Here is a 56,985-nt window from a genome sequence, read left to right on the forward strand (position 1 = left end):
GGGCCGGGGCCGGGCGCGGGGCCGGGCGCAGGGGCTGGGCGCGGGGCCGGCCGCCGGGCGCGGGGCCGGGCGCAGCACCGACCCGCGGGCGCCTCAAACAGGCTCGCTTTTCGACTTGTGCATGAAATCGATTTCTGTAACGATAGTGCCGTAATCAAGGAGGATTTGGTGATCGGTGGTGCGACCCCGTGGCTGGGCGCGGGAGCGAGCGCAGCGGCCTTCCCGCTGGGCGGCATCGGCACGGGCAACGTCTCGATCGGCGCTCGTGGCGAGCTGCGCGACTGGGAGCTCGACAACGGGCCGGCCAAGGGCCGCCGACTCCCGTTCAGCCTGTTCGCGATCGACGTGCGCGGCGGTTCCGCCGAGCCGGTGACGCGGGTGCTGCAGTCCCGGTTCCGCGAGCCGCACGAGGCCGACCAGGGCTACTACGCCGGCGACCTCGGCGGCCTCCCGCGGCTGCGCGACTCCCGCCTGCGCGGCGAGTACCCCTTCGTGGAGGTCGAGTTCGAGGATGACGACCTCCCGGTGGCCGTGGCGCTCGAGGCGTTCACCCCCTTCGTCCCCCTCGATGCGGATGCGTCGGGCATCCCGGCGGCCGTGCTGCGGTACCGGGTCACCAACCCCACGGCGGAACCGCTGCAGGTCTCCGTCGTCGGCTCCCTCGCGAACCCGGTCGGCGCGAGCCGCAAGGGGGACGTGTTCCACTTCCCGACGTTCGAGGGCCACCCGGTCAACACGTACCTGGAGGGCGACGGCATCCGGGGCGTCTACTTCGCCAGCGACCTCCCGGCGACCTCGCTCGCCTTCGGCAGCGCGAGCCTCACGACGGCCGACGAGAGCGTCACGAGCAAGCCGCAGTGGCTGTGGGGCTTCTGGCAGGACGGCGCGCAGGTGTTCTGGGACGACCTGCGCGACGACGGCCGCCTCACCCCGGAGACCGTCGAGACGCTCGAGACCGGCGAGCTGCCCGAGTGGATCACACGGCTGCGCGTCGGCTCCCTCGGCATCCACCACGAGCTCGCGCCGGGCGAGACGCGCGACTTCGAGTTCCGCCTGGCGTGGTACTTCCCCAACCGCCCGAAGGCGTGGCTCGGCAACATCAACCTGCCGAGCCCGCACAAGGACGAGATCGTGCGCAACCACTACGCGACGCGCTTCACCGATGCGTGGGATGTCGCGGGCCAGCTCGATCGCGCGCTGCCGGGGCTCGAGGCCTCGACGCGCGCCTTCCATGCCGCGCTCTACGGCAGCAGCCTCCCGCCCGAGGTCATCGACGCCGCCGGATCCAATCTCGCGGTGATCCGCAGCACCACGTGCTTCCGGCTCGAGGACGGCACGTTCGCCGCCTGGGAGGGCACCTTCGACCAGCACGGCAGCTGCGAGGGCACCTGCACCCACGTGTGGAACTACGCGCAGGGGCTGGCTTACCTCTTCCCCGAGCTCGAGCGCAGCGCCCGCCGGACGGAGTTCCTGCACGAGACGCGCGAGGACGGCCGGATGAACTTCCGCGCAAACAGTGTCTTCGACTCGCCGCCGTGGGAGTTCCACCCCGCGGTGGACGGGCAGCTCGGCGCCGTCGTGAGGCTGTACCGCGAGTGGCGCTTCAGCGGGGACGACGAGTTCCTCCGCGAGGTGTGGCCCGGGGCATCCCGCGCCCTCGACTTCGCGTTCACCGAGTGGGACAGCAACGGCGACGACGTGCTCGACAGCAAGCAGCACAACACCTACGACATCGAGTTCTACGGTGAGAACTCGCTCAGCAACTCGGTGTTCTTCGCCGCGCTGCACGCCGGGGCGAAGCTCGCCGAGCACCTGGGCGAGCACGAGACCGCCGCGCGCTGGCTGGCCGCCGCCGAGCGCGGGTCGGCCCGCATGGACGAGCTGCTGTTCAACGGCGAGTACTACGAGCAGAAGATCGAGGATGTCGACGCGGTGCGGTACCAGTACGGCACCGGGGTCCTGAGCGACCAGCTGTTCGGGCAGTACCTCGCCCACCTCACCGGCCTCGGGCACGTGCTGCCGGAGGCGCACGTGAAGTCCGCGATCCACGCGGTCTACCGGCACAACTTCCGCGAGGACCTCAGCCGCCACCACAGCGTGCAGCGCACCTACGCCCTCGGCCAAGAGGCCGGGCTGGTGTTGTGCTCGTGGCCGCGCGGGGGCCGGCCGCGCATCCCGTTCGTGTACTCCGACGAGGTGTGGACCGGCATCGAGTACCAGGTCGCCGCGCACCTCGTGTTCGAGGGCCTCGTCGAGGAGGGGCTGACGATCGTCCGCGCCGTCCGCGCGCGCCACAACGGCCGCAACCGCAGCCCGTGGAACGAGGTGGAGTGCGGCAACCACTACGCCCGCTCCCTCGCGAGCTGGGCCGTGCTCGTCGCCCTGACTGGCGCGCAGTACGACGCCGCGCAGCGCAGCCTCGAGTTCGCGGCGGGGCCGCTCGACTCGTTCTTCAGCACCGGCACGGGATGGGGCCGGGTGTCGATCGACGGCACCGGCGTCACCCTCGCCCTCGACTACGGCACTCTCGCGCTCGACCGCCTGACGGTCGGCGGGCGCCCCCTGAACCCGACGCCCGGCATCCTCACGGCCGGCGACAGCACGCGATTCACCTACGAAGGAGCACCACAATGACGTACACCCTCCCGGCAGAGCGCACGGCGGCGGCAGTCCGGCCGAAGACCGCCTGGCTCATCTCGAGCGGCGACCTCCGCCCCTCGGCGAACACCGCCGGCTGGCCCACGCAGCAGCAGCTCGAGAGCGATATCGCCGCCGCGCTCGGGACGCTGGGGTGGTCCGTCGAGCGCGCCAACCCCGTCGACCCGGCCACCGGGCACGGGTTCATCAGCAGCCAGCGCATGGGCCTCGAGGTGTTCAAGAACATTCCGGCGGATGCCCCGCTCATCGTCGCGGAGGCGGTCTGGCAGTACAGCCACCACGTGCTCGCCGGCCTCCGCACCCACCGCGGGCCGATCCTCACGATCGCCAACTTCGCCCCGGACTGGCCCGGCCTCGTGGGCCTCCTCGGCCTCAACGCCGGCCTCACGAAGATGGGCAAGGAGTACTCCACGATCTGGAGCGTGGACTTCACCGACGAGTGGTTCCTCAGCGGCCTGCGCGAGTGGGTGGAGACCCGGCACATCACGCACGACGCCTCGCACGTGCATCCCCTCCCCGCACTGGGCGACAGCCCGGAGAAGCAGCTGGGCGAGGCGCTCGCCCGGCAGCTGCTCGAGGAGAAGGCCATCATCGGCGTTTTCGACGAGGGCTGCATGGGCATGTACAACGCGATCTTCGACGACGAGCTGCTCAACCCGATCGGCATCTACAAGGAGCGCCTCTCGCAGAGCGCGCTGTACGCCGAGATGCTGACGGTGAGCGACGAGGATGCCGCGGCGGTGGGCACCTGGCTGAAGAACGCCGGCATGACGTTCCTGACCGGCACCGACGACGAGACCGAGCTCACCGAGGCGCAGCTGACCTGGCAGTACAAGATGTACATCGCCGCGCTGCGCATCGCCGACGACTTCGGGCTGGACGCCATCGGCATCCAGTACCAGCAGGGCCTCAAGGACCTCGTGCCCGCGAGCGACCTCGCCGAGGGCATCCTGAACACCACCGACCGGCCGCCGGTGTTCAGCCGCGACGGCAAGCGCGAGCTGCACGCCGGCCTCGCCATGCCGCACTTCAACGAAGCTGACGAGGGGGTTGCCGTGGACTCCCTCGTCACCGACCGCGTCTGGCGCGCGATGGGCCTCGTGCCCGACAACACGCTCCACGACGTGCGGTGGGGCGAGCAGGTCGGCGACGACTTCGTGTGGGTCTACGAGATCTCCGGCTCCGTGCCGGCGTCGCACCTCGGCGGCTGGCAGAACGCGGAGGGCTGGCGCCAGGGGCCGGTGTTCTTCCCGGCCGGCGGCAGCACGATCAACGGGGTCTCCAAGCCCGGTGAGATCGTGTGGTCGCGCGTGTACATCGCGGAGGGCGCCCTCAACATCGACATCGGCCGCGCGAGCGTCGTCGAGCTGCCCGCGGAGGAGACGAAGCGGCGCAAGGATGCCACGAACCCCGAGTGGCCGATCGCCCACGTCGTGCTGCACGGCGTGACCCGCGACCAGTTCATGGCCCGCCACAAGGCGAACCACGCGCAGGTCGTCTACGCACCGGACGCGGCCACGGCCGACAGCGCCCTCACCGCCAAGGCGGCCATGTTCGCCGCCCTCGGCGTGAAGGTGCACCTCATCGGCGACGTCGCGCTCGCGTAGTGGGAGTAGTCCTCGGTGTCGACATCGGCACCTCGAGCAGCAAGGGCGTGCTCGTCGCGCTCGACGGCACCGTCGTCGCCACGGCGGTTCGGTCGCACTCAGTGGACCGCCCGCGGCCCGGGTGGGTCGAGATGGGCGCGGAGGTGTGGTGGGACGAGTTCGCGTCGATCGCGCGCGAGCTGGCCGCCTCCGCCGCCGAGCCCGTCGTCGCGGTCGGGGTGAGCGGCATGGGTCCGTGCGTCGCGCTCGCCGATGAGTCGGGCGCGCCGCTGCGGCCGGCGATCCTCTACGGCGTCGACACCCGCGCGACGGCGCAGATCGAGCGGCTCACGGCCTCGCTGGGCGCCGACGAGATCCTCTCCCGCGGGGGCTCCGCACTCTCGACCCAGGCGGCGGGGCCGAAGATCGCGTGGGTCGCCGAGAACGAGCCCGACGTGTTCGCGGCCGCGCGCAAGCTGTTCATGCCGGCGTCGTGGCTCGCGTTCAAGCTCACCGGTGAGTACGTGCTCGACCACCAGTCGGCGAGCCAGTGCTCCCCGCTCTACGACTCTGTCGCGCAGCAGTGGTACGAGCCGTGGGCCGCGCCCATCGTCGGGCAGATCGAGCTGCCGCGGCTGGTGTGGGCCGACACCGTGGTGGGGTCGGTCAGCGCGGCTGCTGCTGACGAGACCGGGCTCCCGGCGGGCATCCCGGTCGTCTCCGGCACCATCGACGCCTGGACGGAGGCGGTCAGCGTCGGGGCCCAGACGCCCGGCGACCTCATGCTGATGTACGGCACGACCATGTTCCTCGTGAACACCATCGCCGACCGCATCACGATCCCCGAGCTGTGGGGCACCGTCGGCGCGTTCGAGGGCACGCGAAACCTGGCGGGCGGGATGGCGACGTCCGGAGCGATCACGGGCTGGCTGCGCGAGCTGTTCGGCTCGCCCGACTTCCCGACCCTGCTCGCCGAGGCAGCGGACAGCGCGCCCGGTGCCCACGGGCTGCTCATGATCCCGTACCTCGCGGGCGAGCGCACCCCGATCGCCGACCCGGACGCCCGCGGCATCATCGCCGGCCTCACGATCGAGCACACCCGCGGCGACCTGTACCGCGCGGCGCTCGAGGCCACGGCGATGGGCGTGCGGCACAACGTCGAGGCGATCCGCGCGGCGGGCGGCACGATCGAGCGCGTGGTCGCGGTCGGCGGGGGCACCCAGGGCGACCTGTGGCTGCAGATCGTGTCGGATGTCACGGGCCTCACCCAGATCGTGCCCTCCGTCACCATCGGCGCGAGCTACGGGGCGGCGTTCCTCGCGGCGGGGGCTGTGGCATCCGTCGATATCGGCGTGTGGAATGCCGTGGAGCGCACGGTCTCGCCGCGCCGCGAGCTCGCCGCGAACTACCACGAGCTCTACTCCCTCTACCGGGAGCTGTACCCGGCCACCGCGTCGATAGTGCACGTGCTGGCCGCCCGCCAGAAGGACAGCTGGTGAAGATCCTCGTCACGGGCGCCCGGGGCAACATCGGCCGAGGGCATCGGCGAGAAGCTGCTCGAGTACCACTGCCAGGAGCACGGGCTCTCCTCCGTCGCGGTGCGCCCCGGGAACCTCACCCCGTGGGGTGACGACTGGCCGCGGGGCCCCGCGGCTGAATCGGCGAAGATTGAGTCACCGGTTGTCCATGCACTGCCGCGGACTCCCCGGCAGCCAGGGCGTCCTCGCCCTCTCACGTCATCGGATTGTCCATGCACCTTCGCAATACGGTCATGTCGCGCCCCTTGCGGTCGCGGGTAGCGTCGCTGGAGACGAGAGGGTGCTGCCCTTTCCGATACCCGATATGGCCGATGGAGTTCCCCCGTGATCGATGAGGATGACGCAACAATCGCGAGCGCCGAGCGCCGCGGCCGCGTTGCTGCATTCGTCCATGTAGCGGGCGGCGGCGTCACTCTGACGATCACCACCGAGGGCCGCACAGTCCTGGCAGCGATCCCGGTCGGCCCCGTCGTGAACGGCTCCGCGTACGGCGAGTCCGCCGTGCTCGTCGGCGTCACGCGGCGCACCCTCGTCGAGAGCTTCTCCGCGGCATCCGGCAAGAAGCGCGGTCTGCACTCCGCGGAGCACAGCGAGTCCGTCGTGACCCTGCGCGAGCCCGACGGCACACCCTGGGAGCTGGTCCTCCGCGTCGCCGCCGACGGCGTCGCCGTGCGGTACCGCCTCCCGCTGCTCGACGGCGTCGCGAGCGTCGAGGGCGACCGCCTCGAACTGCCCCTCGACGGCACCGAGCGGCTCTGGATGCTCGACTACCAGACCTGGTACGAGACGACACGATTCGGCACGGATGCCCCGGCGCTGGCCGAGGGCTCCTACGGCCTCCCCGCACTCATCCGCTCCGCCGCCGGCGACCACGTGCTCGTCACGGAGTCCGGCATCGACGGCCGTTTCAGCGGCTCGCACCTCGACCGCACCCCCGCGGGCCTGCGGCTGGTGCCCGCCGACGCCGCCATCGAGGTCACCCGCGGCGAGGTCAGCCCGTGGCGCGTCTTCATCGTCGGCAGCCTTGCCGCCATCGTCGAGTCGCAGCTCGTGGACGAGCTCGCGCCGCCCGTGGTGCCGGAGCTGGCGGACGTAGCCTGGGTCCGGCCGGGCCGGGCGGCATGGTCGTGGTGGAGCGACTTCTACTCCGGCGCGCAGCTCGATCACCAGAGGCGCTTCGTCGACGAGGCCGCCGAGCTGGGCTGGGAGCACCTGCTCATCGACTGCGGCTGGGACGACAGCTGGGTGCCGGAGATCGTCGCGTATGCGAGCGCCCGCGGCATCCAGGTGCACATCTGGACGGTCTGGCGCGACCTGAACGGCCCCGAGAACCTGCGCCGGCTCGGCCTGTGGCGCTCGTGGGGAGTCGCCGGTATCAAGGTCGACTTCATGGAGTCCGAGTCGAAGGACCGCTACCGCTGGTACGACGCGCTCCTCGCCGAGGCCGCCCGCGTGGGACTCATGGTCAACGTCCACGGCTCCGTGATCCCACGCGGGTGGGCGCGCACCTGGCCGAACCTCATCGGCTACGAGGCCGCGCGCGGCGCCGAGTACTACGTCTTCTACGACGAGCCGCTCGAGCCCGCCCACAACGTGATCCTCCCGTTCACCCGCAACGTGCTGGGCGCCATGGACTACACCCCGGTCGCGCTCTCCGCCCCCGGCCGCCGCACGAGCGACGCGCACGAGCTCGCTCTCTCGGTGGCGTTCGAGTGCGGCATCACCCACTTCGCCGACGACACTTCCGTCTACCTGGCCCGGCCGCTCGTTGCGCGGTTCCTCGCCGAGCTCGCGCCGTGGTGGGACGAGACGCTCCTGCTCGCGGGCGATCCCGACACCGAGGCCGTGCTCGCGCGCCGCCACGGAGACCGCTGGTTCGTCGGCGGCATCGCGACGGGCGCCGCCCGCACCATCACTGTTCCGCTCGACCGGCTCGGTCTGGGCGCGGCCGACGCGTGGGTCGTCACGGATGCCGCGGCCGACCTCGCCGAGGCCGAGCTCTCCGGCGTGACCGAGCTCACCGTGCAGCTCGCGGCCGACGGCGGGTTCGCCGCCATCGTCGCCGCCGCGGGAGCGCCGCTGCACCGCGCTGCACCGCGCGCAGCCGTCGCGCCGCCGACCGTGACCCCCGCCGTCGCCGAGCTCGTGGGAGACGTGGCGACCCTGACGGTGAGCGCCGGGGCGACCCTGCGCCTGCCGCCCGGCTGGACGAGCACCGCCGACGGCGACACCCGCACGGTCCGCGCCCTCGCGGGGGCCGACTTCGGCGTCGTCACGGTCGAGGGCCCCGGGGATGACGGCGTGCCGGCGGTTGCGCACGCGCGAGTCTTCCGGCCGCTCCCCGCGGGCGAGCACCGCCTCTCCGCGCTCCCGTTCCTCGCGTTCCGCAACGCGAGCGGGCCGGTCGAGCGCGACCAGTCGAACGGCGGCGGCAACCCCCGGGACGGTCAGCAGCAGTCCATCGGCGGGCGGGCGTTCGACAGCGGGATCGGGATGGCCGCGCCCGGGTGGGTGCAGTTCCACCTCGGCGGCCGGGCCAGCAGCTTCTCGGCCCTCGTCGGGATCGACGACGAGCCCCCCTTCGTCGGGATGGGTCAGCAGCCGCATCCCGTGCCCGACCACCCGCTCACCGCCCGCGCGACGGTGCTCGTCGACGGGGTGGAGCGCGCGTCGTTCGACCTCGTGCAGGGCGGCGCCGCCACGGCGGTGTCCGTGGACGTCTCGGGCGGCCGGATGCTCGAACTCCGTGCGACCTCCGCCGACCGGGAGCCGCACATCGACTGGGCTGACGCCCTCCTCACCGTGACTGCCGTCGACGACGGCCAGCACCCTACTGCCGGTCACCGTTGACCGGCGCGATGAAAGGAAACCCAATGCACAAGAAATGGCTAGCCGCAGCAGCAGCCGTGGCGACCGTGGGCATGCTCGCAGCGTGCTCGACGCCCGCCGCGGAGACCGGGTCCGACGAGCCCGTCACCATCACGTACGGCATCTGGGCCGGAACCCAGACTCCGGCGATGCAGGCCATCGCCGACGCCTTCGAGAAGGAGAACCCGAACGTCACGGTCGAGGTGCAGGAACTGCCCTGGCCGCAGTACTGGTCGACCCTGCAGACCGGCGCCGCCGGCGGCACCGCGCCCGACGCGTTCTGGATGCTCGCCCAGCAGATCCAGCCCTACGCGGCCGGCAACCAGCTGCTCGACATCACCGACGCCGTGAAGAGCGCGGGCGTGGACCTCGCCGACTACCCGCAGGCCGTCCTCGACCTGTACGACCAGGGCGACGGCAAGCTCTACGGCCTGCCGAAGGACTTCGACACCAACGCGGTCTGGTACAACAAGGCCCTGTTCGACGCCGCGGGCGTGGACTACCCGGCCGCCGACTGGACCTGGGCGGACTTCCGCGAGACGGCCAAGAAGCTCACGAACCCCGCGGCCGGCGTGTGGGGCGTCGCCGCTCCGATCGACTACCAGGGCGGCTACTACAACACGATCTTCCAGGCGGGCGGCCAGGTCATCTCCGATGACGGCAAGACCGCCGCGATCGACAGCCCCGAGGCCATCGAGGGCATCAAGTTCTGGACCGACCTGCAGGCCGACGGCTCCTCGCCGACGCTCCAGCAGCTCTCCGACACCGAGGCCGAGACCCAGTTCGAGCAGGGCAAGGTCGCGATGTACATGTCTGGTGCATACTGGGCGCTCCAGCTCTACAACAACACGGAGCTCCGCCCCAACGTGGACGTCGCTCCCCTCCCCACCGGGAAGGTGCAGGCCACGGTGAGCAGCGGTATCGAGAACGTCGGCTACGTCGGGACCAAGCACCCCGAGGAGACCGCCAAGTTCCTGATGTTCGCGAGCGGCCCCGAGGCCGCCAAGATCCAGGCCGAGTCCGGTGCCGTGCTGCCCGCCTACAAGGGGACCGCGCAGACCTGGATGGACGCGATGCCCGAGTTCAAGAACCTGCAGGTCTTCATCGACGCGCAGGCCTACTCGGTGCCGCTGCCCGTGAACGGCAACGCTGCCGCGTGGCAGGGAATCCAGGGCGACTACCTGACGGACGCGTGGAACGGCAAGGTCTCCGCCGCGGACGCCGCCAAGGCCTACGCCGAAGCGATCAATAAGGTCCTGGCCGAGGGCTGATGACAAGCAACGTTTCGAGCCCGGTGGGGCGGCAGCGCCGCCGCACCGGGCTCGGGGCGCGCACCGACTGGTGGGCGCTGGCGATGATCGCGCCGGCGCTCATCGGCCTTGCCGCCCTCTACCTCTGGCCGTTCGTCTCCACCTTCATCAAGAGTTTCATGAACGTCCCGGTCTTCGGGCCCGGCAGGTTCAACGGCGTCGACAACTACGCGAGGCTGCTGGGCGACCCCGGCTTCTGGCAGGCGCTCGGCAACACGGCCCTGTACACCGCGCTGGTGCTGCTGGGCATCCCGATCGCCATCGTCTTCGCGGCCCTCATCCAGCAGGTCTCGCGCGGGCGCGCGATCTACCGGGTGCTGTTCTTCCTCCCGGTCGTCACGCTCCCGGTCGCGGTCGGCATGGTGTGGCGCTTCATCCTCAACGGCGACTTCGGCCTGCTCAACTACGTGCTGTCGCTTGTCGGCATCCCCGGCGAGTACTGGGTGGCGGATGCGCGATTCACGATCTACGCCTTCGCGGTCGTCGGCATCTGGATGGGGCTCGGCGTGAACCTGATCATCCTCGGGGCCGGGCTGCAGTCGATCCCGACCGAGCTCTACGAGGCGTCGTCGCTCGACGGCGCGAACCGCGTGCAGCAGTTCTTCTCGATCACCCTGCCGCTGCTGAGCCCGAGCATCTTCTTCGTGACCATCCTCACGACGATCTCGGCGTTCCAGATGTTCGACCTCGTCTTCGTCATGCTCGGCAGCGTCAACAACACGGCGCTCGGCGACTCCAAGACGATCGTGTACCTCTTCTACGACGCCGCCTTCGTCCAGTTCAAGCAGGGCTTCGCGGCCACCATCGCGATCGTGCTGCTCATCATCATCATGGCCGTGACCGCCCTGCAGTTCCGGCTCCAGAAGAAGTGGGTTGTCTATGACTAGCCGTCGCTCGGCGGCGAGCCGGGGGGAGTGGCGCATCCACGTCATCCTCATCATCGCCGTCGCCCTCATGGTCGTGCCGTTCGTGTGGGAGATCCTCACGGCGTTCAAGACCACGAACGAGGTGTCGACGCTCCCGCCGACGATCATCCCCGCGCACCCCACGACCCTCGCGTTCGAGACGTTCTTCGCCTCGGTGCCGTTCTGGGCGCAGTTCGGGGTGTCGGCGATCTCGCTCGTGATGCGCGTCGTCGGCCAGGTGCTCGTCGCGGCCCTCGCGGGCTACGCGTTCGCGCGGCTGCGGTTCCCGGGCCGCAACGTGCTCTTCGTGCTGTTCCTGCTCATGCTCATGGTGCCGAGCCAGCTGTTCCTGCTCGGGCAGTTCGACCTCATGAAGGGGCTCGGGCTGCTCAACACCCTCCCGGCGCTCGCGATACCCGGCATCTTCTCGGCCTTCGGCACCTTCCTCATGCGCCAGGCGTTCATGACGATGCCGAAGGAGTACGAGGAGGCCGCCCGGCTCGACGGCGCGGGCACCCTGCGCACGTTCTGGTCCGTGATGCTCCCGATGGCGCGCTCGATGATCGCGGCGCTCGCCGTGCTCACCTCCCTCTACTCGTGGAACGACCTGCTCTGGCCGCTCATCGTCAACCCGGCCGGCGCGAACCGGCCGCTCACGGTGGGACTCGCGAGCATGCAGGGGCAGTTCGGTACCAACTACCCCACCCTCATGGCAGGCGCCCTCGTGTGCACCATCCCGCTCGTGGTCGTCTTCATCGCCCTGCAGCGGCAGTTCTTCGCCGGCATCGCCTCGAGCGGGCTCAAGGGATGAGCGCCGTGGTCCACCTGCGCGCCGGCGGCACGAGCGTCGTCGTCGCGACCGACGGCGGGCGGCTGCCCCGAATCCTGCACTGGGGCCCCGACCTGGGCGAGCTGCCGGATGCCGCACTCGACGATCTCGCCCGTGCAGCACTCCCCGCCATCGGGGACTCCGCCGTCACCTATCCGCAGCCCGTGCCGGTCGTCGCCCAGCTGCCGGACGGCTGGCTCGGCCGCCCGGGCGTGGCCGGGTCGAGCGGCGGCACCCGGTGGGCGCCGCGGTTCCGCGACGCCAGCTACGTGCTCGACGGCACGCTGCTCACCTGCGAGGCCTCCGACCGGGAGTACTCCCTCGCGCTGCGCGTCGAGCTCGAGCTGCTGCCGAGCGGGCTGCTCCGGCAGCGCGCCGCGATCACGAACGAGGGCGAGCCCTGGCGCGTCGAGACCCTCGAGCTCGCAGTGCCCGTGCCCCCGGAGGCGACGGAGCTGCTCGACTTCACCGGCCGCTGGGCGCTCGAGCGGGTGCCGCAGCGGCATCCCTTCGCCGTGGGCGCGTGGGTGCGCGAGTCGCGCGGCGGCAAGCCCGGGCTCGAGAACACCATGCTCCTGCTGGCGGGCGAGGAGGGCTTCGGCTTCCGGCGCGGCCGGGTCTGGGGCATCCACGTCGCCTGGAGCGGCAACCAGGTCGCGGCGGCCGAGCGCGTGCCGGCCGGGACGCAGCGCCTCTCCGGTGCCGAGCTCCTGCTGCCCGACGAGGTGGTGCTCGACACCGGCGGCACCTACGAGACGCCGTGGCTCTACGCGTCCTGGGGCGAGGGCCTCGACGAGCTCGCCGGGCGCTTCCACCGCCACCTGCGATCGCGGCCGTCGCACCCCTCGACGGCACGGCCGGTCATCGTCAACACGTGGGAGGCCGTCTACTTCCAGCACGACCCCGAGACGCTCCTGCGGCTCGCCGAGCGCAGCGCGGAGCTGGGCGCTGAGCGCTTCGTCGTCGACGACGGCTGGTTCCTCGGGCGCCGGGACGACACCACCTCCCTCGGCGACTGGGTGGTCGACCGGGGCGTGTGGCCGTCCGGGCTCGAGCCGCTCGCCCGGCGGGTGCGCGAGCTCGGGATGGACTTCGGCCTGTGGTTCGAGCCCGAGATGGTCAATCTCGACTCTGAGCTGGCGCGCGAGCATCCCGAGTGGGTCTTCGACGCCGGCCACGGCACCGGCCTGCCGAGCCGGCACCAGCACGTGCTCGACCTCGGCCACGAGGAGGCGTACGACCGCGTCTTCGGGCAGGTCTCGGCCCTCGTCGAGTCGCTCGGCATCGCCTACATCAAGTGGGACCACAACCGGTACCTGCTCGACGCCGGCCACACTCCCACCGGCCGCGCGGGCGTGCGACGGCAGGTCGAGCAGGTCTACCGGATGATGCGGGAGCTGAAGGCCGCGCATCCGGGGCTCGAGATCGAGTCGTGCGCGAGCGGCGGCGGGCGCATCGACCTCGGCATCATGCAGTTCGCCGACCGCGTCTGGCCGAGTGACTGCAACGACCCGCACGAGCGGCTCGAGATCCAGCGGTGGACGGGCCTGCTCCTGCCGCCGGAGCTGCAGGGCACCCACATCGGCGCCGAGGAGTCGCACACCACGCACCGCGTGCACCCGCTCGACTACCGCGCCGAGAAGGCGCTCTGGGGGCACCTCGGGGTCGAGATCAACCTGCTCGAGGCGTCGGACGAGGAGTTCGCCGCGGTGAGGGGCTGGGTCGGCTTCCACAAGGAGAGCCGCGGGCTGCTGCACACCGGCTCCGTCGTGCACGGCGACCTCTCGCACGGCCTGCGCCTCGAGGGCGTTGTCGCTCGGGATGCCTCGGCGGCCCTGTACGCGTTCTCCGTCGTGGAGCGGCCCGCGACCTGGCCGCCCGGACGGATCCGCCTGCCCGGACTCGACCCCGCCACCGCCTACCGCGTCGAGCCTGTCTTCCCGGGCACCGTGCCGGGCGGCGTGCTGCCCCCGTGGTTCGCGGAGGGCGTCGTCCTGAGCGGCGCTGTGCTCGGCACCGTCGGCGTCGAGGCGCCCTCGCTCGACCCGGACCGCTCCGTGCTCCTGCGCGCGGTTGCCGTTCCGGGCGCGTGACCGGCACCGAGGTCGCGGCGCTCCACGAGCTCCGCGGCGCCACGGGCGCGACCGCGGTCGTCTCGGAGCACGCCGCGAGCCTGCGCCGCCTCACCGTCGAGGGGGTCGAGCTCGTGCGCGGAACCCTTGACGAGCACCCGCCGCTCGGCGCCGGCATGGTGCTCGTGCCGTGGCCCAACCGCGTGGAGGAGGGCCGCTGGCCCCTCGACGGCCGGATGCAGCAGCTCGAGCTCACGGAGCCGGAACTGGGCAACGCCAACCACGGGCTGCTGACCGGCACCCGGTACGTCCCGGTCGTCGCCGCAGCCTCGGGCGTCACGCTCGCCGCCGCCGTCGACGGCGGTGACGGCTACCCGTTCGAGCTCGACACGAGCGTGGAGTACCGGCTGGAGGACCGCGGGATCCGGGTGACCCACCGCATCACGAACCTCAGCGCACGTCCGGCGCCGGTCGCGATCGGCGCGCACCCGTACCTGCGCGTCGGCGATGCCGCCGCCGGGGATCTCGTGCTCGCCATCGAGGCCGACCGCGCCCTCGACTTGGACGAGCGGCACATCCCGCGCGGCTCGTTCGATGTCGCGGGCACCGCCTTCGACCTCCGGAGCGGGCGGGCGGTGAGGGACGCCGTTCCGCACGCGTGCTACACCGCGCTGCGCGCGCAGGACGGGACCGTGGTCCACCGCCTGCGCGCGCCGGACTCCCGAGAGGTGCAGCTCTGGGCCGACGAGGTGTTCGCGTACGTGCAGGTGTACGTGACGGACGAGTTCCCCGGTGCCGAGGGCGGCGCGATCGCCGTCGAGCCGATGACCGCTCCGCCCAATGCGCTGCGCACCGGGGAGGGGCTGCGGTGGCTCGAGCCGGGCGAGACGTGGACGGCGGCGTGGGGCATCCGGCTGGCCTGACGCCGTGGCGGCGTGCCCGACCTCCGCGCCCATGCGGACCTTTCGACACCGTGCGGCCTCCGGAGCCTCCGCACGGTGCCGAAAGCTCCGCATAGCCTTCGCGGGGGCCGGGGGCCGGGGGCCGGGGGCCGGGGGCCGGGGGCCGGGGGGCGGGGGCGGGGTGCGCCGGGGCGGGCTAGCCCTTGTCGCGCTCGCGGTACTCCGTCGGGCTCGCCTCGTGGAGCCGGCGGAAGTGGCGGGAGAAGTAGAACGGGTCGTCGTAGCCGACCTCGCGGGCGATCTCGTTGATGGGCACGCTCGTGGTGTCGAGGAGCTGCCGGGCCCGGGCCATGCGCAGCGCCGTCTGGTGTGCGAGCACGCCGCCTCCGGTCGCGCGGCGGAACTGCGCGCTCAGGTGGGAGGGGGAGACGCCGACGAGCGCCGCGAGGTCGGAGACGCGCACCGTGCTGTCGTAGCGCTCCGAGAGGTACGCCATCGCGCGCTGCAGGGGATCGCCGGGCGAGGGCAGCGACCGGTCGATGACGATCTGGGTGAGGAGCTTCCAGGCCGTGCCCGAGGCGCCGATCAGGCTGGCGGGGGCGTGGTTGCGCTCGAGGGTGGAGACGATCTCGTCCAGGAGGGCCACCGCGCGCTCGATATGGCGGATCGGCACGACCGGCCGGGTGCCGGAAACACCCATCTCGGCGATGAGCTCCGGCAAGTCGCTGCCGCGCAGATGGCACCACCAGATCGTCCATGGTGAGCCCTCTGAGCTGCCGTAGGCGTGGGGCGTGCCACCGGGGATGACGAGCGCGGTGTTCGAGCCGATGCGGTGCTGCGCGCCGGCGACGTTCGCCCAGCCGGTGCCGCTCACGCACACGATCACGATGGTCTCGTCGATGCCGGCGGGCCGCTGCATCAGGTGATCAACCGCGTGCGGGTAGTGGCCGCCGTCAGTGACGACGAGCCGGCGCGTGACGGGGCGCGCGAGCGCCTCGACGACGGTGCGCCGCGGAACGACGCTCAGCCGCTGGTCTCGGAAGCCTTCCTGGATGGGCACGCGCCCAGTATGCCATTGTCAGCGGATTGTCCATGGGTGCGGATCTTTCCCTCATTCACGGGGACCGGGGCCGCCGCTTGACTAGGGGGACCATGAACGCTGTTTTCGCCCTCCCCGCCGTCCCTGAGCGCCTCGCGGCCCGCCTCGCCGACGGAGGCGCGGTCGCGTGGAGCGAGCCGGTCACAATCCCGACGTACGAGCCGCACGAGTCCGACCGGTACCCGATGTTCCTCGATCGACGGGTGTACCAGGGCTCGAGCGGGCGGGTGTACCCGATCCCGTTCACGGACCGCATTGCCACGGAGCCGGCCCCCCGCGAGTGGCAGGCCGTGCACCTTGAGAACCGCTGGATCCGCCTGATGGTGATGCCGGAGCTCGGCGGCCGCATCCATGTGGGCTTCGACAAGGTGGCCGGGTACGACTTCTTCTACCGCAACAACGTGATCAAGCCCGCGCTCGTGGGCCTCGCCGGCCCGTGGATCTCGGGGGGCGTGGAGTTCAACTGGCCGCAGCACCACCGGCCCGGCACGTTCCTCCCCGTCGACGTCAGCATCGAGGAGGGGGAGGACGGCTCGGTGACGGTATGGAACTCCGACCACGACCCCTTCGACCGTATGAAGGGGATGCACGGGGTGCGCCTGCACCCCGACCGCGCGGCGGTCGAGCTCGTGGTGAGGCTGCACAACCGCACGAGCGAGGTGCACACCTTCCTCTGGTGGGCCAACGTGGCGGCGCGCGTGCACGAGGACTACCAGTCGTTCTTCCCGACCGACGTGCGGTTCGTCGCAGACCACGCGCGCCGTGCGATCACCGCGTTCCCCGCGGCCGACCGCCCGTACTACGGCGTCGACTACCCGGCCCGGGCGGCGGGCGGCGGCGACCGGCTCGACTTCTACCGGAACATCCCGGTGCCCACCTCGTACATGATCGTCGACACGGCGGACGACTTCTTCGGCGGCTACGACCACGCCGCGCGGGCGGGCTTCGTGCACGTCGCGGACCGGCACGTCGCCCCCGGCAAGAAGCAGTGGACGTGGGGCGACGCGCCCTTCGGCCACGCGTGGGACGCCCTGCTCACCGACGGCGACGGCCCCTACGTGGAGCTCATGGCCGGCGTGTACACCGACAACCAGCCCGACTTCGCATGGCTCATGCCGGGCGAGACGAAGACGTTCACCCAGGCCTGGTACCCGATCCAGAACATCGGCGTCGTGCATCAGGCCAACCTCGACGCCGCCGTGCACCTCGAGGTAGCCGACGGCGTCGCGGCTCTCGGGGCGACCGCCACCTCGGTGCGCCGCAACGCGACAGTCACCCTGAGGGACGCCGCGACCGGCGAGGTGCTCTCCCTGTGGCAGGGGGAGCTCGGGCCCGGGTCCACGTACGAGGAGCGCGTGGAGGTGGACGGCCGCGCCCCGAGCGAGGTCGTGCTGGTCGTCGCGCAGGGCGGCGTGGAACTTCTGCGCTGGCAGCCCCGGCCCGAGGCATCCGGCCAGCCCGAGCCGGCGACCGCAACCGAGCCGCCGCTGCCCGCGGCGATCACCTCCACCGACGAGCTCTACTTCACGGGCATCCACCTCGCCCAGTACCGGCACCCCACACGCTCGCCGCTGCCCTACTGGCGAGAGGCGATAGCGCGCGACCCGCACGACGTGCGCTGCAACGTCGCGCTCGCCGACCACCACTACCGCGCGGGGGAGTACGCCCGCGCGCTCGAGCACCTCGAGAGCGCCTTCGTGCGCCTTACGGCCCGCAACCTCAACCCGGCCGACGGCGAGGCCTCCTACCTGCGCGGCCTCGTCCTCGCCCGGCTCGGCCGCGCGGGGGAGGCCTACGACTCCTTCGCGAAGGCCGCGTGGGACGGCAAGTGGGAGCACGCCGCGCTGGTGGAGCTGGCCCGCATGGATGCCGCGGCGGGGCGCTCGGCGCAGGCCCTCGACCGCGTGCGCAGGGCCCACTCCGTGGGCGCCGAGGACTCCCGTGCGCTCGGGATCGAGGCGGTCATGCTCGAGCGGCTCGGCCGCAGTGTCGAGGCCCAAGGGGTCCTCGACGCCACCCTCGCCCGCGACCCACTCGACCAGCTCGCCCTGCACCTGAGCGGCCAGCCCACCACCGAGGACCCGCAGACCCTCGTCGACATCGCGCTCGAGCTCGTCGCCATGGGCGAGCGCGACCGCGCGGCCGAGCTCCTCGAGCGCGCCGCCGTCGGTGCGGCGCGGCCGATCGCCCTGTACCACCTGGCCCGCCTGCTCGACGGGGCCGCCGCCGCAGCGGTGCGCGCGATGGCCGCGGCCGCTCCGGCCGACCGGGCGTTCCCGCACGGGCTCGACGACCACGACGCGCTCGTCGCCGCGGTGGCCGCTGACCCGCTCGACGGCCGCGCGCGGGCGATGCTCGCGATGCTCCTCTACGACCGAGGCCGCACCGGGGAGGCCCTGGAGCTGTGGCGCTCGGCGATCGCCGGCGGGCTGGCCGACCCGGTTGCGCTGCGCAACGCGGCGATCGCGACCTACAACACCACCGGCGACGGCGCGGAGGCGGCGGCGCTGTACGAGCGGGCCATCGCCCTCGCGCCCCGCGACGCACGGCTCTGGTACGAGTCCGACCAGCTGCTGGCGCGGGCCGGCTCCAGCGCGGAGGAGCGGCTGCAGCGCCTCGACACCGCGATCGTGCTCGACCGCGACGACCTCGCCGTGGAGTACTGCGAGCTGCTCGTCACCGCCGGCCGAGCCGACGAGGCGGCGGCGATCCTCGAGTCGCGCCCGTTCGCGCCCTGGGAGGGCGGCGAGGGCCGAGCGCTCGCGGCGTGGGAGAACGCCTGGCTCGCGCTGGCCCGCGCGGCCGCGGACCCGGCGGATGCCCTGGCCCTCGCCGACCGCGCCCTGCTGCCGCCGGCGACCCTGGGCGAGGCGAGGCACCTGCTCGCGCCCACGGGGCACATCGAGGACGTGCGGGCGGTGGCCCTGCGCGCGCTCGGCCGCGGTGACGAGGCCGTTGCGGCCGGGCATCCCGTAGCCCCTGTGCCGGGAGCGGCGCCCGACTACTTCGCGACGTCGCTACCCGAGCTGCTCCTCTTCGACCCGCCCCGCGAGTGACCGCCTGACCCGGCTGCGCCGGGCCGAGCTCGACGCGAAGTTCCCCGGGCTCAACGACGCCCGGGCGGGTCACACCACGGCGTAGAGGCCTTCCAGGGCGCTCTCGATCGAGTCGAAGTTGCCCACCGTGCGGGAGTTCTCGTTCTTGAGCCGGAAGCCTCCGGCGGTGCGCAGGATGGTGCCCGCGACGATGTCCGTGATCTGGTGGCGAATGGTCCAGCGACCGTGCCCGTCCTCGATCAGATAGAAGTGCTCCGTGTAGGTCACGAGGGGTAATCGTGCACCATGCCGGTGACATCCGTGTGAACACTCGCGGTGGAGTGCGCACGCGCTATCAATCGTTATCCCCGCACTCCGCCCGCCCTAGGCTGAAGCATGGCCAACGACGTCACCCTCTCCTCCGGATCCGTGCGCGGCAGCTCGAGCGGGGGCGTGGGCCGCTGGCTGGGCATCCCGTACGCCGCGGCCCCGGTCGGCGAGCGCCGCTTCGCGCTGCCGGTGCCGCCGGCGTCGTGGACGGGTGTTCGGGATGCCACGGCCTACGGCCCCACCGCTCCGCAGGCGCCGTACTCCGGCGGCATCGAGGCGCTGCTGCCGACCGTCGTGGTCGAGGGTGACGAGTTCCTCAACGTCAACGTGTGGGCGCCGACCGGCGCCCAGGGTGCTCCCGTCATGGTGTGGGTGCACGGCGGCTCCCTCGCGCACGGGTCCAACGCGCTTGACGCGTACGACGGCACGAGCTTCGCGCGCGACGGCATCGTGCTCGTCGCCCTCAACTACCGCGTGGGGGCGGAGGGATTCTCGGTGCTCGAGGGCGCCCCGCTCAACCTCGGGCTCGCCGACGTGGTCGAGGCGCTGCACTGGGTGCAGCGCGAGATCGCGGCGTTCGGCGGCGACCCCGCCAACGTCACCGTTTTCGGGCAGTCCGCGGGCGCCATCCTGCTGAGCGCGCTCGTGGCGAACCCGCCCGGGCTGTTCTCCCGCGCGATCCTGCAGAGCGGCCCGCCGTCCGCCTCGCCGAGAGCCAAGGCCGGTCGGATCACGCGTCTGATGGCCAAGAAGCTCGGCATCGCGCCGACCCGGGACGCGTTCGCGGCGATCCCCGCCGGCGAGCTCGTGGCGGCCCAGGTGGCGGTGACCGCCGGCTCCACGCCCATCACGGGCGGTGCCGCGTTCGCGCTGGCGATCGGCGACGGCCTCGTGCCGGCGGAGCCGCTCACGGCGATCCTCGCGGGCGGCGGCTCGGGCATCCCGATCATGCTCGGGTCCACGACGGAGGAGTACCGGCTCTGGTTCGTGCCGACCGGCCTCATGGACAAGATCAGCGGCGCCCTCTTCGCGGGGGCGCGGCTGAAGTTCCGGATCAGCGGCCGGATACTCGGCGTGTACCGGGCGAACCGGCCCGGCGCCTCGCGCGGCGAGCTGTTCGGCGCCCTGGCGACGGACCTCCTGCTGCGCCTGCCGTTCAACCGCATCGCGGACGCCCGGCTCGCGGGGCCCGCGACCACGCACCTCTACGAGTTCGCGTGGCCCAGCCCCGTGCAGGGACTCGGTGCGGCGCACGCCGTGGAGCTCGGCTTCGTCTTCGACCGGCTGGCCTCCGACGACGCGGTGCGCCTCAACGGCCGGGATGCCCCGCAGCAGCTCGCGGACGACATGCACTCGGCGTGGGTGCGCTTCGCCACCACCGGCGACCCGGGCTGGCCCGCGTGGAGCGCGAGCCGGCCCGTGCAGGTGTTCGACGCACCCGCCAGCGGCGTCGCGCTCGCCCCGCGGGAGGACGAGCGCGCCGCCTGGGCCGGTTGAGGAGGCCCCGTATCGAAACCTAGAACAGCGGCAGCTGCGGCACCGCGGCGGCGATCACGATCGCGACGATGAAGATCGCCACGGCCACCGCGCCCATGATGATCTTGACGCGGAACGCGGTGACGACCGCGGCAATACCGAGGAGGAACAGGGAGACCGCCATGATCACGGTCGCGAGGGTGTCCCTGTCGCCGTAGGCATTCGCCTGGTCGCCCTCGGCGATCTTCGCCTGGGCCTGCTCGTGGGTGTCTGCGTAGGTGTCGAACAGCGCCGCCTGGTAGTCCTCGTCGTCGCTCGGGTCGACGTAGAAGTCGGGGTTGGCCTCGTTCTCCGCGTCGGCTCGCTGGATCGCGCCGTCGAAGTCGTCGGACACCGACTGGAAGTACACGGTGTCGTACTTGATCTGCGCGGCGGCCGAGATGGCGGGGTCGGGGTTGGCGATGTCGAGGCGCAGCTCGGTGAGCGTCTGCCAGAGCTGCGAGTCCTGCACGTACTGCTGGTTGCCCTCGAGGTACTGCGACTCGGCCTCGGTGGCGAGGTTCGTGCCGTTCGTGTACGCCTGCGCCTGCACGCCGCCGTAGAGCGAGCTCTGGAACGAGGCGTAAGCGGTGCCGATCGACACGATGCCGAGGAGGATCGCGATGATGACTTCGGTGTTCTTACGAAGGAAGGTAAGGCCCTGGCGGCCCTCGGTAGTCGCGTCAGATGACACTGGTGCTCCGGTCTGTGGGGTCGGGTGAGAGCGCCAGTCTAGAGGCGGATCTACTCCCGGAAACGCGCCTTCGCCTCATCCACCGTGGCGAACACCCCGAGGTGCTTCGCGAGGTGGGTTGTTGCTGAGAACCCCTCGCCACGACGGGCCTCGATCATGCCGGCGAACTCCCCGTTGATCTTGCCGACCCAGAGGCCGGACTGCACCGCAGTCCACTGGATGGCGCCGCGCAGCGGCGACGCGCCCGCGGACGGCTTCGGGGTGGTCATGGTCATGTCGTGCTCCTTCACTTTCGCCTTTGAAAGTTGTAGGACGCCGGGTGCGGGCCGAGGGGAGAAGCTGCTGTACCGATGAGTAAACGCTCCGTTGCGCGCCTTGTCGAGGGGTTGCGGCGAACTCGAAGGAAACGGCGAGGAACGTGGTCGGGATGTCAGTGGCTGGGCCTAGATTAAAAGAAATCGCGCGACACGCCGAACCACTACATCTAGGGGAATGACATCGGTGTCATTCCGGTTATATAGTGAAACACCCGCACAACGCGGGACAAATTTTTAGACTTGGGGAGGTCCGATATGGACAACGAAGACAACGTCGGCGGTTACGCAGTTCCGGTCGATCCCATGGATCTTCTGCAGTGCGACAGCTGCCAGTAGGGAACTACTAAAAGTTTCCCGAGGAGCCCCCGTGACCGTGGTCACGGGGGCTTCCCTCATTAAGCTGAGTGGATGCCAGTCAACCCAGATCTGCAGGGCCGCGTCTTCCCGCCGACCGCCCCGTACCTCGTCGGCCGCGAGAAGGTGCGCGAGTTCGCCCGCGCGGTCTTCGCCACGAGCCCCCTCAACCTCGACCCCGCCGCCGCGCAGGCAGCCGGGTACGCGGACGTCGTCGCACCGCCGACCTTCCCGGTCGTCGTGCAGGAGTCGACTCTCGCGCAGCTCCTCGCGGAGCCCGACGGCGGCATCGACTTCTCGCGCGTTGTCCACGGCGAGCAGTCGTTCTCGTACTCCCGCCCGATCGTGGCCGGCGACGAGCTCACGGCGACCCTCGAGGTCACGAGCATCAAGACCCTGGGCGGCAACTCGATGGTCACCGCGGAGTCCACGATCGTGGACTCGAGCGGCGCGCACGTCGTCACCGCCACGTCCACCCTCGTGGTGAGAGGAGACGACGCATGAACGTCGGAGACGTGGTCGCGGAGCGCACCTTCCACCTCACCCGCGACTCCCTCGTCCGCTACGCGGGGGCGTCGGGCGACTTCAACTCGATCCACTACCGGGACGACATCGCGGAGTCGGTGGGCCTCCCCGGCGTCCTCGCGCACGGCATGCTCACCATGGGCGTCGCGGTGCAGCCGGTCGTCGACTGGCTCGGCGACCGCGGTATCGTGCTCGGCTACGGGGTCCGCTTCACACGCCCCGTCGTGGTCGACCCCGCCGACGGCGCCACGGTCACGGTGGTGGCCAAGGTCGGCGCGCTCGGCGAGGACGAGACGCGCATCGACCTGACTGTCACCTTCGACGGCGCGACGGTGCTCGGCAAGGCGCAGGTCAGGGTCAGCCTCACCTGATGCAGTCCGGCGACGGAATCAGGCTCAGCGAGCTCACCACGATGCGGGTGGGCGGTCCCGCGGGCGCGCTCATCACGGCGACGACGACGGACGAGCTGGTGGATGCCGCGCTCGAGGCCTGGGCGACCGACGACTGGCTCGTCCTCGGCGGCGGCTCGAACGTGGTTATCGCCGACGAGGGATTCGACGGCACGGTCATCCACGTCGCCACCCGGGGCATCGAGCGGATCGACGGCGACGGCGTCCTGCTGCGGGTGGCAGCCGGCGAGCCGTGGGACGGGGTCGTCGAGCACGCGGTGGCGAACGGCTGGGCCGGCATCGAGGCGCTGAGCGGCATTCCCGGCACGGCAGGTGCGGCCCCGATCCAGAACATCGGCGCCTACGGGCAGGAGCTGTCGGACGTGCTCGTCGCGATCGACTTCCTCGACCAGGTTACGGGCGAGCGGCAGCGCATCCTCGCGGAGGACCTCGGGCTGGGCTACCGGATGTCGGCGATCAAGGCCGGCCTCGAGGGCATCGTCCTCGGTATTGAACTGCGGCTCGAGGAGTCCGTGGAGGGCGCGATCAAGTACTCCCAGCTCGCCGCGGCGCTCGGGGTGGAGTCCGCGCCCATCGCCGAGATCCGCGAGGGAGTGCTCCGGCTGCGCCGCTCCAAGGGCATGGTGCTCGACGCCGACGACCCCGATTCGGCGGGGTGCGGCTCGTTCTTCACCAATCCGATCGTCGGCGAGAACTTCGCCCGCAGCCTCCCGCCCGCGACCCCCCAGTGGCTCGTCGACGACACCGCGGTGAAGGTCAGCGCGGCCTGGCTCATCGAGGAGGCCGGCATCGGCAAGGGGTTCCGCCTCCCGGGCTCCCACGTCGCCATCTCGTCGAAGCACACGCTCGCGATCACGAACCGCGGCGACGGCACGGCCGAGGAGGTCGCCCAGCTCGCGCGTTTCATCCAGGCGATCGTGCTCGCGCGCTTCGGGATCGCCCTGCAGGTGGAGCCCGTCGCCGTCGGTGTCGAGCTGTAGATGCGGCTGAGGCCCTTCGAGCCCGCGGACGACGCAGACCTGATCAGCTGGTTGGGCACACCGGAGGAGCTCCACCTCTTCACCGGTCCGCGCCTGGAGTTCCCGCTCACGCCGCAGCAGCTGGACGAGATCCGCGCGGATGCCGCCATCTCGCCCTTCACCGCGACCGACGACGGCGCCGTGGTGGGCCACATCGAGCTGGTGTCCACGGGCGAGGGGGTCGCCCGCATCGCCCGTGTACTCGTGGACCCCGCACGGCAGGGCCGCGGTCTCGGAGAGCTGCTGCTGCGGGCGGTGCTCGACGAGGCGCGCGAGCGGGGCATCCGGACGCTGACCCTCCGGGTGATCCCGACCAACGCCCGCGCGATCGCGCTCTACGAGAAGCTGGGCTTCGCCTTCACCGGCGAGGAGGAGGGCGCCAGGACGATGGCGCTAGAGCAGCCCTAGCTCCATCGCCCTGGTCACCGCGCGCGTGCGGTCACTCACGCCGAGCTTCTCGAAGACGTGCAGCAGGTGCGTCTTGACTGTCGCCTCGCTGACGAACAGCGCCGCCGCGATGGCGGGGTTGCTCGAGCCCTGGGCGACGAGGGCGAGCACCTCCGTCTCGCGAGGGCTCAGGGTGACGGCGGGCCTCGCGACGCGCTGCACGAGCATCGCGGCGATCGACGGGGCGAGGGCGACCTCCCCGCGGGCGACGGAGCGCACCCCCGCGAGGATCTCCTCCTGCGGGGCGGCCTTCAGCAGGTAGCCGCTCGCGCCCGCCTCGATGGCGGTGAGGATGCTCGCGTCGGACTCGTAGGTGGTGAGGATCACGACCCGGGCCGCGGGGTTCGCGGCGAGGATCCGCGCGGTCGCCTCGTCGCCGTCGAGGCCGGGCATCCTCAGGTCCATCAGGACGACGTCCGGCCGGTGCTCGGCGGCGAGGCGCACGGCCTCCAGGCCGTCCGAGGCCTCGGCCACCACGGACATGTCGTCGGCGGCCGAGAGCAGCGCGACGATGCCGCCGCGCACGATGGGGTGGTCGTCGGCGACCAGCACGCGGATCATGCCGCCACCGGCAGGGTCGCGGTGAGCACGGTGCCCGCGGGGGAGCTCGACACGTCGAGGGCGCCGCCGACGAGGGCGAGGCGGTCGCGCATCCCGGCGAGCCCGAAGCCGTCGCCCGCGGTCTCCGGGTCGAAGCCGTCGCCGTCGTCCGCGATCCGGATGCCCACCGCCCCCGCGTTCGTCCACGCGTCGAGCTCCACCGCCGACGCGTTCGCGTGCTTGCGGACGTTCGCGAGGCCCTCCTGCGCGCATCGCAGCAGCACCACCTCGGAGTCCCGGTCGACGGCGCCCAGGTCGACCCGCACGGCCACGGTCACGCCGGTCTCGCGCTCGAAGCGCTCCCCGAGCCTGCGCAGGGCATCCGCGATGCCGCCACTGGCAAGAGCAACGGGCGCCCCGGATGCCACGAGCGCGCGCGTCTCGGCCAGTGCGGTGCGGGCGCTCTCCTCGAGCAGCCCGAGCGTCTCGGAGGCCGCCCCGCCGGTCGCGAGCTCTCGCTGAGCGCGCTGGGAGAGCATCACGATGCCCGTCAGATCCTGCGCGATGGTGTCGTGGATCTCGCGCGCGAGCCGCTCCCGCTCGCTCGTGATGCCCGCGTCGCGGTCGAGCGCGCTGAGCTTCTCCTGGGTCGCGCGCAGCTCGTCGAGCAGCCGCTGCCGCTCGTGGCTCTGGTCGGCGATGCCGGAGATCCAGATGCCGAGGCCGATGCTCAGGGCGAGGGAGATGCTCTGGACCGCGAGCGCCTGCACCACCGAGCCCGTGCTCACCCAGGTGCCGATACCGACCGAGACGGCCACCGCGATGCTCGCGAGAATGCCCTTGCTCCTGCCCTCGACGCTCGACCACAGCAGCGGGAACACCACGCACTGCACGACGGCGAAGGAGGGGTCGAACGCGGTGCCGACCCCGCTCGCGACGATGAGGAGCGGGACGAACACGAGTCGCGCCGTGCGGTTGCCCTCCGCGTACCGGCCGAAGGTGAACCAGCTGATGACGATCACGGCGATGGTCACGAGCGCGCCGACCGGGAAGGGCTCGCCCTGCGCGTTGACGAGCGCGAGCGCGGTGAGCACGCCCGCGACCCCGAGGATCGCGACGTGCCACCAGCGCTGCTCCCTCATCTAGCTATCCTTGCGGATCCACCGGAAAGTCATGCGTGCGACGACGAGTCCGACGACGAGCCAGATGCCGGTGACGATGGCCACGCCCGCGAGGTTCCACTCGCCGCCCGGCTCGAGCGACTCGAAGCCGGAGGGCAGGAAGACCGAGCGCATGCCCTGCGCCATCCACTTGAGCGGGAAGACGCTCGCCACGTTCTGCAGCCACGTCGGCAGCTGGGAGAAGCCGAGGTAGACGCCCGAGATGAACTGCAGGACGAGGGCGATCGGGATGATGACGGCGGTCGCACTCTTGCCGCTGCGCGGGAGCGCGCTCACCGCGATCCCGAGGATCGCCGAGGTGATCACACCGAGCAGGAACACCCACGCGAACGTGAGCCACTGCCCGGGCTCGGTCGGCAGCTCGACGCCGAACGCGAACCGCGCGACGAGCAGCAGGAGGGCGGCCTGCAGCACTCCGGTCACGAGCACCTGCCCGATCTTGCCGATGAAGTAGCTCAGCACGGGCAGGGGGGTTCCCGCGAAGCGCTTGAGCGTTCCGTCGCCCTTCTCGCCGGCGATGTCGACACCGAGGTTCTGCAGCCCGCTGAGCAGGATGCCCGCCGCGATCATGCCGGGCAGGTAGAACGCCGCGGCGCTGAGGGGCGCGTCATCCGGGCCGAAGTTCTGCTCGCTGAAGGCGACGGAGAAGATCGTCAGCATGACGAGCGGGAACAGGAACGTGAAGAACACCGAGTCGCCCTGGCGGAAGTACGTCTTCACCTCGTAGCCGATACGGCTGTAGCCGAGCCTGAGGGTGGTCATCATGCGTCCTTTCCGACGAGCGTCAGATAGATGTCTTCGAGCGACGGCCGGATGACCTCCAGGCCGTCGGGCTCGCCGAGCCGTGCGACTACCGCGCCGGGAGTGGTGGTGCGCTCCTCGTGGAGCACGCCGCTCTCGCGCCAGCGGACGACGGGGACCCGGGCATCCGCCCCGCCCAGCTCGTCGATGGCGCCGATCTCGATCAGCCGGCCGCCCGCGATCACGCCCGCGCGGTCGCCCAGGTGCGCGGCCTCGTCGAGGTAGTGGGTGGTGAGGAGGATCGTGGTGCCCTCCCGCTTGAGCTGCTCGATGAGGTCCCAGAACTGGCGGCGGGCCTCCGGGTCGAAGCCCGTGGTGGGCTCGTCGAGGAAGAGCAGCTCCGGCCGGCCGATGATGCCGAGGGCGACATCGACGCGGCGGCGCTGACCGCCGGAGAGCTTGCGGATGAGGGTCTTCTGCTTGTCCTCGAGGCCGACCGCCGCGATCACGTCGTCGACGTTGCGCGGGTTCGGGTAGAAGCCGGCGAAGTGGGTGAGCTGCTCGCGCACCGTCACGTTGCCGCTCTCGCCCGTGGACTGCAGGACGATGCCGAGCCTGGCCTTCCAGTCGAGGCCGCCCTTGCCGGGGTCGACGCCGAGCACGCTCGCCTCGCCGCCGGAGCGGTCGCGGTAGCCCTCGAGGATCTCGATGGTGGTGGACTTGCCGGCGCCGTTCGGCCCGAGCAGGGCGAAGGTCTCGCCGCGCTCGATGTCGAAGCTCACGCCGTCGAGCGCGGTGAACGCGCCGTAGGACTTGCGCAGGTCGCGAACGCTCACGACCGGGGCTGAAGTTGTCATGAGCCCATGGTGCCCGCCCGCGCCGCCCACCGGCAGCGGTGCACCGGATGAACCTGGCATCCACCGACCGGTGGATGCGCGGCCCCCGCCATTCGCCGATAGTGCAGTTTGACGGTGTGTGCTCTCTGATGAACCCCGTCAAACTGCACTCTCGACGAGGCGGAAGACGAGGCGGAAGCGGAGGCGGAAGCGGAGGCGGAAGCGGAGGCGGAAGCGGAGGCGGAAGCGGAAGCGGATGCGGGACTAACTGCGGCGCTGCGCCCGGCGGATCGCCGCGAGCACGCCCGCGAGCAGCAGGATGCCGCCGAGCAGGAGCACTCCGATGACGACGAGCCCGCCCGGGGTGAGCGACAGCGCCCAGTCGGTCACGCCCGCCCGCCGCGCGGGGTCGTACGCGACCCACAGCACGGCGGACGCCGTGACGATCACGATGAGGCCCCAGGCGATGGAGCCGGCGCGCACGTGGGGGCGCGGGTCGGTGGTGACGTCGTCGGTCATGGCTTGGGGTCCGTTTCTGTGAGCGCGTGCGTGCTGTCCTGGATGACGATCGAGCCGGGGCCCTGGGTGATCCTCAGCGTCACCGTCGGGGTGGTGCCGGTGCCGTAGAGCTGGTCGGAGTACCAGGTGCCGTCCCGCAGTTCCTGCCCGGTGATCGGGGCATAGGCGCGGGTGGAGTCGTCCGACAGCCAGACCTCGCCGCGTTGGGAGGCGATCTCGATGCGGGCGGTGATGCCCTCCATCAGGCGCACGTTGATGTTGCCCGCCCCCTGCACGATGTCGATGGTGCCGTCGCCCAGCGAGGGGTCGAGCGAGATGTACAGCTCGCCCACGGGCTGGAAGTACCGGCCGGGCGCGATATTCGAGATGCCCCAGCTGGCGAGGACGAGAGTGCGATCGGGCGGGATGACCGCGCTCACCAGAGTCGCCGCGACGACCAGCACGGACATGAAGGCGAGGAAGCCGCTGCGGCGGCGGATGATCCCCGCGATCAGAATGGCGAGGCCGAGCACGATCGCGGCAACGGCGAGCCCGCCCGTGACGGGCTGCTCACGGAGCGGGGAGGCGATCGCGGCAATGCCGCCCGCGAGGGCGGCGGCACCGAGGGCGATCGCGGAGTAGGCGGCCCCTGCCCGGGGGTTGGCGGCGAGCCAGGCCCGGTGCTTCTCCCTGTACCGCTCGGCCGCCGCGATGCTGCGCTCCCGCGACTCCTGCGCCCGCAGTCGGGCAGTCTCGCGCGCGGCGGCGGCCTGGCTCGAGCGGAACGCCTCCCGCTCCGCCTTCCACGCCTCCTGCTGGGCGCGCCAGGCGGCGACCTCCTCCTCCGGGGCGCCGGCCGGCGGTGCTTTCGGAGCCGAGGCCGTCGGCGCGACGGAGACGGGCTGCGGGATGGTGTCCGGGCCGTCGTCCGTGGTGGCGGGGGTCACCAGCGGCTCGGGTCGGCTGTCGCTCGAGCGGCGCGCGATCCACACGATGAACGCCACGATGGCGGCGAGGATGACGAGGGCCCACACCGCGCGGCCGATCGACTCGCCCCACGACGGCTGCCCCCAGTAGAGCGCGCCGGTGTACCAGAACCCCTGCGCGATGGGCAGGAGGGAGAGCAGGACCATGGCGCCGATGCCCGCGATGGGCGACTCGAGCCGGCCGTGGACCAGCTCCTCGAGGTGGATCTTGTCCTTCGAGTCGGGCAGCAGCAGCCAGGCCGCCGCGTAGAGCAGGATGGCCGGTCCGCCCAGCACGGCGACGACCACGATGATGCCCCGCACGATGAGCGGGTCGATGCCGAGCCGCGCGGCGACCCCGGCGGCGACACCGCCGATCCAGCCGGGCTGGCGGGTGATGCCGAGTCCGCGCATCCACGCGAAGAAGCGGTTGCCCTGGGGGGCCGGTGCTGGGGTCTCTGCCTCTGCGGGCGGAGCGGTCTTGGTTGCCATGCTCCGATAGTGGCCGGGCGCGGCATCCGCCCGCCATGGGGGACCACCCTGAACGCACCCTGACTCCGGGCCCGGGGGCCGCCAAACCTGCTTGGATTCAGTGGTGACCACTCTCGCCCTCCGCCCAGCCCTGCTGCGCCCGCGCCGCACGGTGCTCGGCGGGGTGTGCGCGGCGCTCGCCGTGCACCTCGGCTGGCCGGTCCTCCGGGTGCGCGTGGTGATGCTGGCCGCTGTGCTCCTGGGCGGTGCCGGGGTGCTGCTGTACCTGTGGCTGTGGGCGCTCGTCCCCCTGGAGGCGGGCGACGGGGATGACCCGGCTGAGGTGCGCCGGAGCATCCCCGTCGCACCGGTCCTGGCGGCCGCTGCCGCCGCCGTCACGGGCGTGGTGATCGCCGCCTCCGCTGCGCGCGGGGACAACCTCACCACCGTGGGCCTCGCCGCCGCGACCCTCACGAGCGGCGCGGCCGTCGCGTGGAGCCTCGCCTTCGACCGGCACGACCCCTCCCGCTCGCGAGGCTACGGGCTGTGGGTGCGCACGCTGTCGTCGGCGCTCCTGCTGGTCGCGGGTGCCGCGGTTCTGCTCGCCCGCCCGACGGCGCTCAACGCCGTGCTCGGGGTCGGCGTCGTCGTGCTCGGGATCGCGGTGCTCGTCGCGCCGCGCGTCGTCACCCTGTGGAGCGAGCTCATGCGCGAGCGGGCCACCCGCGTGCGGGAGGAGCAGCGCGCCGAGATCGCCGCGCACCTGCACGACTCCGTGCTGCAGACGCTCGCCCTCATCCAGAACCGCGCGGGGGCTTCGAGCGAGGTGGCGCGCATCGCCCGGGCGCAGGAGCGCGAGCTGCGCGACTGGCTCTTCGAGCGCGACCTCCCGGTGGCGGACGACCTCTCGGCCGAGCTCCGCAGCATCGCCGCGGCCATCGAGCTCGACTACGCCGCGCGCATCGAGGTGGTGGCTACGGGGGAGTCGGTCGCGGGCATCCCGTCGCTCGTCGCCGCCTCGCGCGAGGCGATGCTCAACGCGGCCCGCCACGCCGGGGGCGAGGTCTCCGTGTACCTCGAGACGTCCGCGGGCGCCGTGGACGTGTTCGTGCGCGACCGCGGCCCGGGCGTGGACCTCGATGCACTGCGCGACGACCGGCTGGGCATCCGGGAGTCGATTGTCGGCCGGATGACGCGGGCCGGCGGCACCGCCACGGTGCGCCCGGGTGCCGGCGGGGTCGGCACCGAAGTCCACCTGCACCTGGAGGTGCTGCCGTGACCACCGTGATCATCGTCGACGACCACTCGATCTTCCGCTCGGGGCTCCGGGCGGACCTGGACGGCTCCATCGAGGTGCTCGGGGAGGCGGCATCCGTCGACGAGGCTGTCGCCCTGATCGCCGAGCTGCGGCCCGACGTGGTGCTCCTCGACGTGCACCTCCCGGGCGGTGCGGGCGGCGGCGGGGCGGAGGTGCTGCAGCGCAGCTCGGCGCTGCTCGACTCGGTGCGCTTCCTGGCGCTGAGCGTCTCGGACTCCGCGGAGGACGTCGTCGGGGTGATCCGCGCCGGTGCGCGCGGATACATCACCAAGGCGAGCTCGGGCGCCGAGGTGAGCCGCGCCGCCGTCGCGGTCGCCGGGGGTGACGCGGTGTTCTCGCCGCGGCTCGCCGGGTTCGTGCTCGACGCCTTCGGCGCGGTCGCGGGGGAGCAGGCGGAGTCCAGCGACGAGCTCGACCGCCTCTCGGCCCGCGAGCGCGAGGTGATGCGCCTCATCGCCCGCGGCTACGCCTACAAGGAGGTCGCGACGGAGCTGTTCATCTCCATCAAGACCGTGGAGACGCACGTCTCGGCCGTGCTGCGCAAACTGCAGCTCTCGTCGCGCTACGAGCTCACGGTCTGGGCGACGGCGCGCAAGCTGCTCTAGGCGCGGCCGGCCGCCCCGCTCCCGCCGCCGCGCTCCCGGCCCGCCGCCCCGCCGCGCTCCCGCCGCCGACGCGGAGGTTTCGGACTCATGCGGAGCCGGCGGAGGCAGCATGTGCCCGAAACCTCCGCATGGGCGACGCGCTCTAGCGCGCCACGAGCAGCAGCACCGCGAGCGTGATCATCACGACCGCGATGATGCCGTCGAGCACCCGCCACGCGATCGGCCGCGCGAACACGGGCGCGAGCAGGCGCGCGCCGAAGCCGAGGAGCGTGAACCACAGGATGCTCGCGACCGCCGCTCCCGCGCCGAACGCCCAGCGCCCGTCGCCGTGGGTGCTGCCGACCGACCCGAGCAGGACGAGTGTGTCGAGGTACACGTGGGGGTTGAGCCAGGTGAGCGCGAGCACGGTCCCGGCCACGGCGAGCACCGAGCTCGGTGCCTTCGTCGGGTCGGCGGCCTCCAGCACCTTCGGCTTCCAAGCGCGGCGGGCGGCCAGTAGCCCGTACACGAACAGGAATGCGGCACCGGCCCACCGCACGACCTCGACGAGCCACGGCACGGCGGTGAACACTGCGCCGGCGCCCGCGATGCCGAGCGCGATGAGCACGATGTCGGAGAGCGCGCAGATCGCGACCACCACGAGCACGTGCTGGCGCAGCAGGCCCTGCCGCAGCACGAACGCGTTCTGCGCGCCGATCGCGACAATGAGGGAGAAGCCCAGTCCGAGGCCAGCGAGGGCAGCAGTGATCACCCAGCGAATCTAGGGCGACTATCGCCATAACTCCAGCTAAGAATTCTCACGCAGCATTAGCATCACTAATGATGAAGCCCCAGCGCGAGCAGCTCGAGACCCTGGCCGCGGTGATCGATGCCGGCACCTTCGACGCGGCCGCACGCGCTCTCGGAGTGACGCCGTCCGCGGTGAGCCAGCGGGTCAAGGCTCTCGAGCAGCAGCTGGGCCGGGTGCTCGTCGTGCGCGAGAAGCCCATCCGCGCGACGGAGTCCGGCGAGCCGCTCGTGCGCCTCGCGCGGCAGCTCGCCCTGCTCGAGCACGACACCGCCGCCCAGCTCGGGCTCGAGGGCGCGGCATCCTTCGCCGTCCCGATCGCCGTGAACGCCGACTCGATGTCCACCTGGCTGCTGCCCGCCCTCGCGCGAGTGTGCGAGGAGCGCGGCATCACCGTCGATCTGCACCGCGACGACCAGGAGCACACGGCGGGCCTGCTCGCGTCGGGCGCCGTCATGGCGGCGGTCACCTCGCAGGCGAGCCCGGTGCCGGGCTGCACAGTCACCGCCCTCGGCCGGATGACCTACCGCCCGGTCGCGACGCCGGCGTTCGCGGCCCGGTGGTTCCCGAGAGGGGCGGACGCCGCATCCCTCGCCCTCGCCCCGCTCGTCGACTTCGACCGCAAGGACGACCTGCAGGGCCGCTACCTCCGCTCCGTCGCCCCCGGCGCGGAGCCGCCGCGGCACTTCGTCCCGGCGTCCGCCGACTTCGCGCAGGCGGTGCTCCTCGGCCTCGGCTGGGGCATGCTGCCGGATGCCCAGGCGCACGCCGCGCGAGCCGAGGGCCGGCTCGTTCCGCTCGACAACGGCCGGGGCATCCCGGTCGACCTGTACTGGCAGCAGTGGAACCTCAGGTCGGACGTGCTCGATGCCGTCGCGGCCGCCGTGCTCGCCGAGGCGCACGAAGCACTCGCTGGTTGAGTAGGCCGCCCGCGGCCGTATCGAAACCGGCTGGGCGACTTGGGGTTTCGATACAGGCGCCAGAGCGCCTTACTCAACCCGCCTGGGTTTCGTTACTCGCGGGTTGAGTAGGCCGCCCGCGGCCGTATCGAAACCGGCTGGGCGACTTGGGGTTTCGATACAGGCGCCAGAGCGCCTTACTCAACCCGCCTGGGTTTCGATACAGGCGCCAGAGCGCCTTACTCAACCCGCCTGGTTTCGATACAGGCGCCAGAGCGCCTTACTCAACCCGCCTGCGCGAACAGCTTCTGCAGGCGCTGGATGCCCTCGAGCAGCGGCCCGTCGCCGAGCGCGTACGAGAGCCGCAGGTAGCCGCTGGGGCCGAACGCCTCGCCCGGGACCACGGCGACCTCTGCCTGATCGAGGATGAGGTCCGCGAGCTCGAGCGTGGTCGTCGGGGTGATGCCGCCCCACGGGCGGTTCAGCAGTCCCGTGACGTCCGGGTACACGTAGAACGCGCCCTCGGGAGTCGGGCACACGACGCCGTCGATCTTGTTGAGCTCGGCCACGATCACGTTGCGGCGGCGCTCGAACGACTGGCGCATGACCTCCACCTCGTCCTGCGGACCGGTGAGGGCCTCGATCGCGGCGCGCTGCGAGATGTTGGAGACGTTGCTCGACAGGTGCGACTGCAGGTTGCCGGCGGCCTTGATGGCGTCGGCCGGGCCGACCATCCAGCCCAGCCGCCAGCCGGTCATCGCGTAGCTCTTGGCGACGCCGTTCACGAGGATCGTCTGCTCCGCGAGTGCGGGCACGGACTCCACGATCGAGACGGCCTTGACCCCGTCGTACACCAGGTTCTGGTAGATCTCGTCGGCGATGACCCAGATGCCGTGCTCGAGGGCCCACTCGCCGATCGCCTTCGTCTGCTCGGGCGAGTACACCGCGCCGGTGGGGTTCGACGGCGAGACGAAGAGCAGCACCTTGGTGCGGTCGGTGCGCGCGGCCTCGAGCTGCTCGACGGTCACGAGGTAGTTCTGGTCGGCACCGGCGAACACGTCGACGGGAACGCCGCCGGCCAGCTTGACGGCCTCGGGGTAGGTGGTCCAGTACGGGGTCGGCAGGATGACCTCGTCGCCCGGGTCGACGATCGTCGCGAACGACTGGTACACGGCCTGCTTGCCGCCGTTGGTGACGATGAGCTGGGATGCCGCGACAGCCCACCCGCTGTCACGGGCCGTCTTCGCGGCGATGGCCTCGCGCAGCTCGGGGAGCCCGGCGGCCGGCGTGTAGCGGTAGTTCTTGGGGTCGAGAACGGCCCGGGATGCGGCCTCCACGATGTTCTTCGGAGTGGGGAAGTCGGGTTCCCCGGCCGCGTAGCTGATGACCGGGCGGCCCTCGGCCTGGAGCGCCTTCGCCTTGGCGTCGACCTTCAGGGTGGCGGACTCGGCGATGGCGGAGATGCGGGCGGAGATGCGGTTCTGGGTCACGGCTTCAATCTTAACGAGAATGGGCCGGAGCCGTTCCTCCCCCGAGGATCGGCTCCGGCCCGGAAAAGTGGCCGGAGCCGGGTCCTGGGGGACCGACCGGCTCCGGCCACTTGCTACTACCGACTAGTCCGAGGTGAGGGACTTAGGGTGATTGCGTCGGTAGCCTTCTCGCGCCAGGTAGGCACCCGCTGCCAACAGGGCGAGAATGACGGCGATGAGAGTGGCGATTCCCACACCCGTGTAGGCGAGCTGGCTCGTCGTGGTGGTGGTGCCGCCACAGCCCGTCACGCACGGCGGGTTGGGCCCGCAGTTCGTCACGCACGGCGGGTTGGGCCCGCAGTTCGTGGTGCACGGGGGCACGACGGTGGTGATGTTCGGTCCGACCGTGGCCGCGGCGACGTTGACTGTCGCGGCTCCGTTCAGGGCCGAGACCCGCACGGCGGTCTGGGTGAAGTTCGACCCGGTGGCCGCGACCGCGCTGCCCATGGGGCTGGCGATCGAGGTCTCCTGGAGGTTCACGCGGACCGAGAGGAGGTCGGTGAGGGCGAACCCGACACCGTTGTCACCGAGCAGGCCGTCCACGGCCGGCTTCACCAGGCCGAGGTTGAGGGCCTGCGTCAGGTCGGCGATGGCGCCGTCGGAGTCGAACAGCCCGTCGAGCAGGCCGTCACCGATCCCGCCGACGATGGCGCTGACATCCAGGCTGGGCTTGATGGTGCCGTCCAGGAGCGAGATGTTCGCCGTCGCCGTGGTGGCGCTTCCGTTGATCAGGCCGTCGACGGATCCCTCGATGTCGACGTCCACCGTGCTGTGCAGGTCGGGCAGCACCTGGTCGACCAGGTTGCAGACCGTCTGCGTGGTGTAGCCCACGATGCCCTGGGTCACGTCGCCGAGACCGCCGAGCCCGCCCAGCACGCCGCCGAGGCCGCCGGAGCCGAGCACATCGCCGATGATCGGGATCTGCGTGTCAGTGCACTGCTCGACCTGGTTGGCAGCCTGGGGGCTCAGCAGGTCGAGGCTCGCGTGCACTCCCACGTTGGCGCTGTGGAGCGCGACGCTGACCTTGTCGACCAGCTGGTCGGCCAGTTCGGAGACCGTCTGCGTGATGTTGGTGAGCACCGAGTTGATGATCTCGTCAGAGAGCAGCTCGGTGTTGACCGGCAGGTTGTTCAGGTTGCCGCCGTGCAGTGCTGCGAGGTCGATCTGCACCTCGCCGGTCTGCAGGTTGACGTTGACGCCGTTGCTGCTGTACACGCCGTTCAGGAGCGACTGCACTGCGGCGCGCGCGTCGGAGTCGATGGTGATCGACACATCGGCCGAGGAGCCGACGACCCCGAGCACGGGATCGAGCACGTCGCCGACCGCGAGGCCGAGCGCGCCGTCGTCAGAGCTGAGCTCGGCGAGCTGCGTGTCCACGACGCCGAGGGCCGTGTCGACCTTCCCGCCGAGATCGGCGATCGCCGGGCTCGTGAGGGAGAGGACCGCGCCGTCGAGCGTGTAGTCCCCGGAGGCCGTGTTCAGGTTTCCGGTCGCCTGCGCCGCTGCCGCCTTGAGCGAGAGCGAGAGGTTCGTCAGCACCGGGTCGACGCCCCCGTCGATGAGGGAGTTGAGGTCCAGGTTGAGGTCCCCTGCGGCGCCCGACTGACTGGCGCCCGCGCCGATCGCGCCGTCGTCGCCGATCGCGCCGCTCGCGCCGAGCGAGACGCCGTTCTTGTCGGCCTGCGCGTACTGGTTGACCGCGCCGGCGTTGAGGAAGTCGCCGAGGTCCGCCTGGATGCCGTCGGGCGAATCGATGTTCACGGTCTGGATCACGCTCGCGTCGAGCGGGTCGTCCGAGGTCTGCAGCGGCTGCGTGCCGTTGTTGCGGGCCTCGGCCGGGCCGAGCTCGACCACGTTGGCCAGGTCGGAGCCCAGCAGCGTGCCGGAGAGGAACTGGCCCTGCGCGTAGGAGGTGGCGACCTCCGCCGCGTTGGCAGCGGGTGCGCTGACGAGCACGAGGCCCGCCCCGAGAGCGATGGTGCCGATTCCGGCGCCGACGCGAGTGAAAACAGAGTGGGACTTCCCGACTGGGTTTCCAGTGCGCGGGATGTGTTGTGTGAACACGACTGGTACCTTCCTGATCCTTCGAGGGGATTAGGAAGCTGTGGTGCGATCTACATCGATCTCAACTCGGGAACATTGAGGCGACGAATACTGCCTGATCTCAGCTTCGTAATGCCCATGCTTTTTGTGTTGTGCGATGGGGATGGTTGGTCCTCATCAGCGGTGGTGGTTGGCCTCCGCTTACCGAAAGAGACGGGCGAGGGCCGCTGCTATGACGCGAGCGCCCGAAGAATCTTCGAGAAAGTGCTGAGACGGGGCATCCCGCCGCGCTTTTTGGGTTCGCCGGGGATGACGTACACTGGTGGAGGTAGTTGAAATCTGCCAAGCTTTTGCGCGCCCGCGGTGCAGTTTGTTGCGACGCGCAGAGCAAAGGGCGGTGGCTCAATTGGTAGAGCAGCGGTCTCCAAAACCGCAGGTTGCAGGTTCAAGTCCTGTCCGCCCTGCTGCATGCAAATGCACGAAAAGAAGGTAGTCGAGTGGCCAGAAAAGTGATCGACGAGCCCAGCGAGGACGTCGTAGCGAACGCCAAGAAAGACCGCGCACAGCGACGCGGGCCTTTTGCGCGCCTGGCACTGTTCCTCCGCCAGGTGGTGGGCGAGCTCCGCAAGGTGGTCACCCCCACGCGCAAGGAGCTGTTCAGCTACACGGGCGTCGTGCTCGTGTTCGTCGTGATCATGATGCTGCTCGTCTCCGGGCTCGACTTCGGGTTCAGCGCGCTCGTGAACTTCCTGTTCGGCGACCCGACCATCACGGGCTAAGCGCCCCACATACTCCTGCGGCCTGTGCCGCATGCAACGAAAAGAGATTCTGTGTCTGAGAACCACCGCGACGATTTCGAGCTCGCGACGGCCGCCGAGCAGTCCGCCGAGGACGACGAGGCGCAGACGGGCAACACCCTCGCCGCGGAGGACAAGTCTGAGAACGCCGCCGAGCACGAGGCAATGCACGTGGTCGAGGACGATGACGACGAGCTCGACTCCGACCTCGCCGGCCTCCTCGAGGCGCTCGACGCCGCGATCGACCCCGAGGCCGACGCGATCGTCGACGACGCCCTCGACATCGACTCGGTCGACGAGGCCGACGCCTCCGTCGCCGCTACGGACGACGAGGCCGACATCGAGGCAGAGGAAGAGGCCGCGGAGGAGCCCGAGGTCAGCGACTACGTCGGCCCCGACCCGGGCGACGAGCTCGACGCCCTGGAGGCGGACCCCTACGAGGAGTTCCGCAACGAGCTGCGCGGCAAGCCCGGCAAGTGGTACGTCATCCACTCCTACGCCGGCTTCGAGAAGCGCGTGAAGCAGAACATCGACAACCGCAAGGTGTCCATGGCCATGGAGGACTACGTCTTCGAGGTCCAGGTGCCGATGGAAGACGTCGTCGAGATCAAGAACGGCCAGCGCAAGCTCGTCAACCGCGTGCGCATCCCGGGCTACGTGCTCGTGCGCATGGACCTCAACGAGGACAGCTGGTCGGTCGTGCGCCACACGCCCGGCGTCACCGGCTTCGTGGGCAACTCCCACAACCCGCGCCCGCTGCGCTTCGACGAGGCGTTCAACATGCTCAAGAGCCTCGTGCAGATCGTCGAGGCCCCCGCGGCCAAGGGCTCGAGCACCAAGGGCAAGAGCGCCGCTCGCGTCATCCCCGCGGAGATCGACTTCGAGATCGGCGAGACCATCACGATCAAGGAGGGCTCGTTCGCGGGCCTGCCCGGCTCGATCAGCGAGATCAAGGCCGAGAGCGGCAAGCTCATCGTGCTCGTCTCCCTCTTCGAGCGCGAGACGCCCGTCGAGCTCTCGTTCGACCAGGTCACCAAGCTGTAGTTCCACAAACGAAGAAGGGCCCGTCGAGATCTCGACGGGCCCTTCTTCTGTTGCAGGAACAGTGCTGCAGGGTCAGTGCTGCAGCGGGAGGGCCGCCGGCTCGCGGAACGGCGACGGCACGTAGTCCCCGGTGTGGCCGGCCTGGCCGAACACTCCCATGCGCTCGGAGATGAGCTCCGACATCGCCTGGCGGCCCGCCGACGCGGCGGGGGCGGGGTCGGCGGCGAGCGGGTCGGCCGCGAGGCGCACGCGCATGGCGGCCGAGTACGCCATGTGCGAGTCCATGCCCTGGTTGATCTTGGTGACGCCGAGCTTGGTCGAGCGCGCCTTCTCCTCCTCCGGCACGCCCCACGACTCGGGCAGCGCCCCGCCGTGCGAGTTGATGATCTCGCGGAGGTCGGCCGGCAGCGAGGATGAGCCGTGCATCACGAGGTGGGTGTCGGGGATGATGCTCGCGATCTCGACGATGAGGTCCATGTGGAGCACCGAGGAGTCGGGCTCGCTCGTGAACTTGTAGGCGCCGTGCGAGGTTCCGATGGCGACCGCGAGGGCGTCGACTCCGGTGCGCTCGACGAACTCCTTCGCCTCGAGCGGGTTCGCGAGCACGATCTCGGCGTGGGTGGCGCCGTCCTTCGACCCGCCGATCGTGCCGAGCTCGCCCTCCACCGAGACGCCGCGCTCGTGCGCGTAGGCGACGACCTCGGCCGTGAGGGCGACGTTCTCGTCGAAGCTGTTGGCGCGGCCCGTGGCGTGGTCGATGCTGCCGTCGATCATGACGCTCGAGAACCCCGCGTCGATCGCGCGGCGGCAGATGTCGGGGGTGGCGCCGTGGTCGAGGTGGACCACGACCGGCACGTCCCGGTAGTGGTCGACGGCCCGGAGCAGCAGGTCCCAGTAGAGCTCGTCGGAGGCAAAGGCCGAGGCTCCGGCGATCGTCTGCACGATGACCGGGGACTTCGTGCGCCGAGCGGCATCCAGCACCGCCTCGACCTGCTCGATGTCCGTGACGTTGAACGCCCCGATGCCGTACCCGCCGGCCCGCGCGTGGTCGAGGGCCTGTCGGAGAGTGATGAGGGTCATTGCCGCGTGGAGCCTTCCGTAAACGACGGCGCAACCCGATCGCGCGCCGACTAGATGATGCAGAAGCATAACAGTATGAATGCAATATGGTTTCTTTTGTTTTCGTTTTAGGGTCGTGATTGACTGGGTCAAGGAGGCGTCGTGCACGAACAGGTGGTTGTTGGGCTCGATTTCGGCAGCTCCCGAATCAAGGCGGCGGCGTACGACCGGCACGGGATGCTCGTTGCCGCGAGCTCGGCCGAGACCCCGGTCGAGTCCCTCCCCGAGGGCGACAACTTCCTCGTGCTCGACATGCTCGAGGCTGCGGCATCCGTCATCAGGGATCTCGGCTGCGCCCCGGGGGCGATCGCGGGCCTGGGCGCGAGCTCCATGGGCGAGGTCGGCACCGTCCTCGGGGAGGACGGCCTCGCCGACCTCGCGTTCCCGTCGTGGTATGACCGGCGTGGCGGCGAGATCGTGGAGCGGCTGGAGAGCGCGTGGGGCGCGGACGACCTCCGCACGAGCACGGGCAACCACCTTCGCGTGGCTTCGACGGTCGCCAAGCTCGGCCACCTGGCCCTGAGCAGCGAGTTGCCGCGGGGACTGTTCCTGGGCCTGTGCGGGGCGCTCGCCTGGCAGCTGACGGGCCGCGGCTGGCAGGAGGCGGGGCTCGCGATCACGAGCGGGGTGTACGACGACGCCCGGCACCGCTACCTCGAGCACGTGTGGGAGACGGCGGGGCTGCGCGGGGTCGAGCTCCCTCCCGTGGCCGAGTCGGGGCATCACGAGCCCGCGGCGACGGCCCTTGCCCGCGAGCTCGGGCTCGCTGACGGAGCGCCGGTCGTGATCGCCGGCCACGATCATCCCGTCGCGTCGGTCGGTGCCGGAGTGCGGCCCGGCGAGGTGAGCGACTCGATGGGCACGGGTGAGGCGATCATCGCCGTGATGGAGCCGCAGTTCGCCGCCGACCAGCGGCATCGGGCTGCCGCGCTCGCGGCGGACCGGTACGTCTCGTTCGAGGTGTGGCCGACGACGGGAGAGAGCCTCGTCGTGTGGGAGCGGATGCGGCCCGGGCTCGCGATGCGCGCGTTCATCGAGGGCGCCGGCCTCGATCGCGCCGTCCTCGATGCGGAGGCACCGCGCGAGAGCACTCCGACCGTCCTGGACGAGGCGATGTCGCTCGAGTTGGAGAACGGGGGCGCGGGAGGGCTGCCCCCCACCCCGGCGTCGTGGGCCGAGCTCATCGACTTCTACGTCGCGCTCGCCAATCGCGGGCAGGAGATCGTGCGCGAGATCAGCGGCGCCACCGGCGCGACCGTCCTCACGGGAGGCGGACTCCGCTCGTCGCGCTGGCGGCACGCGAAGGCGGTGCGCGGGCGGGCGCCGATGGCGGTGTCCACCGTCGAGGAGACGGTGACGCGCGGCTGCGCGGCGATGGCCGGGGTCGCTGCCGGGTGGTGGGACAGCGCCGAGTCGATGCCCGGCGCCGAGCGGGTTCCCCTGGGCGACGACGCTGCGGCGGACATGGAGTCGGCGGTTCGCAGGATGGCACCGTAGCGAACTGTCAGCACCCGAAAGCCGGAGTGTTCCAGATGCATGCGATTGCGGTGATATTGTCGGCACGTGTTCGCATCCGAGCGTCGTGCGGCGATTCTCGCCATCATCTTCGAGCACGGGAACGCGCGCACGACAGACCTCTCCGCCTCCCTCGGCGTCTCCGAGGTGACCATTCGCACCGATCTCGAACTGCTCGAGAGCCAGGGGCGGGTCCAGCGGGTGCACGGCGGTGCGACGCTTCCTGAGGCGCCCATCGTCGGGTTCGACGCCCGAGTGTCGCAGGCGGTCGAGGCGAAGCAGCGCATCGGCGCCGCGGCGGCCCGTCTCGTGACCGACGACATGACGATCATCCTCGACTCCGGTACGACGATCTTCAGCCTGGCGCGCCAGCTGCCGACGGTGTCTGACCTGGTGGTGCTGACCCCCGGTATCAACATCGCACTCGCGCTCATGGAGGTCTCGGGCATCGACGTGCGCCTGCTCGGCGGTCGCCTGGTGCCGCGCATCGCCGCGACTGTGGGCTCGGTGCGCCAGCAGGGTCTCGAGGGCGAGATCGCCCACGTGGCCTTCCTGGGTGCCGGCGGCATGGACGTCGACCACGACGTCGTCGAGGGCACGTTCGACATCGCGGAGTCAAAGCGCTCCCTCGCGGCCGCGGCGCGCAAACGCGTACTGCTTGCCGACTCCACGAAGTGGTTCAGCACCGACCGCCACAAGGTCATGAACGTGTCGGGGTTCGACACCGTGATCACCGACGACCTGATGCCCGAGCCGGTGCGGGACGCCATACGGGCCTCGGGCGCTTCGCTCATCATCGCCTGAGGGCTGCCGAATTGCGCCGCCACCCGGCAGATCACCCGCGGGTGATCGCTTCCGCCATTCCCAAAACGAAGACAATGGAAAGCTCAGGTATCCCGGGATTCGACAATTAGACAAGATAAGAAAGTCTTTGACTTTCGTTTGCTGTCGTATACGGTGAAGGACGTGCCGCAAACGTGGCTACAGACGATCTCCGTCCGCGGGGGTCACGGACACACGGCTCCCGACCGAGGGCGGTGTCCATCTCAATGAGGAGAGGCAGTATGAAACGCAGTGTGATGGCTATCGCCGGTATCGGCGTCGTAGCGTCGTTGGTGTTGAGCGGCTGTGGAGCTTCGGGTTCCCCCGAGTCCGGCGGTGACGTGACCATCGACTTCAGCCAGTGGTGGGAAGTCGAGCTCAAAGAGGGCGTCATGCGCGACATGATGGACACCTTCGAGGCGGAGAACCCCGGGATCAAGGTCAACCTGATCTCGAACCCCTACTCCGCGACCGTCGACCTGCAGACCGCGGGCGCGGCGACCGGAACCCTCGCCGACATCGTCGCCATCAACGGCGCGAGCGTCTACGACCTGAAGACGCAGGGCGCGATCACGAACCTCAGCACCCTGATGGACGACGCCGGGTTCGACCCCGCCGAACTGGTCAGCAACGACCAGATCGACGGTGCGACCTACATGGTGCGCGCGCTCAACTTCGTCTACCCGATGTACTTCAACACCGACCTGCTCTCGGCGGCGGGAGTCAACGAGATCCCCACCACCCGCTCCGAGTTCACGGCGGCGGCAGCGGCGGTCACCGACCCCAGCAAGAACGTCTACGCCTGGTCGCTCCCGATCAACGTGCAGTCGCCCGCGGGCTTCGACTCGCAGGCCTGGCTGTGGGCGGCCGGCGGCCGGTTCCTCGACAACCGCCAGCCCAACTTCGAGACCCAGGACGTCGAGGACACCCTCGCCTTCCTGCAGGACCAGTACCAGTCCGGCTATGTCGCGCCCGGTGCGTTCACTCAGAAGGAAGAGAACAAGGTCGAGGAGTTCACCTCGGGCCGCAACGCGATGATGATCGGCTCGCTCGCCCACATCAACGGAATCCGCGAGGCCAACCCGGATCTCAACTTCACCATCGGCGCGGTTCCCACCACCGACGACTACACGGGCACCCCGGGTATCGCCGGCGCCAGCTGGGGTCTCGGCATCGCCGAGAACAGCGAGCACAAGGCCGAGGCGTGGAAGCTCATCCAGTGGCTGCTCGGCACCGACGTGAACTCGCAGCTCGCGACCGAGGCGACGGGCTTCCCCGGCAACAAGGACTCCGTGCCCGGCTTCGTCGAGGGCGACGAGCTGTTCCAGAAGGCGTTCGACGTCTACAGCGGCAGCGACCTCGTCACCGAGCTCGAGGGCCTGCCGAAGGCGCTCGACCTGAACCGCAACCTCAACGAGAACCTCGTGAAGCTGCTGGAGGGCGACCAGGACGTCAAGCAGACCACCCAGGCGCTGCAGGAGTACTGGACGCCGATTCTCAAGTAGTTCCGAGAGTCAGTCCGGGGGTCCGCCCGCACCGCAGGCGCGGGCGGACCCCACACCGTTCGTGAGGAAGAAGCCATGTCAGCCACCCAGGCACCCCTGAAGCCCCCGGGGATCCCCCGGCCGCCAGCTCAGCGCCGTCGGCGCCTGCTCGACAACCTGGTCTCGTACGGGTACATGTCGCCGACCCTCGTCGTCATGGCCGTGATGATGGCCATCCCGATCGTGCTCGTGATCGGCTACTCGTTCCTCAGCAACGTCGTCACCGAGAAGAACCCCGTCTTCGTCGGCCTCGACAACTACGTCACGCTGCTGACCGACCCGGTCTTCCAGGTGGCCATCGGAAACACCCTGATCTTCACGGTCACGTCGGTGTTCTTCCACCTGGCGCTCGGCCTCGCGTTCGCACTGATGCTGAACAGCACCATCATGCCGCGACTGGCCTCGTCGATCTTCCGCACCATCTACATCCTCCCGTGGGTGTTCACGGCCTCGATCGTCGTGATCCTCTGGCAGCTGATGCTCAACCCGAACGGGGTGGTCAACTACATCCTCGAATCGGTGCACCTCATCGACCACAAGGTCGAATGGCTCTCTGACCGCGACCTGGCCCTCGGCACCGTGGTGTTCATCAACATCTGGGCGGGCTACCCGTTCTTCATGATCAGCCTGCTCGCGGGACTACAGGGCATCTCGTCCGACCTCTATGAGGCGGCAAAGGTGGACGGGGCGGGCGCCGTCTCGCGGTTCATCCACATCACCATCCCGCAGCTCAAGCCGATCATCATCGCCATGGCGATGCTCGACTTCATCTGGAACATGCAGCAGTTCTCGATCGTGTGGCTCGCGACCGGCGGCGGCCCGGTGAATGCCACCGAGACCATAGCCACGTACACCTACAAACTCGCGTTCTCCAAGTACGAGTTCTCACTGTCATCGACGAGCGGCGTCATCCTCTTCGCCATCTCGATGATCGTCGCGCTCGTCTACGTGCGCCACCAGAAGGCGAGGGACTGACATGTCGCGCAAGAGCAAGCGGGTCGCCATCACGGTCACCCTCACCGTCGGCCTCCTCCTCGGTGCGATCTTCGCGGGCGGGCCGGTGCTGTGGATGCTCTCGAACTCGTTCAAGCCGAACACCGAGATCTTCGCCTACCCGCCGACCCTGATCCCCGAGGTCTTCACGTGGGACGCCTACGCGACGATCCTGACCGACCCCTCGAAGGTCCGGTTCTTCATCAACAGCTACATCGTATCGGCCGGCGTCGTGGTCTTCACCCTCTTCGCCGGGATCATGGCGGGCTACGCCCTCAGCCGCTTCGACTTCCCCTTCAAGAAGACGCTGAACTCGATCATCATCTCGGTGCAGGCGGTTCCGCCGATCACCCTGCTCATCCCGTACTTCGGGCTCGTCGTCGTGCTGCGGCTCTACGACACCTACTGGGCGCTCATCCTCACCTACATCGTCGCCACGATCCCCTACGCGATCCTGATGATGACCGGGTACTTCAACACCATCCCGCGCGAGCTGGACGAGGCGATCAAGATCGACGGCGGCGGCACGTTCCGCACGCTGTGGCAGGTTCTCGTGCCCGTCGCGACCCCGGGCATCGTCTCCGTGGGCACCTACACGTTCATGGTGGCGTGGAACGAGTACCTGTTCGCCCTCACCCTCACGAAGAACGGGGATATGCGGACGGTGCCCGTCGGCATCCAGCTCCTCATGGGGGAGCACTCCTTCAAGTGGAGCGAGATGATGGCGATGAGCGTGCTCGGCTGCCTTCCCGTCCTCCTGGTCTTCATGCTGTTCCAGCGCCAGTTCGTCGGCGGGATGACCGACGGCGCCGTCAAGAACTGACGCCGCCACCACCACTACCCAGCAACAAGGAAAGGCACAACACTCATGCTCGTCAACGGAAAGCGGATCCTCGAGCCGGCGTACCAGCACGGCTTCGCGGTACCCGCGTTCAACATCAGCGACTACGGGATGCTCCGCGCCTCGATCGAGGCGTGCGAGTCCGTCGGCTCGCCGATGATCGTGTCGATCCACCCCGCGGAGTGGGAGCTGATGGGCGACGAGTTCCTGGCCTCCGTCCTGGAGATCGCCCGGGCCGCCACGATCCCGGTTGCCGTGCAGCTCGACCACGGTGCCACTTTCGAGCAGGTCATCGGCGCGATCCGGCTGGGATTCACGTCCGTCATGATCGACGGCTCGCTCCTGGCCTACGACGAGAACGTCTCGCTCACCCGCAAGGTCGTCGAGGCGGCCCACATCGTCGGAGTCTCGGTGGAGGGCGAGGTCGGCACCATCGGCCCGCGCGACCCGAAGACGGCCGCCGAGCTCGCCGATATCGTCTACACGACGCCGGACGAGGCCGCGAAGTTCGTCGCCGAGACCGGTGTCGACTACCTCGCCGTCGCCGTCGGAACGTGCCACGGCGTCTACCCGGCGGGGGTCGCGCCCAAGCTGAAGCTCGACCTCATCTCCCAGATCAAGGATGCGACTCCCGTGCCGCTCGTCCTGCACGGCGGCTCGGGCGCGCCGGACGACGAGGTGTCCCAGTCCGTTACCCGCGGCGTGGCCAAGGTCAACATCTCGGCGGACATGAAGCTCGCCTACTTCGCGCGGCTGCGGGAAGTCCTGCAGGACCCGAAGCACCGCGAGCCCCACGACATCTACCCGCCGGCCCTCGACGCCGTGCGCGACGTCGTGCGCCACAAGGTCGAGGTGTTCGGCGGCGCCGGGGCGGCCAAGTACTACGGCCTCGAGCCGGCGCGCGCCGGGGGCGAGCGCTGGGCTGGCGCGCCCGTCCTCGAGCACTGAGCCCCGTTAGGCTCCGGCGCGGCTCTCGCGTATGATTCTTTAGTTGCCCTCTATCGCCGCGCCCGCGCGGTGAGTGGGGGCATGCCACCGCGTCCAACCGGATGTCGGGAGAGCCGGCCACTCGGGCCGGTTCGAACAGAAAAGAGAAGAATATGGCACCGAAGAAGAAGGTTACGGGTCTGATCAAGCTTCAGATCCAGGCCGGCGCCGCCAACCCCGCACCGCCCATCGGGCCTGCGCTGGGTCAGCACGGCGTGAACATCATGGAGTTCTGCAAGGCGTACAACGCCGCGACCGAGTCGCAGCGCGGCAACGTCATCCCCGTGGAGATCACGGTCTACGAAGACCGCTCCTTCACGTTCATCCTCAAGACCCCGCCCGCCGCGGAGCTCATCAAGAAGGCTGCCGGCGTCGGCAAGGGCTCGCCCACGCCGCACACGGTCAAGGTGGCCAAGCTCACCAAGGACCAGGTTCGCGCCATCGCCGAGCAGAAGATGGTCGACCTCAACGCGAACGACGTCGAGGGTGCAATGAAGATCATCGCGGGCACCGCCCGTTCGATGGGAATCACGGTGGAGGCATAATGTCCAAGAACTCAAAGGCATACAAGGCCGCCGCCGAGAAGATCGAAGAGGGCAAGTTCTACAGCCCCTCCGAGGCCGTCGCCGTCGCGAAGGAGACCGGGTCGAAGAAGTTCGACTCCACCGTCGAGGTCGCGCTCAAGCTCGGTGTGGACCCGCGCAAGGCCGACCAGATGGTCCGCGGCACGGTCATCCTGCCCCACGGCACAGGCAAGACCGCCCGCGTCATCGTGTTCGCAACGGGCCCCGCGGCCGAGGCGGCCCTCGCCGCCGGCGCCGACGAGGTCGGTGGCGCTGAGCTCATCGAGAAGGTCGCCGGTGGCTACACCGCGTTCGACTCGGCGGTCTCCACCCCCGAGCTCATGGGCCAGGTCGGCCGTCTCGGCAAGGTGCTCGGCCCCCGCGGCCTCATGCCCAACCCGAAGACCGGCACCGTGACGCAGGACACCGCCAAGGCCGTGTCCGAGATCAAGGGCGGAAAGATCGAGTTCCGCGTCGACAAGCACGCCAACGTCCACTTCGTGGTCGGCAAGGCGGGCTTCTCGCAGGACCAGCTCAGCGAGAACATCAAGGCGGCGATCGACGAGGTCGTCCGCTCCAAGCCGAGCTCGTCGAAGGGCCGCTACATCACCAAGGGCACGGTCTCCACGACCTTCGGCCCGGGCATCCCGCTCGACGTCAACGCGCTGTAACCACGCACGCACACAGCAGAGGGGTCGACTTCGGTCGGCCCCTTTCTGCATCCCCGCCAACCGCCCGAACTGTACGAAATGCAGGAGTCCATGAACGCCACCCCCGAGAACACGGCACCCGCGACATCCGGGAGCGCTCCCACTCCTGCATTTGCCACGGTCGGGCGTGCGACCCCCGGTGACGCGGCGCGACTGGCCGCGGTGGCCGCCGAGACCTTCCCGCTCGCGTGCCCGCCGCACACCACGCCCGAGGCGATCGCGGCGTTCATCGCCGCCAACCTGACGGAAACCTCCTTCGACGGTTACCTGGCCGACCCCGATCGCGCACTGTTCCTCGCGGAGGTGGGCGGGGAGCCCGCGGGCTACACGATGGTCGTCTTCGGCGAGCCGGCAGATCCGGATGTCGCGGCCGCCGTCACCGTGCGCCCCACCGCCGAGCTCAGCAAGGTCTACGTTCGCGAGGGCTTCCACGGGGGCGGACTCGCCGCGCAGCTCGTCGCCGCGTCGGTGGACTCCGCGCGCGACCGCGGCGCCGTCTCCGTGTGGCTCGGCGTCAACCAGGAGAACGCCCGCGCCAACCGCTTCTACGAGAAGCAGGGGTTCGCCCTGGCCGGTACGAAGCGCTTCCTCGTCGGCGAGCGCTACGAGGACGACTACGTCAGGCTGCTTGCCCTCTAGCCCCGGCCGCGCTCCCGTGGCGGCGTCGTGGCGGTGCCCACGTTCGTGAGCGACTCCGTCCCGACGTCGAGGTAGCCGAAGGACGCCATATGGCTCTTGTAGAGCTGCGCGCGCACGTCGGCGTCGGCGTACTTCGTCCACGCGGGCGAGGCCGGGTCGTCGTTCCACGGCGAGTGGATGATCGGGGCGTGGCCCGTCACGCCGAGGAGGTCCGCCGCCGCATCGCCGTCCACGCCGAGGTGCAGCGCCCCGAAGGCGGGCTCACCGGGGTCGATCCGGTCCGCGCGCCCCCAGCGCGCCTCCAGGTCGTCGGAGGCCTCGCCGGTGAACACCAGCTCCGCGGAGAGCCCTGCTGCATTGCCGAGCGTCGGGTCGACACCGGCTGACCCGAGCATGACGAACGAGCGCACGTCGAGATCCGTCCGCAGCGCCTTCGCCGCGGTGGTCGCCCCGTAGGAGTGGGCGACGATGTTCACGGTCGGCTGGGTGCCGTCGGCTCGGGATGCCCGCAGCCCGAGTATGTCGCGCTCGAGCAGTACGGCGCCCCGGTCGGCGTACGCATCCCGGGTGGCCTCGATGCCCACGGGCGGTGTGCGGTAGCCCACCCACGCCACGACGGCCTGGCCGAACGCGCCCGCCGCCGACTGCGCGTCGTAGATGTTCTTCGCGGCGCGCGTCCACAGCTGCATGTCCGTCGTGTAGGTGCCCATCCCGGGAACCGCGAAGGTCACGAGCCGCGCCGTGTCGAGGTTGCCGACGGAGATCGCGGCGAGCGGCGGCTCGTCGGTGGTCAGCTCGACGAGGAAGCGCGGCACGGATGACGAGGCCGCGGCCAGGGCGCCCTGGATGGCCGTGAGGGCGGCAAGCCGGGCCTCCTCGAGCGCGGTCATCTGCCGGTGGTCCGCGAGGCCGGTGAGCTCGGCGAGCTGGCGGTCGAGCTCGAGCCGGTTCGACCGGTCGCGCGAGGCGTAGTCCACCCCGGCGAGGTTGCCGATGACGTCGGGCATCTGCCCGGGCATCCGGAGCCGGTCGCGCGCGGGCAGCGAGCGCCACCAGTCCGCGACGACGGCCGGGTCGCGGTCGAGGGCCTCGGCGGCGAGGCCCTGGTGGACGGCGACGAAGGCGGGGATCCGCGCGGCGGGGTAGTGCTCGGCGAGGATCGCGTTGTCGGTGACCCGGGTGCCGGAGGGCGGCGGCGCGATGGCGGTGAGGGAGACGACGACGGCGAGGGTCAGGGTGACCTGAGCGATTCGACGGAAGGGAACCATGAGGGGCTCCTCTCGTCGTGCCTGTGAGAGGCGGTGATATCGGGTCTGGATATCATGCGCTATCCGCCACCGTTATGCAAACGTTATCTAGCCGTCACTGACTTTCAGCACGATCTTCCCGCGCGTGTGGCCCGTCTCGAGGGCGGCGTGCGCCTCGGAGGCCCGGTCGAGGTCGAAGACCTGGTCGACGAAGACGCGCACGTCGCCGGACTCGAGCAGCCGCGAGATCACGGCCAGCGTGGAGCCGTCGGCGGGCACCCGGTAGCCGGACGCCCGGACCCCGGCCGCGGCCGCGTCCTCCGCGAGCGTCGGCCAGCTCCCCGTCGGGACGTTGACGAGGAGGCCGCCCGGCTTGAGGGTGGCGAGGGAGCGGGTACCGGTGTCGTCCTTGGCGTTGCCGATGAGGTCGATCACGACGTCGACGTTGTGCACGGCATCCTCGAACCGCGTTGTCGAGTAGTCGATGACCTCCGCGGCGCCCAGTTCGCGCAACCAGCTCGAGTTGCGCGTGGAGCCGGTGGTGATCACGCGCGCCCCGAAGAACGTGGCGAACTGGATGGCGAAGTGGCCGACCCCGCCCGACCCGGCGTGGATGAGCATGACCTGGCCCTCGTGGGCCTTGGCCACGTCGACGACGGCTCCCCACGCGGTGAGTGCGGCGAGCGGCACCCCGGCAGCCTCGACGTGCGCGAGCGAGCGCGGCTTGCGGGCGATGCAGGTGGCCGGCACGGTGATGTACTCCGCGTAGGTGCCCCCGAAGCGCGGCACCATGGTCATGCCGTAGACCTCGTCGCCGGGCTTGATCGGGTGCGCGTCGTACGACGATTCCATGACGATGCCGCTGAAGTCGTTGCCGAGGATGATCGGGTAGTCACCGAACGCACCGGAGGCGCCCGCGCCGGAGCGCGACTTCGCGTCGATGGGGTTGACGCCCGCGGCCACCACCTTGACGAGGAACTCCGCGTTGACCTTCACGGGGCGTTCCACGTCGGCGATGTGCAGGACGTCCGGCCCCCCGGTCCTGTCGATGATGCTTGCTCGCATCGTGGTCATGCTCACAGTAAAGGGCCGCAATGAGTCGGCGCTGTTACGGCGGTGTCACTTCGCTGCAAACTCTCAGCCGCGGCTATTCTTCGATGGTGCCCGCCGAGACCCCGCCCGACTCCAATCCGCGGGTGCGGGTGACTGATGTCCGGCTCCTGAGCGACAACTGGTACCGCCTCCACTCCACGACGTTCGACTACCAGGGTGATGACGGCACGTGGAGCACCCAGTCGCGCGAGACCTACGACCGCGGCAACGGCGCCACCATCCTGCTCTACGATCCCGAGCGGCGCACCGTGCTGCTGACCTCGCAGTTCCGCTACCCCGTGTACGTGAACGGGCACCCCGACGGCATGCTGCTCGAGACGGCCGCCGGCCTGCTCGACGACGACGACCCTGAGACCGCCATCCGCCGGGAGGCGATCGAGGAGACCGGCCACGAGGTGGGCGAGGTTACCCACGTGTTCGACGTGTACATGAGCCCGGGCTCGGTGACGGAGAGGCTGCACTTCTACGCGGCGCCCTACAGCGCCGAGACGCGCCGGAGCGCGGGCGGCGGGCTCGCCGAAGAAGGAGAGCAGATCACGGTCGTGGAGCTCTCCATCGACGAGGCGCTCGCGATGGTCGACGACGGGCGCATTGCGGACGCGAAGACCATCATGCTCCTGCAGTGGGCGGTACTGCGGGGTCCCCTTGCGCAGGGCTGAGCTCGTGGCATCCCTCGGCGGGTGCGTGCTCGTGGTGGTGGCACTCGTCATCATCTGGGCCGCCAGGCTGTCGATACCGCGCGCCCTGTACGTGAGCGAGCTGGGGGCGGAGGGGATGCCGACGGCGAAGTGGTTCCAGGTGGCCCTGCTGCTCATCGTGGTGGGCGGGAGCGCCATCGCCTGGGCGGGCCGCCGGGTGCGGTCGAAGGCGCGCATCCTCCGGGCGTGGGCGCCGGCGGTCTCGCTGTGGATCGCGTGCGGACTCTTCCTGTTCGCCTCCCAGGTGACCTGCACCGCCGGATGCCCCCTGCCCTACGGCGACACGTTCAACCTGCAGGACTTCCTGCACACGCTCGCCGCGGTCCTCGCGTTCGCGGCCGCCTGCTGGGCGATGCTTCAGTCGTCGTTCGCCCAGAACCACCGGGTGCTCGCGATCTTCTCCCGCGCCACCGGCATCGCGGTGGCGGTCATCGCGGGCACGGGCGGGCTGTTCTCGCTGTTCCGCTTCCAGGTGGCGTTCGGGAGCCAGCTCGAGTTCGTCGCGACGACACTCGCGATCGCCTGGCTCGTCGTGTTCGGGTCGGTACTTGCCGCGAGGCTGCTTCTAGCGAGAGATCCGGCGACCCATCAGCTGCAGGAGCCGGTCGGCTAGGTTCCGAAGTCTGAGAGCCAATCTTCCCAATAGGCGTCATCATCTTTGTGGTACCAGGAGTCGTCGAGTTGTTCATTCAAACGAGAAAGGAGATCCAAGCCGACGGCAGGCTCCACGCCGGCGATGTATCGCGCGTATCCGAGCAGACGCCGCGGGTGATCATTCACATCCTCGCCGTGGAATTGACTCATATACACGTCGTAGCCGTACTTCTCGATGTAGTGGATCTTCCAGCGCATCTGCCTCTTTAGTCGCACCGGAATACGGGGATAGTTCGGGTCAGAGACCGAGAGGCCAGTCACGTACTGTTTCCCACCGCGACGCATCACCATGGTCTTCTCAGAATTCACCACCCAGCCGTTGTCTGAAAGCAACGAAGCAACCCTCTCGGGGAGGTCGGGGACGAAGTCGCCAGAGAAAATCAGATCGTCCGCGTATCGGGTAAGCGACACATTCAGTTCTGATGCCAGATCGGAAAGCGCTCTGTCAGTGGGAAGAAAGGCGATGTTAGAGAGGAACGGACTTGTAGCGAAACCGACCGGAAGGTGCCCGTCAACTGTCATGAGCCGAGTGGCAAGGTGAGCCGCATCGGGCGCCAATCCAAGCGCTTCGAGCGAGTCGCGAACTCGGTCTGCTCTCACCGATTCGAAGAACTGACTTAAGTCCATGCGGACAACACAAGGCTTATTCAAGTGGACCCGTGCATTCGTTACTGTGGACCGGCCCCGCACAAATCCATGCACGTGTCGCGGGGCCACGTATGGAGATGACCTGAACACCTCACTTGCTTTTTTCAACGCCATTGACAGCAGAAGGTCGGGCTTGAAAATAGTCCTCGAGGATCCATCGCGTTTGCGTATCAGGGATCGAGTAAATCTCCTCCCCGCCTCCACGTCCTCGGCGAGTGAAGCCACCGCATCAAGATCCGTGAGGATTTCGGAGGCAAAGCGGCGGGCGCTTATCAAGTTTGCGCCTGAAGAAAGCGAGGCGGCTCCGAAGCTTGAACTATTTGCACGCCGGGCGCGGAATCACGCACACAATGAGTCCGCCTCGCTTCCGCCCTCATAGTACCCCTCAATGAAAAGTTCGATTCGCTCGATTGGACCGCAATCCGTGATCGAAGTCCAGAACAAGAGCCAGATTCTTCTCCACGTACAAGTAATTCCTGTAGACCCACAGAGTGCGATCTGTGCTGAGTTTTCCCTGACCAATCCACTGCGATACGACAGCCATGCTGTAGTCGATGATCGCGAGCGATGGAACTTCGGTCTTCGCGACAATCGAATACTGAATCTCCGGGAGCTTTCGGCCTTGGGACTGCTGTCTTGAGGCCCGCAGGCTCTTTTCGACTAGTCGACCGAAGTGCGTCTTGAGGCCCTCGTTTTCCTCGAAAAGGAAGTGGAGCGAGCGCCCACGGACGTTGGAAATTATGTCCGGAAGAATGGAGCCGTAGAGCACCAAAGCGCGCTCGTTGTCATTGAGGGCAGGGAGCCGCACCCGCTCTGACGTGGACAAGAAGCATCTGAAGCCAGGAAGGCGAGAGAGGGTGTCTAAGAACAGATTCTGAATCTCTTGAGGGTCCTCAGCGTGGTGAAAACCGGTCTTCATAAACTTCCGAAAGCTGCGCAGACCATCCAGTTGTGGTGACTCTCGCTGAACTTCGTGGAGGTTAACTACAGCTGCGTTGAGCTCACGGAGGTTCTCAGTGAGCGCGGCACCCACGGTAAGACGATGCCCGCTGAAGTTGCCAGACTCGTCTAGCAGCGCATAGGCGGTGCCGTCCTCTGGTTCAGCGAACGAAGTCTCCAGCATCGCCCGAGTATAGGACCGCGGGCTCAGCTTGCGAGCAGCGCCTCGACGGACTGCGGGGAGAGGGCGTGCTCGCTCGCGAGGACGCTCGCGCCGATGACGCCCGCGACCTCGCCCGCGGCGGAGAGGACTATCGAGAGCGAGGAGGTCGCGATCGGCATCGAGCGCGCGTAGACGACGTCGTGGATCCCGGCGATGAGGTGCTCGCCCGCGTTCGCCATCGAGCCGCCGATGACGATCACGGACGGGTTGATGAGGCTCACGCACGTGGTCAGCACCTCGCCGATGTCGCGGCCGGCCTGGCGGACGGCGGCGATGGCGGTCTCGTTCCCCGCGGCGACGAGCTCGAGCACCTCGGCGGCCGACGTGACCTCCACGCCCTGCTCCCTGAGCTGCCGGGCGATGGCCGGGCCCGAGGCCATGGCTTCGAGGCATCCCTCGTTGCCGCAGTCGCAGCGCACCCCGTCGCCGCGCGAGATGCGCACATGGCCGAGGTCGCCCGCGGTGCCCTGCGCCCCGCGCTGGAGGGTGCCGCCCGAGAAGATGCCGGAGCCGATGCCGGTGGCGACCTTGACGAACAGGAGGTCCTGCGTGGTCGGGAAGGCCACAGCGTGCTCGCCGATGGCCATGATGTTCACGTCGTTGTCGACGAGCGCCGGGATGCCCAGGCTCGCCATCATCCAGCCGGGGACGTCGAAGCCGTCCCAGCCGGGCATGATCGGCGGTTTCACGGGCCGGCCGGTCGCGTGCTCGACGGGCCCGGGCAGGCCGATGCCCGCGGCGATCAGGTCGCTCTCGCTGCGGCCGATGGAGGCGAGCAGCCTGCGCGCCGTCTCCACGGCGTGCTCGAGCACGCGCTCCGGGCCGTCCGAGATCGGGCGCCGCTGGAGGTCGGTGGCGAGGATGTTCGAGGCGAGGTCGCTGATCACCACCGTCTGGTGGCTCGCGCCGCAGTCGACGGCGAGCACGAGCCGCGCGCCCGGGTTGAGGGCGAACTGGGAGGGCGGCCGGCCGCCGCTGGAGGCGGCCTCGCCCACGGGGGCGATGAGCCCGAGGCCCAGGAGCTCGTCCACCCGCAGGCCGACCGTGGACCGTGCGAGGCCCGCGCGCTCGGCGAGGTCGGCGCGCGTGTAGGGCTGGCCGTCGCGCAGCAGTTGGAAGAGCTCGCTGGCCCCCCACGGCCCTGTTCCGACCCGCTGCGTCTCACTCATGGCGCAAGTAAATCACGCCGGGAAAACTTTTGCTCGTCGCTCGACAGAAGTCGGCCTAGAGTCGTTAGCGTGCAGACCATCGCGAGTGCCGCCCTCTCCGTCCAGCTCTACACCGTGCGGGAGGCGCTGCTCGCCGACCCGGCCGTCGCGCTCGAGCGGCTCGCGGGCCTCGGATTCACCACGGTCGAGCTCTTCGGCCTCGTCGACCATGTCGACACCTACGCCGAGTTCCTCCCGCGCTTCGGACTCGTACCGGCCTCCACGCACGCGGGGCTGATCGGCCGCGACCCGGTTCCCGTGATCCAGGCGGCCCGCCGGCTGGGGATCACTACCGTCATCGAGCCGGCCGTCAGCGCGGAGGTGTGGGGCGACTCCGACAGCGTCGTGCTGCTCGCCGACCAGTTCAACCAGCTCGCCCGCCTCGCCGCCGACGAGGGGATCACCATCGGCTACCACAACCACTGGTGGGAGTTCGGCCCGCTCGACGGCGCCACCGCCCTCGAGGCGTTCGCCGACAACCTCGACCCCGCGGTCGTGCTCGAGGTCGACACCTACTGGGCGCAGGTCGCCGGTGCCTCGGCGCCGGAGCTGCTCGCGCGGCTCGGCGACAGGGTGCGGTTCATCCACGTGAAGGACGGCGACATCAGCCGCGACGACCTGGGCCAGGTGGCGGTGGGCGACGGCAGGATGCCCGTGCTCGACGTCCTCGCCGCGGCGCCCGGCGCCGTCCGCGTCGTCGAGCTCGACGACTACGCCGGCGACGTGTTCGACGCCCTCGCGCGCAGCGTGCAGTTCCTCACCGCCCACGGCGAGCACCTGTGACCGGGTCGGGCCGCGTCGGCGTCGGAGTGATCGGCGCCGGCGTCATCAGCGCGCAGTACCTCGACAACCTCACGGCCTTTCCCGACGTCGAGGTGCTCTTCGTCGCCGACCTCGACCTCGACCGGGCCCGGGCGCAGGCCGAGAAGCACGGCATTCCGGGCAGCGGCTCCACCGAGGAGCTGCTCGCCCATGACGGCATCGAGATCGTTGTGAACCTGACCATTCCCGCCGTGCACGTGGAGGTCGCGATGCTCGCGCTCGCCGCGGGCAAGAACGTGTGGTCGGAGAAGCCGTTCGCCCTCGATCGCGAGAGCGGCTCCGCCCTGCTCCGGGAGGCGGACGCGCGGGGGCTCCGGGTGGCGACGGCACCCGACACGTTCCTCGGCGCCGGGCTGCAGGCCGCCAAGCGGATCATCGACGGGGGCGGCATCGGGACTCCGCTCACGGCACTCGCACTGTTCCAGGCGCCGGGGCCGGAGTCGTGGCATCCCGCACCCGACTTCCTCTACGCGAAGGGCGCGGGCCCGCTCTTCGATATGGGGCCGTACTACGTGACGGCGCTCGTGCAGAGCCTCGGCCCGGTCGCGCGGGTCTCGGCGACGGCGTCGACGTCGCGGGCCACCCGCGTGATCGGGTCCGGGCCGCGCGCGGGCGAGGAGTTCCCGGTGGAGGTTCCCACGCACGTGAGCGCCCTGCTCGAGTTCGAGGGCGGCGCCTCGGCGCAGGCCGTGTTCAGCTTCCAGTCGAGCATCCGCCGCACGGGCTTCCTCGAGATCGCGGGAACGGCCGGGACCCTCGTGCTGCCCGACCCCAACGCGTTCGACGGCGACCTGGCGCTGTGGCGGGACGGGGCCGCCGAGGCCGAGACGATCGGCACGGTCTCCGGCACCGGCCGGGGCACGGGCGTGGTCGAGCTCGCACGGGCGATCCGCGGGGGAGTGGTGGAGCGGGCGTCCGGCCAGCAGGCGTTCCACGTGCTCGACGTGATGGTCTCGACCGTCGAGGCCGCCGAGCGCGGCGAGTGGGTGGACGTGCAGAGCACGATGCCGCTCGCGGAGGCCCTGCCGGACGG

General features: G+C 70.1%; 52 protein-coding genes and 1 tRNA gene (1 of these 53 only partly in view). 34 read left to right on the top strand and 19 right to left on the bottom strand.

Annotated features, from left to right (window positions below; translation table 11 throughout):
- Positions 1-168: 168 nt before the first annotated feature.
- The 9 genes from AC1RTC_RS14740 to AC1RTC_RS14780 all read left to right on the top strand — a co-directional run bounded on the left by AC1RTC_RS14740 (position 169) and on the right by AC1RTC_RS14780 (position 14,689).
- Complete coding sequence (locus tag AC1RTC_RS14740; protein ID WP_493156976.1) at positions 169-2,634, top strand: GH116 family glycosyl-hydrolase; 2,466 nt, start codon at positions 169-171, stop codon at positions 2,632-2,634.
- A complete protein-coding gene (locus AC1RTC_RS14745) occupies positions 2,631-4,265 on the top strand; it encodes a fucose isomerase (protein WP_493156978.1) in 1,635 nt (544 codons plus the stop codon). Before AC1RTC_RS14740 ends, AC1RTC_RS14745 begins: the two co-directional genes overlap by 4 nt.
- Positions 4,265-5,743: an FGGY-family carbohydrate kinase gene (locus AC1RTC_RS14750; protein WP_493156980.1), complete on the top strand. Its 1,479-nt coding sequence runs from the start codon at positions 4,265-4,267 to the stop codon at positions 5,741-5,743. Before AC1RTC_RS14745 ends, AC1RTC_RS14750 begins: the two co-directional genes overlap by 1 nt.
- A gap of 363 nt (positions 5,744-6,106) precedes the next feature.
- Positions 6,107-8,632: a glycoside hydrolase family 97 catalytic domain-containing protein gene (locus tag AC1RTC_RS14755; protein ID WP_493156982.1), complete on the top strand. Its 2,526-nt coding sequence runs from the start codon at positions 6,107-6,109 to the stop codon at positions 8,630-8,632.
- 23 nt (positions 8,633-8,655) lie between these two features.
- A complete protein-coding gene (locus AC1RTC_RS14760) occupies positions 8,656-9,921 on the top strand; it encodes an ABC transporter substrate-binding protein (RefSeq protein ID WP_493156984.1) in 1,266 nt (421 codons plus the stop codon).
- Positions 9,921-10,847: a carbohydrate ABC transporter permease gene (locus AC1RTC_RS14765; protein ID WP_493156986.1), complete on the top strand. Its 927-nt coding sequence runs from the start codon at positions 9,921-9,923 to the stop codon at positions 10,845-10,847. Before AC1RTC_RS14760 ends, AC1RTC_RS14765 begins: the two co-directional genes overlap by 1 nt.
- Positions 10,840-11,676 (top strand): carbohydrate ABC transporter permease, encoded by an 837-nt coding sequence (locus tag AC1RTC_RS14770; protein ID WP_493156988.1) that lies wholly within the window; start codon positions 10,840-10,842, stop codon positions 11,674-11,676. The genes AC1RTC_RS14765 and AC1RTC_RS14770 overlap by 8 nt, the downstream gene beginning before the upstream one ends.
- Complete coding sequence (locus AC1RTC_RS14775) at positions 11,673-13,787, top strand: alpha-galactosidase (protein ID WP_493156990.1); 2,115 nt, start codon at positions 11,673-11,675, stop codon at positions 13,785-13,787. Before AC1RTC_RS14770 ends, AC1RTC_RS14775 begins: the two co-directional genes overlap by 4 nt.
- Positions 13,784-14,689, top strand: coding sequence for an aldose 1-epimerase family protein (locus AC1RTC_RS14780; RefSeq protein ID WP_493156992.1), 906 nt, complete (start codon positions 13,784-13,786; stop codon positions 14,687-14,689). Before AC1RTC_RS14775 ends, AC1RTC_RS14780 begins: the two co-directional genes overlap by 4 nt.
- A 175-nt stretch (positions 14,690-14,864) precedes the next feature.
- On the opposite strand, the gene AC1RTC_RS14785 is transcribed toward AC1RTC_RS14780, so the two are convergent.
- A complete protein-coding gene (locus AC1RTC_RS14785; protein WP_493156994.1) occupies positions 14,865-15,728 on the bottom strand; it encodes an AraC family transcriptional regulator in 864 nt (287 codons plus the stop codon).
- A 92-nt stretch (positions 15,729-15,820) separates the two neighbouring features.
- Here AC1RTC_RS14785 and AC1RTC_RS14790 point away from each other — a divergent pair, with 92 nt between their 5' ends.
- Positions 15,821-18,823 (top strand): DUF5107 domain-containing protein, encoded by a 3,003-nt coding sequence (locus AC1RTC_RS14790; protein WP_493156996.1) that lies wholly within the window; start codon positions 15,821-15,823, stop codon positions 18,821-18,823.
- Positions 18,824-18,892: 69 nt separating this feature from the next.
- On the opposite strand, the gene AC1RTC_RS14795 is transcribed toward AC1RTC_RS14790, so the two are convergent.
- Positions 18,893-19,090, bottom strand: coding sequence for a hypothetical protein (locus AC1RTC_RS14795; protein WP_493156998.1), 198 nt, complete (start codon positions 19,088-19,090; stop codon positions 18,893-18,895).
- A 108-nt stretch (positions 19,091-19,198) separates the two neighbouring features.
- On the opposite strand from AC1RTC_RS14795, the gene AC1RTC_RS14800 reads away from it, so the two are divergent.
- A complete protein-coding gene (locus tag AC1RTC_RS14800; RefSeq protein WP_493157000.1) occupies positions 19,199-20,629 on the top strand; it encodes a carboxylesterase/lipase family protein in 1,431 nt (476 codons plus the stop codon).
- A 19-nt stretch (positions 20,630-20,648) separates the two neighbouring features.
- Here AC1RTC_RS14800 and AC1RTC_RS14805 read toward each other — a convergent pair whose 3' ends face one another.
- Both AC1RTC_RS14805 and AC1RTC_RS14810 read right to left on the bottom strand, forming a co-directional pair.
- Positions 20,649-21,341, bottom strand: a complete 693-nt coding sequence (locus AC1RTC_RS14805; protein WP_493157002.1) for a hypothetical protein — start codon at positions 21,339-21,341, stop codon at positions 20,649-20,651.
- A 50-nt stretch (positions 21,342-21,391) separates the two neighbouring features.
- Complete coding sequence (locus AC1RTC_RS14810; protein ID WP_493157003.1) at positions 21,392-21,616, bottom strand: hypothetical protein; 225 nt, start codon at positions 21,614-21,616, stop codon at positions 21,392-21,394.
- A 450-nt stretch (positions 21,617-22,066) separates the two neighbouring features.
- Here AC1RTC_RS14810 and AC1RTC_RS14815 point away from each other — a divergent pair, with 450 nt between their 5' ends.
- Genes AC1RTC_RS14815 through AC1RTC_RS14830 form a run of 4 tightly spaced genes read left to right on the top strand, consistent with a single transcriptional unit; the run spans position 22,067 to position 24,374 of the window.
- Positions 22,067-22,516 carry an FAS1-like dehydratase domain-containing protein gene (locus AC1RTC_RS14815; RefSeq protein WP_493157004.1) on the top strand — a complete coding sequence of 150 codons (450 nt, stop codon included), beginning with the start codon at positions 22,067-22,069 and terminating at the stop codon, positions 22,514-22,516.
- The gene (locus tag AC1RTC_RS14820) at positions 22,513-22,908 is read left to right on the top strand and encodes a MaoC/PaaZ C-terminal domain-containing protein (protein ID WP_493157005.1); all 396 of its coding nucleotides are present in this window, start codon (positions 22,513-22,515) and stop codon (positions 22,906-22,908) included. The genes AC1RTC_RS14815 and AC1RTC_RS14820 overlap by 4 nt, the downstream gene beginning before the upstream one ends.
- Positions 22,908-23,927, top strand: a complete 1,020-nt coding sequence (locus AC1RTC_RS14825; protein ID WP_493157006.1) for a UDP-N-acetylmuramate dehydrogenase — start codon at positions 22,908-22,910, stop codon at positions 23,925-23,927. The genes AC1RTC_RS14820 and AC1RTC_RS14825 overlap by 1 nt, the downstream gene beginning before the upstream one ends.
- The gene (locus AC1RTC_RS14830) at positions 23,928-24,374 is read left to right on the top strand and encodes a GNAT family N-acetyltransferase (protein ID WP_493157007.1); all 447 of its coding nucleotides are present in this window, start codon (positions 23,928-23,930) and stop codon (positions 24,372-24,374) included.
- Here the strand turns inward: AC1RTC_RS14830 and AC1RTC_RS14835 are convergent.
- From AC1RTC_RS14835 to AC1RTC_RS14860, 6 genes are all read right to left on the bottom strand, one after another.
- Entirely contained in the window at positions 24,360-24,974 is a 615-nt protein-coding gene (locus tag AC1RTC_RS14835) for a response regulator (protein ID WP_493157008.1), read from the bottom strand. The two genes, AC1RTC_RS14830 and AC1RTC_RS14835, sit on opposite strands and share 15 nt — an antisense overlap.
- The gene (locus AC1RTC_RS14840; protein WP_493157009.1) at positions 24,971-26,095 is read right to left on the bottom strand and encodes a sensor histidine kinase; all 1,125 of its coding nucleotides are present in this window, start codon (positions 26,093-26,095) and stop codon (positions 24,971-24,973) included. Before AC1RTC_RS14840 ends, AC1RTC_RS14835 begins: the two co-directional genes overlap by 4 nt.
- Positions 26,096-26,896 carry an ABC transporter permease gene (locus AC1RTC_RS14845; RefSeq protein ID WP_493157010.1) on the bottom strand — a complete coding sequence of 267 codons (801 nt, stop codon included), beginning with the start codon at positions 26,894-26,896 and terminating at the stop codon, positions 26,096-26,098. It abuts the gene before it with no gap.
- Positions 26,896-27,732 (bottom strand): ABC transporter ATP-binding protein, encoded by an 837-nt coding sequence (locus AC1RTC_RS14850; protein ID WP_493157011.1) that lies wholly within the window; start codon positions 27,730-27,732, stop codon positions 26,896-26,898. Before AC1RTC_RS14850 ends, AC1RTC_RS14845 begins: the two co-directional genes overlap by 1 nt.
- A 243-nt stretch (positions 27,733-27,975) precedes the next feature.
- Positions 27,976-28,230 (bottom strand): hypothetical protein, encoded by a 255-nt coding sequence (locus AC1RTC_RS14855; protein WP_493157012.1) that lies wholly within the window; start codon positions 28,228-28,230, stop codon positions 27,976-27,978.
- Complete coding sequence (locus tag AC1RTC_RS14860; protein ID WP_493157013.1) at positions 28,227-29,666, bottom strand: PspC domain-containing protein; 1,440 nt, start codon at positions 29,664-29,666, stop codon at positions 28,227-28,229. Before AC1RTC_RS14860 ends, AC1RTC_RS14855 begins: the two co-directional genes overlap by 4 nt.
- A gap of 103 nt (positions 29,667-29,769) precedes the next feature.
- Between AC1RTC_RS14860 and AC1RTC_RS14865 the strand changes: the two genes are divergently transcribed.
- Both AC1RTC_RS14865 and AC1RTC_RS14870 read left to right on the top strand, forming a co-directional pair.
- Entirely contained in the window at positions 29,770-30,924 is a 1,155-nt protein-coding gene (locus AC1RTC_RS14865; protein ID WP_493157014.1) for an ATP-binding protein, read from the top strand.
- On the top strand, positions 30,921-31,568 hold the full coding sequence (locus AC1RTC_RS14870; RefSeq protein ID WP_493157015.1) for a LuxR C-terminal-related transcriptional regulator: 648 nt from the start codon (positions 30,921-30,923) through the stop codon (positions 31,566-31,568). Before AC1RTC_RS14865 ends, AC1RTC_RS14870 begins: the two co-directional genes overlap by 4 nt.
- Before the next feature lie 142 nt (positions 31,569-31,710).
- Here AC1RTC_RS14870 and AC1RTC_RS14875 read toward each other — a convergent pair whose 3' ends face one another.
- On the bottom strand, positions 31,711-32,319 hold the full coding sequence (locus AC1RTC_RS14875; protein ID WP_493157016.1) for a LysE/ArgO family amino acid transporter: 609 nt from the start codon (positions 32,317-32,319) through the stop codon (positions 31,711-31,713).
- A gap of 68 nt (positions 32,320-32,387) precedes the next feature.
- Here AC1RTC_RS14875 and AC1RTC_RS14880 point away from each other — a divergent pair, with 68 nt between their 5' ends.
- Positions 32,388-33,275 (top strand): LysR family transcriptional regulator ArgP, encoded by an 888-nt coding sequence (locus AC1RTC_RS14880; RefSeq protein WP_493157017.1) that lies wholly within the window; start codon positions 32,388-32,390, stop codon positions 33,273-33,275.
- A gap of 263 nt (positions 33,276-33,538) precedes the next feature.
- Here AC1RTC_RS14880 and AC1RTC_RS14885 read toward each other — a convergent pair whose 3' ends face one another.
- The gene (locus AC1RTC_RS14885; RefSeq protein ID WP_493157018.1) at positions 33,539-34,744 is read right to left on the bottom strand and encodes a pyridoxal phosphate-dependent aminotransferase; all 1,206 of its coding nucleotides are present in this window, start codon (positions 34,742-34,744) and stop codon (positions 33,539-33,541) included.
- A gap of 123 nt (positions 34,745-34,867) precedes the next feature.
- A complete protein-coding gene (locus tag AC1RTC_RS14890; protein WP_493157019.1) occupies positions 34,868-36,847 on the bottom strand; it encodes a choice-of-anchor G family protein in 1,980 nt (659 codons plus the stop codon).
- Between the two features lie 370 nt (positions 36,848-37,217).
- Between AC1RTC_RS14890 and AC1RTC_RS14895 the strand changes: the two genes are divergently transcribed.
- From AC1RTC_RS14895 to nusG, 3 genes are all read left to right on the top strand, one after another.
- Positions 37,218-37,290: transfer RNA gene (locus tag AC1RTC_RS14895), tRNA-Trp, on the top strand.
- 33 nt (positions 37,291-37,323) lie between these two features.
- Complete coding sequence (secE, locus tag AC1RTC_RS14900; protein WP_493157020.1) at positions 37,324-37,605, top strand: preprotein translocase subunit SecE; 282 nt, start codon at positions 37,324-37,326, stop codon at positions 37,603-37,605.
- Between the two features lie 51 nt (positions 37,606-37,656).
- A complete protein-coding gene (nusG, locus tag AC1RTC_RS14905; RefSeq protein WP_493157021.1) occupies positions 37,657-38,667 on the top strand; it encodes a transcription termination/antitermination protein NusG in 1,011 nt (336 codons plus the stop codon).
- A 72-nt stretch (positions 38,668-38,739) separates the two neighbouring features.
- Here the strand turns inward: nusG and AC1RTC_RS14910 are convergent, their stop codons facing one another.
- Complete coding sequence (locus AC1RTC_RS14910; protein ID WP_493157022.1) at positions 38,740-39,747, bottom strand: ketose-bisphosphate aldolase; 1,008 nt, start codon at positions 39,745-39,747, stop codon at positions 38,740-38,742.
- Between the two features lie 141 nt (positions 39,748-39,888).
- Here AC1RTC_RS14910 and AC1RTC_RS14915 point away from each other — a divergent pair, with 141 nt between their 5' ends.
- The 9 genes from AC1RTC_RS14915 to AC1RTC_RS14955 all read left to right on the top strand — a co-directional run bounded on the left by AC1RTC_RS14915 (position 39,889) and on the right by AC1RTC_RS14955 (position 48,400).
- Positions 39,889-41,283: an FGGY family carbohydrate kinase gene (locus tag AC1RTC_RS14915; RefSeq protein WP_493157023.1), complete on the top strand. Its 1,395-nt coding sequence runs from the start codon at positions 39,889-39,891 to the stop codon at positions 41,281-41,283.
- Between the two features lie 66 nt (positions 41,284-41,349).
- The gene (locus AC1RTC_RS14920; protein ID WP_493157024.1) at positions 41,350-42,105 is read left to right on the top strand and encodes a DeoR/GlpR family DNA-binding transcription regulator; all 756 of its coding nucleotides are present in this window, start codon (positions 41,350-41,352) and stop codon (positions 42,103-42,105) included.
- Between the two features lie 359 nt (positions 42,106-42,464).
- Complete coding sequence (locus AC1RTC_RS14925) at positions 42,465-43,628, top strand: ABC transporter substrate-binding protein (protein ID WP_493157025.1); 1,164 nt, start codon at positions 42,465-42,467, stop codon at positions 43,626-43,628.
- Positions 43,629-43,703: 75 nt separating this feature from the next.
- A complete protein-coding gene (locus tag AC1RTC_RS14930; protein ID WP_493157026.1) occupies positions 43,704-44,642 on the top strand; it encodes a carbohydrate ABC transporter permease in 939 nt (312 codons plus the stop codon).
- Position 44,643: 1 nt separating this feature from the next.
- Positions 44,644-45,483, top strand: a complete 840-nt coding sequence (locus AC1RTC_RS14935; protein ID WP_493157027.1) for a carbohydrate ABC transporter permease — start codon at positions 44,644-44,646, stop codon at positions 45,481-45,483.
- Positions 45,484-45,528: 45 nt separating this feature from the next.
- Complete coding sequence (locus tag AC1RTC_RS14940) at positions 45,529-46,449, top strand: ketose-bisphosphate aldolase (protein WP_493157028.1); 921 nt, start codon at positions 45,529-45,531, stop codon at positions 46,447-46,449.
- Between the two features lie 152 nt (positions 46,450-46,601).
- On the top strand, positions 46,602-47,033 hold the full coding sequence (gene rplK, locus AC1RTC_RS14945) for a 50S ribosomal protein L11 (protein ID WP_493157029.1): 432 nt from the start codon (positions 46,602-46,604) through the stop codon (positions 47,031-47,033).
- Positions 47,033-47,722, top strand: a complete 690-nt coding sequence (rplA, locus tag AC1RTC_RS14950) for a 50S ribosomal protein L1 (protein WP_493157030.1) — start codon at positions 47,033-47,035, stop codon at positions 47,720-47,722. Before rplK ends, rplA begins: the two co-directional genes overlap by 1 nt.
- Before the next feature lie 90 nt (positions 47,723-47,812).
- Positions 47,813-48,400 (top strand): GNAT family N-acetyltransferase, encoded by a 588-nt coding sequence (locus tag AC1RTC_RS14955; RefSeq protein ID WP_493157032.1) that lies wholly within the window; start codon positions 47,813-47,815, stop codon positions 48,398-48,400.
- Here the strand turns inward: AC1RTC_RS14955 and AC1RTC_RS14960 are convergent.
- Both AC1RTC_RS14960 and AC1RTC_RS14965 read right to left on the bottom strand, forming a co-directional pair.
- A complete protein-coding gene (locus AC1RTC_RS14960) occupies positions 48,397-49,668 on the bottom strand; it encodes an alpha/beta hydrolase (protein WP_493157034.1) in 1,272 nt (423 codons plus the stop codon). The genes AC1RTC_RS14955 and AC1RTC_RS14960 overlap by 4 nt on opposite strands.
- A gap of 87 nt (positions 49,669-49,755) precedes the next feature.
- Positions 49,756-50,712: an NADP-dependent oxidoreductase gene (locus tag AC1RTC_RS14965; RefSeq protein WP_493157153.1), complete on the bottom strand. Its 957-nt coding sequence runs from the start codon at positions 50,710-50,712 to the stop codon at positions 49,756-49,758.
- Positions 50,713-50,804: 92 nt separating this feature from the next.
- Between AC1RTC_RS14965 and AC1RTC_RS14970 the strand changes: the two genes are divergently transcribed.
- The gene (locus AC1RTC_RS14970; RefSeq protein ID WP_493157036.1) at positions 50,805-51,419 is read left to right on the top strand and encodes an NUDIX domain-containing protein; all 615 of its coding nucleotides are present in this window, start codon (positions 50,805-50,807) and stop codon (positions 51,417-51,419) included.
- The gene (locus AC1RTC_RS14975) at positions 51,406-52,071 is read left to right on the top strand and encodes a DUF998 domain-containing protein (protein WP_493157038.1); all 666 of its coding nucleotides are present in this window, start codon (positions 51,406-51,408) and stop codon (positions 52,069-52,071) included. Before AC1RTC_RS14970 ends, AC1RTC_RS14975 begins: the two co-directional genes overlap by 14 nt.
- Here AC1RTC_RS14975 and AC1RTC_RS14980 read toward each other — a convergent pair.
- The 3 genes from AC1RTC_RS14980 to AC1RTC_RS14990 form a co-directional block, all read right to left on the bottom strand.
- Entirely contained in the window at positions 52,068-52,985 is a 918-nt protein-coding gene (locus tag AC1RTC_RS14980) for a reverse transcriptase family protein (protein WP_493157040.1), read from the bottom strand. The genes AC1RTC_RS14975 and AC1RTC_RS14980 overlap by 4 nt on opposite strands.
- 160 nt (positions 52,986-53,145) lie before the next feature.
- Positions 53,146-53,883: a hypothetical protein gene (locus AC1RTC_RS14985; RefSeq protein WP_493157042.1), complete on the bottom strand. Its 738-nt coding sequence runs from the start codon at positions 53,881-53,883 to the stop codon at positions 53,146-53,148.
- 23 nt (positions 53,884-53,906) lie between these two features.
- A complete protein-coding gene (locus tag AC1RTC_RS14990; RefSeq protein ID WP_493157043.1) occupies positions 53,907-55,091 on the bottom strand; it encodes an ROK family transcriptional regulator in 1,185 nt (394 codons plus the stop codon).
- A 69-nt stretch (positions 55,092-55,160) separates the two neighbouring features.
- Between AC1RTC_RS14990 and AC1RTC_RS14995 the strand changes: the two genes are divergently transcribed.
- Both AC1RTC_RS14995 and AC1RTC_RS15000 read left to right on the top strand, forming a co-directional pair.
- Positions 55,161-55,913 (top strand): sugar phosphate isomerase/epimerase family protein, encoded by a 753-nt coding sequence (locus tag AC1RTC_RS14995; RefSeq protein ID WP_493157044.1) that lies wholly within the window; start codon positions 55,161-55,163, stop codon positions 55,911-55,913.
- A protein-coding gene (locus AC1RTC_RS15000) for a Gfo/Idh/MocA family protein (RefSeq protein ID WP_493157046.1) crosses the window boundary here: on the top strand, positions 55,910-56,985 show its 5' portion. It continues 28 nt past the right edge of the window; the window shows 1,076 of its 1,104 coding nt (coding positions 1-1,076); the start codon lies at positions 55,910-55,912; the stop codon falls past the right edge of the window. The genes AC1RTC_RS14995 and AC1RTC_RS15000 overlap by 4 nt, the downstream gene beginning before the upstream one ends.

Source organism: Rhodoglobus sp. GW821-FHT12B09, assembly GCF_058809925.1.

Coding starts and splice junctions, on each gene's coding strand:
- AC1RTC_RS14745 (WP_493156978.1), top strand. CDS start 2,631: ATGACGTACACCCTCCCGGCAGAGCGCACGGCGGCGGCAGTCCGGCCG.
- AC1RTC_RS14760 (WP_493156984.1), top strand. CDS start 8,656: ATGCACAAGAAATGGCTAGCCGCAGCAGCAGCCGTGGCGACCGTGGGC.
- AC1RTC_RS14765 (WP_493156986.1), top strand. CDS start 9,921: ATGACAAGCAACGTTTCGAGCCCGGTGGGGCGGCAGCGCCGCCGCACC.
- AC1RTC_RS14770 (WP_493156988.1), top strand. CDS start 10,840: ATGACTAGCCGTCGCTCGGCGGCGAGCCGGGGGGAGTGGCGCATCCAC.
- AC1RTC_RS14775 (WP_493156990.1), top strand. CDS start 11,673: ATGAGCGCCGTGGTCCACCTGCGCGCCGGCGGCACGAGCGTCGTCGTC.
- AC1RTC_RS14790 (WP_493156996.1), top strand. CDS start 15,821: ATGAACGCTGTTTTCGCCCTCCCCGCCGTCCCTGAGCGCCTCGCGGCC.
- AC1RTC_RS14800 (WP_493157000.1), top strand. CDS start 19,199: ATGGCCAACGACGTCACCCTCTCCTCCGGATCCGTGCGCGGCAGCTCG.
- AC1RTC_RS14810 (WP_493157003.1), bottom strand. CDS start 21,616: ATGACCATGACCACCCCGAAGCCGTCCGCGGGCGCGTCGCCGCTGCGC.
- AC1RTC_RS14815 (WP_493157004.1), top strand. CDS start 22,067: ATGCCAGTCAACCCAGATCTGCAGGGCCGCGTCTTCCCGCCGACCGCC.
- AC1RTC_RS14820 (WP_493157005.1), top strand. CDS start 22,513: ATGAACGTCGGAGACGTGGTCGCGGAGCGCACCTTCCACCTCACCCGC.
- AC1RTC_RS14825 (WP_493157006.1), top strand. CDS start 22,908: ATGCAGTCCGGCGACGGAATCAGGCTCAGCGAGCTCACCACGATGCGG.
- AC1RTC_RS14830 (WP_493157007.1), top strand. CDS start 23,928: ATGCGGCTGAGGCCCTTCGAGCCCGCGGACGACGCAGACCTGATCAGC.
- AC1RTC_RS14835 (WP_493157008.1), bottom strand. CDS start 24,974: ATGATCCGCGTGCTGGTCGCCGACGACCACCCCATCGTGCGCGGCGGC.
- AC1RTC_RS14840 (WP_493157009.1), bottom strand. CDS start 26,095: ATGAGGGAGCAGCGCTGGTGGCACGTCGCGATCCTCGGGGTCGCGGGC.
- AC1RTC_RS14845 (WP_493157010.1), bottom strand. CDS start 26,896: ATGACCACCCTCAGGCTCGGCTACAGCCGTATCGGCTACGAGGTGAAG.
- AC1RTC_RS14850 (WP_493157011.1), bottom strand. CDS start 27,732: ATGACAACTTCAGCCCCGGTCGTGAGCGTTCGCGACCTGCGCAAGTCC.
- AC1RTC_RS14855 (WP_493157012.1), bottom strand. CDS start 28,230: ATGACCGACGACGTCACCACCGACCCGCGCCCCCACGTGCGCGCCGGC.
- AC1RTC_RS14860 (WP_493157013.1), bottom strand. CDS start 29,666: ATGGCAACCAAGACCGCTCCGCCCGCAGAGGCAGAGACCCCAGCACCG.
- AC1RTC_RS14880 (WP_493157017.1), top strand. CDS start 32,388: ATGATGAAGCCCCAGCGCGAGCAGCTCGAGACCCTGGCCGCGGTGATC.
- AC1RTC_RS14910 (WP_493157022.1), bottom strand. CDS start 39,747: ATGACCCTCATCACTCTCCGACAGGCCCTCGACCACGCGCGGGCCGGC.
- AC1RTC_RS14930 (WP_493157026.1), top strand. CDS start 43,704: ATGTCAGCCACCCAGGCACCCCTGAAGCCCCCGGGGATCCCCCGGCCG.
- AC1RTC_RS14935 (WP_493157027.1), top strand. CDS start 44,644: ATGTCGCGCAAGAGCAAGCGGGTCGCCATCACGGTCACCCTCACCGTC.
- AC1RTC_RS14940 (WP_493157028.1), top strand. CDS start 45,529: ATGCTCGTCAACGGAAAGCGGATCCTCGAGCCGGCGTACCAGCACGGC.
- rplK (WP_493157029.1), top strand. CDS start 46,602: ATGGCACCGAAGAAGAAGGTTACGGGTCTGATCAAGCTTCAGATCCAG.
- rplA (WP_493157030.1), top strand. CDS start 47,033: ATGTCCAAGAACTCAAAGGCATACAAGGCCGCCGCCGAGAAGATCGAA.
- AC1RTC_RS14955 (WP_493157032.1), top strand. CDS start 47,813: ATGAACGCCACCCCCGAGAACACGGCACCCGCGACATCCGGGAGCGCT.
- AC1RTC_RS14960 (WP_493157034.1), bottom strand. CDS start 49,668: ATGGTTCCCTTCCGTCGAATCGCTCAGGTCACCCTGACCCTCGCCGTC.
- AC1RTC_RS14965 (WP_493157153.1), bottom strand. CDS start 50,712: ATGCGAGCAAGCATCATCGACAGGACCGGGGGGCCGGACGTCCTGCAC.
- AC1RTC_RS14970 (WP_493157036.1), top strand. CDS start 50,805: ATGGTGCCCGCCGAGACCCCGCCCGACTCCAATCCGCGGGTGCGGGTG.
- AC1RTC_RS14985 (WP_493157042.1), bottom strand. CDS start 53,883: ATGCTGGAGACTTCGTTCGCTGAACCAGAGGACGGCACCGCCTATGCG.
- AC1RTC_RS14990 (WP_493157043.1), bottom strand. CDS start 55,091: ATGAGTGAGACGCAGCGGGTCGGAACAGGGCCGTGGGGGGCCAGCGAG.